Origin of the sequence: Olleya marilimosa CAM030 (genome assembly GCF_000518485.1) — a bacterium.
GTDB classification, from domain to species: domain Bacteria; phylum Bacteroidota; class Bacteroidia; order Flavobacteriales; family Flavobacteriaceae; genus Olleya; species Olleya marilimosa.
In genome coordinates this window covers 1-57,671 of sequence record NZ_JADR01000005.1, presented here as the reverse complement: position 1 = coordinate 57,671, position 57,671 = coordinate 1, and the positions used below count along the sequence as shown (strand labels likewise).

At 31.7% G+C, this 57,671-nt stretch carries 56 protein-coding genes, 2 tRNA genes and 1 pseudogene (1 of these 59 running past the window's edge); 23 read left to right on the top strand and 36 right to left on the bottom strand.

Translation table 11 applies throughout. The features are described from left to right. Both M890_RS0106210 and crcB read left to right on the top strand, forming a co-directional pair. A protein-coding gene (locus M890_RS0106210; protein ID WP_028282703.1) for an SRPBCC family protein crosses the window boundary here: on the top strand, positions 1-592 show its 3' portion. 455 nt of this gene lie to the left of the window's left edge; the window shows 592 of its 1,047 coding nt (coding positions 456-1,047); the start codon falls outside the window, past its left edge; it ends in the stop codon at positions 590-592. Then, entirely contained in the window at positions 593-964 is a 372-nt protein-coding gene (gene crcB, locus M890_RS0106205; protein WP_028282702.1) for a fluoride efflux transporter CrcB, read from the top strand. On the opposite strand, the gene M890_RS0106200 is transcribed toward crcB, so the two are convergent. Beyond that, positions 965-1,567 carry a DUF1684 domain-containing protein gene (locus M890_RS0106200; protein ID WP_028282701.1) on the bottom strand — a complete coding sequence of 201 codons (603 nt, stop codon included), beginning with the start codon at positions 1,565-1,567 and terminating at the stop codon, positions 965-967. It abuts the gene before it with no gap. Between the two features lie 255 nt (positions 1,568-1,822). Here M890_RS0106200 and M890_RS0106195 point away from each other — a divergent pair, with 255 nt between their 5' ends. Together M890_RS0106195 and M890_RS0106190 are read left to right on the top strand one after the other, a co-directional pair. After that, entirely contained in the window at positions 1,823-3,034 is a 1,212-nt protein-coding gene (locus M890_RS0106195; protein WP_028282700.1) for an MFS transporter, read from the top strand. Beyond that, positions 3,031-3,405 carry a VOC family protein gene (locus tag M890_RS0106190; RefSeq protein ID WP_028282699.1) on the top strand — a complete coding sequence of 125 codons (375 nt, stop codon included), beginning with the start codon at positions 3,031-3,033 and terminating at the stop codon, positions 3,403-3,405. The genes M890_RS0106195 and M890_RS0106190 overlap by 4 nt, the downstream gene beginning before the upstream one ends. On the opposite strand, the gene M890_RS0106185 is transcribed toward M890_RS0106190, so the two are convergent. Further along, positions 3,402-3,842, bottom strand: coding sequence for an Lrp/AsnC family transcriptional regulator (locus M890_RS0106185; RefSeq protein ID WP_028282698.1), 441 nt, complete (start codon positions 3,840-3,842; stop codon positions 3,402-3,404). The genes M890_RS0106190 and M890_RS0106185 overlap by 4 nt on opposite strands. A gap of 117 nt (positions 3,843-3,959) precedes the next feature. On the opposite strand from M890_RS0106185, the gene M890_RS0106180 reads away from it, so the two are divergent. Then, positions 3,960-4,355, top strand: coding sequence for a hypothetical protein (locus M890_RS0106180; RefSeq protein ID WP_028282697.1), 396 nt, complete (start codon positions 3,960-3,962; stop codon positions 4,353-4,355). A 3-nt stretch (positions 4,356-4,358) separates the two neighbouring features. Here the strand turns inward: M890_RS0106180 and M890_RS0106175 are convergent, their stop codons facing one another. The 4 genes from M890_RS0106175 to M890_RS0106155 all read right to left on the bottom strand — a co-directional run bounded on the left by M890_RS0106175 (position 4,359) and on the right by M890_RS0106155 (position 9,925). Further along, the gene (locus M890_RS0106175) at positions 4,359-4,973 is read right to left on the bottom strand and encodes a DEAD/DEAH box helicase (RefSeq protein ID WP_028282696.1); all 615 of its coding nucleotides are present in this window, start codon (positions 4,971-4,973) and stop codon (positions 4,359-4,361) included. A 56-nt stretch (positions 4,974-5,029) separates the two neighbouring features. Continuing rightward, on the bottom strand, positions 5,030-5,569 hold the full coding sequence (locus M890_RS0106170) for a sigma-70 family RNA polymerase sigma factor (RefSeq protein ID WP_028282695.1): 540 nt from the start codon (positions 5,567-5,569) through the stop codon (positions 5,030-5,032). Positions 5,570-5,834: 265 nt separating this feature from the next. Then, positions 5,835-6,308, bottom strand: a complete 474-nt coding sequence (locus M890_RS0106160; RefSeq protein ID WP_028282694.1) for an OsmC family protein — start codon at positions 6,306-6,308, stop codon at positions 5,835-5,837. Between the two features lie 203 nt (positions 6,309-6,511). After that, the gene (locus tag M890_RS0106155; protein ID WP_028282693.1) at positions 6,512-9,925 is read right to left on the bottom strand and encodes a methylmalonyl-CoA mutase family protein; all 3,414 of its coding nucleotides are present in this window, start codon (positions 9,923-9,925) and stop codon (positions 6,512-6,514) included. Between the two features lie 143 nt (positions 9,926-10,068). Here M890_RS0106155 and purU point away from each other — a divergent pair, with 143 nt between their 5' ends. From purU to M890_RS0106140, 3 genes are all read left to right on the top strand, one after another. Next, a complete protein-coding gene (purU, locus tag M890_RS0106150) occupies positions 10,069-10,923 on the top strand; it encodes a formyltetrahydrofolate deformylase (protein ID WP_028282692.1) in 855 nt (284 codons plus the stop codon). 131 nt (positions 10,924-11,054) lie between these two features. Then, positions 11,055-11,756 carry a DUF4197 domain-containing protein gene (locus tag M890_RS0106145; protein ID WP_028282691.1) on the top strand — a complete coding sequence of 234 codons (702 nt, stop codon included), beginning with the start codon at positions 11,055-11,057 and terminating at the stop codon, positions 11,754-11,756. A gap of 238 nt (positions 11,757-11,994) precedes the next feature. Further along, complete coding sequence (locus M890_RS0106140; RefSeq protein ID WP_028282690.1) at positions 11,995-12,192, top strand: Lacal_2735 family protein; 198 nt, start codon at positions 11,995-11,997, stop codon at positions 12,190-12,192. On the opposite strand, the gene M890_RS0106135 is transcribed toward M890_RS0106140, so the two are convergent. The 14 genes from M890_RS0106135 to M890_RS0106065 all read right to left on the bottom strand — a co-directional run bounded on the left by M890_RS0106135 (position 12,175) and on the right by M890_RS0106065 (position 29,523). Beyond that, on the bottom strand, positions 12,175-12,966 hold the full coding sequence (locus M890_RS0106135) for an ABC transporter substrate-binding protein (protein ID WP_028282689.1): 792 nt from the start codon (positions 12,964-12,966) through the stop codon (positions 12,175-12,177). The two genes, M890_RS0106140 and M890_RS0106135, sit on opposite strands and share 18 nt — an antisense overlap. Before the next feature lie 77 nt (positions 12,967-13,043). Next, a complete protein-coding gene (gene pyrF, locus M890_RS0106130) occupies positions 13,044-13,862 on the bottom strand; it encodes an orotidine-5'-phosphate decarboxylase (protein WP_028282688.1) in 819 nt (272 codons plus the stop codon). A gap of 34 nt (positions 13,863-13,896) precedes the next feature. Continuing rightward, on the bottom strand, positions 13,897-14,973 hold the full coding sequence (gene prfA / locus M890_RS0106125; protein WP_028282687.1) for a peptide chain release factor 1: 1,077 nt from the start codon (positions 14,971-14,973) through the stop codon (positions 13,897-13,899). A gap of 551 nt (positions 14,974-15,524) precedes the next feature. Continuing rightward, positions 15,525-16,208 (bottom strand): hypothetical protein, encoded by a 684-nt coding sequence (locus tag M890_RS0106115; protein WP_028282685.1) that lies wholly within the window; start codon positions 16,206-16,208, stop codon positions 15,525-15,527. A 21-nt stretch (positions 16,209-16,229) separates the two neighbouring features. Next, a complete protein-coding gene (locus M890_RS0106110) occupies positions 16,230-17,201 on the bottom strand; it encodes a DUF3078 domain-containing protein (protein WP_028282684.1) in 972 nt (323 codons plus the stop codon). 23 nt (positions 17,202-17,224) lie between these two features. Then, positions 17,225-18,403 carry an AIR synthase related protein gene (locus M890_RS0106105; protein ID WP_028282683.1) on the bottom strand — a complete coding sequence of 393 codons (1,179 nt, stop codon included), beginning with the start codon at positions 18,401-18,403 and terminating at the stop codon, positions 17,225-17,227. Positions 18,404-18,494: 91 nt separating this feature from the next. After that, entirely contained in the window at positions 18,495-19,982 is a 1,488-nt protein-coding gene (locus M890_RS0106100; protein WP_028282682.1) for a carboxypeptidase regulatory-like domain-containing protein, read from the bottom strand. Between the two features lie 40 nt (positions 19,983-20,022). After that, positions 20,023-21,510 (bottom strand): CsgG/HfaB family protein, encoded by a 1,488-nt coding sequence (locus M890_RS15820; RefSeq protein ID WP_036597236.1) that lies wholly within the window; start codon positions 21,508-21,510, stop codon positions 20,023-20,025. Between the two features lie 17 nt (positions 21,511-21,527). Next, positions 21,528-21,926, bottom strand: coding sequence for a curli production assembly/transport component CsgF (locus tag M890_RS0106090; RefSeq protein WP_028282681.1), 399 nt, complete (start codon positions 21,924-21,926; stop codon positions 21,528-21,530). 10 nt (positions 21,927-21,936) lie between these two features. Continuing rightward, positions 21,937-23,097, bottom strand: a complete 1,161-nt coding sequence (locus tag M890_RS0106085; RefSeq protein WP_028282680.1) for a CsgE family curli-type amyloid fiber assembly protein — start codon at positions 23,095-23,097, stop codon at positions 21,937-21,939. Between the two features lie 40 nt (positions 23,098-23,137). After that, entirely contained in the window at positions 23,138-23,650 is a 513-nt protein-coding gene (locus M890_RS0106080) for a hypothetical protein (protein ID WP_028282679.1), read from the bottom strand. A 138-nt stretch (positions 23,651-23,788) separates the two neighbouring features. Then, a complete protein-coding gene (locus tag M890_RS0106075) occupies positions 23,789-25,729 on the bottom strand; it encodes a beta strand repeat-containing protein (protein ID WP_028282678.1) in 1,941 nt (646 codons plus the stop codon). A gap of 479 nt (positions 25,730-26,208) precedes the next feature. Beyond that, entirely contained in the window at positions 26,209-27,144 is a 936-nt protein-coding gene (locus M890_RS0106070) for a hypothetical protein (RefSeq protein ID WP_028282677.1), read from the bottom strand. 192 nt (positions 27,145-27,336) lie between these two features. After that, positions 27,337-29,523 carry a glutamine synthetase III family protein gene (locus tag M890_RS0106065; protein ID WP_028282676.1) on the bottom strand — a complete coding sequence of 729 codons (2,187 nt, stop codon included), beginning with the start codon at positions 29,521-29,523 and terminating at the stop codon, positions 27,337-27,339. A gap of 188 nt (positions 29,524-29,711) precedes the next feature. Between M890_RS0106065 and M890_RS0106060 the strand changes: the two genes are divergently transcribed. Next, entirely contained in the window at positions 29,712-30,731 is a 1,020-nt protein-coding gene (locus tag M890_RS0106060; protein ID WP_028282675.1) for a glutamine synthetase beta-grasp domain-containing protein, read from the top strand. 88 nt (positions 30,732-30,819) lie between these two features. On the opposite strand, the gene M890_RS0106055 is transcribed toward M890_RS0106060, so the two are convergent. Further along, positions 30,820-31,761, bottom strand: coding sequence for a calcium/sodium antiporter (locus tag M890_RS0106055; protein WP_028282674.1), 942 nt, complete (start codon positions 31,759-31,761; stop codon positions 30,820-30,822). A gap of 183 nt (positions 31,762-31,944) precedes the next feature. Between M890_RS0106055 and M890_RS0106050 the strand changes: the two genes are divergently transcribed. After that, positions 31,945-32,304 (top strand): BlaI/MecI/CopY family transcriptional regulator, encoded by a 360-nt coding sequence (locus M890_RS0106050; RefSeq protein WP_028282673.1) that lies wholly within the window; start codon positions 31,945-31,947, stop codon positions 32,302-32,304. A 2-nt stretch (positions 32,305-32,306) separates the two neighbouring features. Continuing rightward, positions 32,307-34,196 carry a M56 family metallopeptidase gene (locus M890_RS16405; RefSeq protein WP_051437463.1) on the top strand — a complete coding sequence of 630 codons (1,890 nt, stop codon included), beginning with the start codon at positions 32,307-32,309 and terminating at the stop codon, positions 34,194-34,196. Positions 34,197-34,265: 69 nt separating this feature from the next. On the opposite strand, the gene M890_RS0106040 is transcribed toward M890_RS16405, so the two are convergent. Beyond that, positions 34,266-36,233: an endonuclease gene (locus tag M890_RS0106040; protein WP_028282672.1), complete on the bottom strand. Its 1,968-nt coding sequence runs from the start codon at positions 36,231-36,233 to the stop codon at positions 34,266-34,268. Positions 36,234-36,775: 542 nt separating this feature from the next. On the opposite strand from M890_RS0106040, the gene M890_RS0106035 reads away from it, so the two are divergent. The 3 genes from M890_RS0106035 to M890_RS0106025 all read left to right on the top strand — a co-directional run bounded on the left by M890_RS0106035 (position 36,776) and on the right by M890_RS0106025 (position 37,347). Beyond that, positions 36,776-36,928, top strand: a complete 153-nt coding sequence (locus M890_RS0106035; protein WP_028282671.1) for a hypothetical protein — start codon at positions 36,776-36,778, stop codon at positions 36,926-36,928. Positions 36,929-36,993: 65 nt separating this feature from the next. Then, a tRNA-Arg gene (locus M890_RS0106030) sits at positions 36,994-37,067 on the top strand. Positions 37,068-37,143: 76 nt separating this feature from the next. Further along, on the top strand, positions 37,144-37,347 hold the full coding sequence (locus M890_RS0106025) for a YgaP family membrane protein (protein ID WP_028282670.1): 204 nt from the start codon (positions 37,144-37,146) through the stop codon (positions 37,345-37,347). Positions 37,348-37,392: 45 nt separating this feature from the next. Here M890_RS0106025 and M890_RS0106020 read toward each other — a convergent pair whose 3' ends face one another. The 7 genes from M890_RS0106020 to M890_RS0105990 form a co-directional block, all read right to left on the bottom strand. After that, the gene (locus tag M890_RS0106020; protein ID WP_028282669.1) at positions 37,393-37,668 is read right to left on the bottom strand and encodes an ATP-dependent Clp protease adaptor ClpS; all 276 of its coding nucleotides are present in this window, start codon (positions 37,666-37,668) and stop codon (positions 37,393-37,395) included. Positions 37,669-37,764: 96 nt separating this feature from the next. After that, positions 37,765-38,595, bottom strand: a complete 831-nt coding sequence (locus M890_RS0106015; RefSeq protein ID WP_028282668.1) for a M57 family metalloprotease — start codon at positions 38,593-38,595, stop codon at positions 37,765-37,767. 234 nt (positions 38,596-38,829) lie between these two features. Continuing rightward, positions 38,830-39,669 (bottom strand): 50S ribosomal protein L11 methyltransferase, encoded by an 840-nt coding sequence (prmA, locus tag M890_RS0106010; RefSeq protein ID WP_028282667.1) that lies wholly within the window; start codon positions 39,667-39,669, stop codon positions 38,830-38,832. Between the two features lie 146 nt (positions 39,670-39,815). Continuing rightward, positions 39,816-40,565 (bottom strand): triose-phosphate isomerase, encoded by a 750-nt coding sequence (gene tpiA, locus M890_RS0106005; RefSeq protein ID WP_028282666.1) that lies wholly within the window; start codon positions 40,563-40,565, stop codon positions 39,816-39,818. A gap of 11 nt (positions 40,566-40,576) precedes the next feature. After that, the gene (locus tag M890_RS0106000; RefSeq protein WP_028282665.1) at positions 40,577-41,653 is read right to left on the bottom strand and encodes an ABC transporter permease; all 1,077 of its coding nucleotides are present in this window, start codon (positions 41,651-41,653) and stop codon (positions 40,577-40,579) included. A 99-nt stretch (positions 41,654-41,752) separates the two neighbouring features. Beyond that, complete coding sequence (locus tag M890_RS15810) at positions 41,753-43,081, bottom strand: BT_3928 family protein (RefSeq protein ID WP_036597235.1); 1,329 nt, start codon at positions 43,079-43,081, stop codon at positions 41,753-41,755. A gap of 41 nt (positions 43,082-43,122) precedes the next feature. Next, positions 43,123-43,662, bottom strand: coding sequence for a DUF1599 domain-containing protein (locus M890_RS0105990; protein ID WP_028282664.1), 540 nt, complete (start codon positions 43,660-43,662; stop codon positions 43,123-43,125). Positions 43,663-43,777: 115 nt separating this feature from the next. Between M890_RS0105990 and folP the strand changes: the two genes are divergently transcribed. The 4 genes from folP to M890_RS0105970 all read left to right on the top strand — a co-directional run bounded on the left by folP (position 43,778) and on the right by M890_RS0105970 (position 46,573). Then, positions 43,778-44,602: a dihydropteroate synthase gene (gene folP, locus M890_RS0105985; RefSeq protein ID WP_028282663.1), complete on the top strand. Its 825-nt coding sequence runs from the start codon at positions 43,778-43,780 to the stop codon at positions 44,600-44,602. Further along, positions 44,595-45,272: a hypothetical protein gene (locus M890_RS16400; RefSeq protein ID WP_051437462.1), complete on the top strand. Its 678-nt coding sequence runs from the start codon at positions 44,595-44,597 to the stop codon at positions 45,270-45,272. The genes folP and M890_RS16400 overlap by 8 nt, the downstream gene beginning before the upstream one ends. Positions 45,273-45,312: 40 nt before the next feature. Further along, positions 45,313-46,098, top strand: coding sequence for a diadenylate cyclase CdaA (gene cdaA, locus M890_RS0105975; RefSeq protein WP_028282662.1), 786 nt, complete (start codon positions 45,313-45,315; stop codon positions 46,096-46,098). A gap of 76 nt (positions 46,099-46,174) precedes the next feature. Continuing rightward, complete coding sequence (locus tag M890_RS0105970; protein ID WP_028282661.1) at positions 46,175-46,573, top strand: hypothetical protein; 399 nt, start codon at positions 46,175-46,177, stop codon at positions 46,571-46,573. Between the two features lie 36 nt (positions 46,574-46,609). Here M890_RS0105970 and M890_RS0105965 read toward each other — a convergent pair whose 3' ends face one another. Both M890_RS0105965 and truA read right to left on the bottom strand, forming a co-directional pair. Next, positions 46,610-48,382, bottom strand: coding sequence for an ABC transporter ATP-binding protein (locus tag M890_RS0105965; RefSeq protein WP_028282660.1), 1,773 nt, complete (start codon positions 48,380-48,382; stop codon positions 46,610-46,612). Continuing rightward, on the bottom strand, positions 48,375-49,124 hold the full coding sequence (gene truA / locus M890_RS0105960) for a tRNA pseudouridine(38-40) synthase TruA (protein ID WP_028282659.1): 750 nt from the start codon (positions 49,122-49,124) through the stop codon (positions 48,375-48,377). The genes M890_RS0105965 and truA overlap by 8 nt, the downstream gene beginning before the upstream one ends. A 155-nt stretch (positions 49,125-49,279) precedes the next feature. Between truA and M890_RS0105955 the strand changes: the two genes are divergently transcribed. Continuing rightward, the gene (locus M890_RS0105955) at positions 49,280-49,774 is read left to right on the top strand and encodes a metallophosphoesterase family protein (protein ID WP_028282658.1); all 495 of its coding nucleotides are present in this window, start codon (positions 49,280-49,282) and stop codon (positions 49,772-49,774) included. A 59-nt stretch (positions 49,775-49,833) separates the two neighbouring features. On the opposite strand, the gene M890_RS0105950 is transcribed toward M890_RS0105955, so the two are convergent. Further along, entirely contained in the window at positions 49,834-50,247 is a 414-nt protein-coding gene (locus M890_RS0105950) for a DUF4293 domain-containing protein (RefSeq protein WP_028282657.1), read from the bottom strand. A 260-nt stretch (positions 50,248-50,507) separates the two neighbouring features. Between M890_RS0105950 and rho the strand changes: the two genes are divergently transcribed. Next, complete coding sequence (gene rho / locus M890_RS0105945) at positions 50,508-52,199, top strand: transcription termination factor Rho (protein WP_028282656.1); 1,692 nt, start codon at positions 50,508-50,510, stop codon at positions 52,197-52,199. A gap of 319 nt (positions 52,200-52,518) precedes the next feature. Here the strand turns inward: rho and rpsT are convergent, their stop codons facing one another. The 3 genes from rpsT to proS all read right to left on the bottom strand — a co-directional run bounded on the left by rpsT (position 52,519) and on the right by proS (position 54,500). After that, entirely contained in the window at positions 52,519-52,770 is a 252-nt protein-coding gene (gene rpsT / locus M890_RS0105940; RefSeq protein WP_028282655.1) for a 30S ribosomal protein S20, read from the bottom strand. A gap of 32 nt (positions 52,771-52,802) precedes the next feature. Continuing rightward, positions 52,803-52,874, bottom strand: a tRNA-Glu gene (locus tag M890_RS0105935). A 147-nt stretch (positions 52,875-53,021) separates the two neighbouring features. After that, positions 53,022-54,500 carry a proline--tRNA ligase gene (gene proS, locus M890_RS0105930; RefSeq protein WP_028282654.1) on the bottom strand — a complete coding sequence of 493 codons (1,479 nt, stop codon included), beginning with the start codon at positions 54,498-54,500 and terminating at the stop codon, positions 53,022-53,024. 101 nt (positions 54,501-54,601) lie between these two features. On the opposite strand from proS, the gene M890_RS0105925 reads away from it, so the two are divergent. The 3 genes and pseudogenes from M890_RS0105925 to M890_RS16605 all read left to right on the top strand — a co-directional run. Further along, positions 54,602-55,549: a hypothetical protein gene (locus tag M890_RS0105925; protein ID WP_028282653.1), complete on the top strand. Its 948-nt coding sequence runs from the start codon at positions 54,602-54,604 to the stop codon at positions 55,547-55,549. Positions 55,550-55,568: 19 nt separating this feature from the next. Then, positions 55,569-57,089, top strand: coding sequence for an OmpP1/FadL family transporter (locus tag M890_RS0105920; protein WP_028282652.1), 1,521 nt, complete (start codon positions 55,569-55,571; stop codon positions 57,087-57,089). A gap of 110 nt (positions 57,090-57,199) precedes the next feature. Beyond that, positions 57,200-57,373, top strand: a pseudogene (locus M890_RS16605) (dodecin family protein); the annotation flags it as partial. An 82-nt stretch (positions 57,374-57,455) separates the two neighbouring features. On the opposite strand, the gene M890_RS15800 reads toward M890_RS16605, so the two are convergent. Then, positions 57,456-57,671: T9SS type B sorting domain-containing protein (locus M890_RS15800; RefSeq protein ID WP_036597232.1), on the bottom strand; the 216-nt coding region annotated here is incomplete at its 5' end.

Here is a 57,671-nt window from a genome sequence, read left to right as displayed (position 1 = left end):
TGGAGGAATGGATAGTAAAATAGGACCATATTACGACCGTAGTTTAGAACTTTTAGACCAAAAATTAGTTAAAAGCATGACAATTTATAATGTCAAAGTAAACGGAGTAACTAAACATGGTGGTGGTTTTTACTTGTACAATACAACATCAAGTAAAATTGAAAATTTTAAAGTAAAAATGCAGAAAATGCTACCTGAAGTCAAACAATACCTTACTGACAACGATATAAAACCAGCAGGTGCGCCTTTTGTTATTTATCATAAATGGGATTTAGAAAACAATGCAGTCATTTTTTCTTGTGCTATGCCAACTAGCGATAGAGTAATTACAACTGATAGCGAAATTTTAACTGGACAATTAGAACCTTTTGATGCGTTAAAAACAACCTTAACGGGAAATTACACACACCTAGAAGAAGCATGGAATACAGCCATGAAATATCAAACAGATATTAATTTGGTGCCTGATGAAACTGGTGTTGCATTAGAAGTATATGTCACTGACCCAAGCGACACAACTAATCCAGCAGATTGGATTACAGAAATTTATTTACCTATAATATTAGATAATAACACAACTTTAAGTCATTAAATGAAACAACTTGTTTTAGTTTTTATAGGTGGTGGTTTTGGAAGTGTCCTACGCTATATTATTGGCAAAGCACTTAATAATACAGAAAACGGAATCCCATACGGAACCTTTTTAGCCAATGTTTTAGGGAGTTTGCTTATAGGTATAATATTAGGTTTGGCTTTAAAAAATAATACCCTTAGTAACAACCAAACATTGTTATTAGCTACAGGTTTTTGTGGTGGATTTACAACCTTTTCTACATTTGCTTATGAAAACCATGTATTTTTAAAAGCTGGAGATTTTACTAGTTTTGCTTTATACACAATCGCTAGTTTTATTCTTGGGTTTTTAGCAGTCTTTTTTGGAATGTGGTTAGCTAAACAATTTTAGTTACGCTTTTGTGTATTTTTTTACACCTGCTTCAATACGTACATATAAAATATTTTCTGACGGAACAATCGGACAAGAATATTTTATGTTATAGGCACAATAGGGATTATAGGCTTTATTAAAATCTATAAGCAATTTATCATCTTTAGGTAACTTAACCTCTATGTAGCGACCACCTTTATAGCTTTCTACACCATTAGTATTATCCATAAAAGGTAAAAATAAAGCTTCCTCCTGACCTACTTCTTCAGCCATTTCTAAATCTTGATAAACATTTAACTTTAGCAGTTTGTCTTTAATAGTAAAAGTAGCTTCGCCATATTTAATATAATCTACCTCTCTATCAGTAGTTGTTTTCATTTTAAAAGGGGTTTCATTAGGTGTACGCTTAAAATCTGCATTAACAACGTAAGTACTATCAAATTTGAAAAAATCTAGACTTCTAAATACTTTACGATCTCTATCTGTCAATGGTGACTTAGCTGCATCTTTAAAATCTGCATTCATCTGTCGTTGGTAATCTGTATCTCCTAGTAATGGTAATTTATCTTGCGCACAACTTAAATTTGTGATTATTACAAAGAACAAAATAATATATCTCATGCGTTACTATATTAAATATGAATACTTTAAAAATTCAATTCAAAAATACAACTTATTCAAAATTTTGTTTAGCTTTGGTATCATAATTTATTAAAAATGAAATTAGTCATTACATATTTAACTAAACAAACCTCTTGTATAAACACAAGTAGTTGGACCTGTTATATGTTATGATGATGTAAATATCAATTTATACAATACAAAAAAGTCCAACTTAACCGTTGGACTTTTTACATTTATAACAACAACCAACCCATGAAAAAACTATTTAACAATTATATAAACACTTTTGATGGACTATCAAAAGAAGTATGGTGGCTCTCGTTAATTACACTAATTAACAGAGCAGGTACAATGGTAATTCCATTTTTATCTTTATACCTAACAGAAGATTTAGGGTTTACACTATCAAACGTTGGAACCATAATGACTGCTTTTGGACTTGGATCTGTTTTAGGATCTTGGTTAGGCGGAAAATTAACAGACAAAATTGGATACTATAAAATCATGGTGTTTAGTTTATTTGTATCTGGTTTTATGTTTATTGGTTTGCAATACTTAAAAACCATATACACTTTATCCTTTGGAATTTTTGCTTTGATGGTAATTGCAGACATGTTTAGACCTGCTATGTTTGTTGCACTTAGTGCTTATAGTAAGCCTGAAAACAAAACACGAAGTGTTACTTTAATTAGATTAGCTATTAATCTTGGGTTTTCAGCAGGACCTGCAATTGGTGGTTTAATTATTGTTGGATTGGGTTATGGAGGATTATTTTGGGTTGATGGTATTACTTGTATTGCGGCTACATTAGTTTTAATTAATGTATTACATCCTAAAAAGGCACGTGTACAAGACGAAATTAAAGTAGACAATCCATATTCTGCTTACAAGGACAAACCCTTTATTATCTTTTTGTTTGCTTTATTTTTATTTGGTTTTATATTCTTGCAATATTTTTCTACAATGCCATTATATTACAGATCAGAACATCATTTAAGCGAGCTGCAAATTGGATTATTACTTGGTGCCAATGGTTTTTTTATATTTTTATTAGAAATGCCATTAATTAAGTATTTAGAAAATACACGCTTTGCAAAAACGTCTTTAATTTTATTTGGCGCGTTTTTAACTGCTGCTAGCTTTTTAATACTTAACTTTTCAAGTTGGTCAGGAATTTTAATTTTTGGTATGTTTTTAATGACTGTCGGTGAAATGATAGCATTTCCGTTTGCTAATGCATTTGCCTTACAACAAGCTAAAAAGGGTAATCAAGGTGAATATATGGCATTATACTCGATAGCATTTTCTTTTGCTCACATCTTTGGTCATAAAACAGGCATGGAACTAGTCGAAGATTTTGGATTTGACAACACTTGGTATATCATGACCTTTTTAGGTGGTTTATGTATGTTGTTATTGTACCTATTAAAACAGTTTATGAAAGGAAAAAAATTAGTTAAATGAATTTAAATCAAGTAACCATATCATCTAAGGACCTAGAAATATCTGTTGTCTTTTATAAACTTTTAGGACTACAACTTATTGTTGATGCTTTGCCAAGATACGCCAGATTTACCTGTCCAGATGGCGAAGCTACTTTTTCGATTCATCAAAAAATTAACATGCAAAGCAGTGATAATACAACCGTGTATTTTGAAGATGATAATTTGAAGGATTTAGTTTTTAAACTAAAACAAAAAGGAATAACTTTTACGTCTGATATTGAAGACAAATCATGGCTTTGGACAGAAGCACATTTAGAAGATCCTGACGGAAATAAGATTATATTATTTAATGCTGGTAAAAACAGAAAAAATCCACCTTGGCGCATTTAAACCGGTTTTATAGCATTGTTTTTGACTACATGAGATAAAATTATTTGTGTTTTACATTCGCCATAAATAATTAATTGATCAATAAATGCCTCTAAATGCTTGTGGTTTTTTAAAACCACTTCCATAACTATGTTTTCGTTTCCGGTAATCCTGTAACAGTTTACAACCTCATCAAGTGTTTTTACCTTTTCTAAAAAAGGTTTTAATTTACCCATAAATGCTTGTAAAGTAATTAAAGCTTTTAATTGATAACCAACTTCAAAGGGAGAAATTAAAGTGATATGATTTTGGATAATCCCTAAATCCTCCATTTTTTTTATACGCTCAGACACTGCAGGAGAGCTTATCCCAACCTGACGACCAATTGCTGCATTGGACTGCCTAGCGTTTTGTTGTAAACATTTCAAAATTTTCCAATTCAATTTATCTACACTCATTTTTAAGTAATTTTATAAAAATATATTAATAATTAAAGTAAATATACATTATTACTTTAAAATCGAAAGTTAAAAATACGTGTAAGTCATTATTTTTGATAAAAAATAAAACTAATAATGTCGGCTCAAATACCTTCACACCTCTCAGAACTACCTATATATAAGCAGGCTATGCAAATATTTGTATTATCTAGAAGTATTTCTAGCTACTTAAATCAAGATTTAGCGTATTTATATGAAGACGGTAAAGAAGATGCTAATATTTACGTGTCAGGAGATATCGTGCAGCAATCCGTATCTTTAGCTCCAGAAATTATTAATGCAGAGCTAGAACGTTGTCGTGATAAAAAACACAGACACATTGCTTCTGTCAACCGATTGACTAATAGATTATATAAAAATTGTAGTCGTTTAGAGTCCTGTAACAGTAATGGTAAAGACTATTTACCTATCTTAAAAAGAGAGATTAGAAAATTTAGAAAATTACAGACCACTTGGATGTTGACACTTTAATTTTTAAGAAAAGTCAACTACTCTTGCATTATACATAAATGAGTCTTGAAAAGCCTTAATTTTTGAATTAAAGGTTTCAGAGAAAATTACAAACTTAGCTTTAGGAGCACTTTCGCTTAGTCTAAGTACATAATTGTGATAATTATTTCTAGCAATAAAATCCGCATCATGTACAATAAATAGTTTTAATTCACCTAAATGTAAACTATTTAAATGGTATAACTTACTTAATCGTTTTGGCGTGGCAATTAGTATATCTACACCATAATACACTTCTTCACGCTGCTTTTCTAAATCATGCTCTTCGTATGCGCAGTAAATACGTAAATCTGTTTGTTTAGTAAACGCTTCAAACTGCTCTTTTAACTCTAAAGTTGTTTTTTTGTCTTTTGCTATAATGACCGCTCTTGGCGAATCCTCAAAAGCTTCAGCTCCTAATTTTTGAATGGTACTAATAATCATAGCTGTAGTCTTACCACATCCTTTAGGTCCAATTGCGTAAAGATCTGTTCCTGCCTTAATTAAAGGCATCACTTCTTTTTGAAACTTGTTGGTAGTTTCAAATCCTGCTTTTTCAATATTTTCTTTTAATGTAGGATGGTATTTTTTGAAAGACATCTATGTAATTATGATATGTAAAAATTAGTGTAAACTATAGATTACAAAGGTAGTAATTAATGGCACATTTTACAGTCTGCTTTGTCTTTGATTTCGCCAACCAAAAAACCTTCATCATTTATTACAAAATCACAACAGTCTACAAAACCTTGAGCAATCAATTTACGACCACGCTGTATTTGAGATTTAATAGTTGGTAATGGTAAATGTAATTGGTCTGCAATTTGTTGTTGTTTTAAGCCTTTAACATCACTTAAAAAAAGTGGGTCTCTATACTTTTTAGGCAAGCTTTTAATAATACCATGTAAACAATCAGCTTCCGTATGTTCTAACTTTTGTTCTTCAAAAATAAAATCTTCATCAGTCGTTTCATACACTATTTTTTTACTTCTAAAATAATCCATTACAGTATATCTTGCTATAGAAAACAACCAGGATTTAAGTTTGTCTTTATCCTTTAATGTATTTAATTTAGTGTGTACTTTAATAAAGGTTTCTTGTACTAAATCTTCAGCAACTACCTCAGCTTTTACTTTACTAAAAATAAAATATTTTATGTCGTCAGCATGTAATTTCCAAATGTCTTGAGTATCCATCATTATGTATTAAAAAAACGCTAATCTTAGTATAAAGTTACCAAAATTAGCGTTATTAATTCCTGTTTTTAAGTCATGCTTAACAGTTGCAGTTATTGCAAGTACACGTATTACAAGTACAGTTAAAACAATTTCCTTTAGAGCAACCGTCACAGTCACAAGTACAATTTATATTTTTCATAACTTCTATTTTTATGGGTTCATATAATAGACGTGAATACTTTAAAAAAGATGCAAAACATGTAAATTATTTTTTAATACTTAATTATCGGACTACTATTGTTGCTTCATGAACAATAGGAAAATTGCATGAATTAGCTATAAAACATAGTTGATTGGCTTTAGTGTGAAGACTTTTTGCTAACTCTTTTTGACTTGCGTCTTTTATACTTACTACTGGTTTTAATCTTACCATTTTAAAACTACCACTACCTGAAGTATTGACTTCCAGGTCACCTTCTGCATGATCTATATAGCTTACAACTTCTATATTATGTTGTGCGCAGACATATAAATAAGACATCATGTGGCATGAGGCTAAAGCGGATAATAATAAATCTTCTGGATTGTATAATGCGTCATCACCTCTAAATGGTTTTGCAGCAGATACGGATAAATCCGAAATTTTATTAGCAATGGTTACCTTATGATTTCTACTAAAAGTTCTTGGGTTTGTAGTGCTTTCGCCTTCGTTAATGGTCCAATTTATAGTTGCTTTAAAAGTGTGATTGATAGACATGTTTTTTATATTGAATATAAAAAAAGCGTTTCAGATTGAAACGCCTTTTTTGTTTTATGTATTGATATTCTTGGTTTGCTTTTAATGACAAACGCTAGTTTATCTTTTTCGTTATTCACGAAAAGTAATTTTCTTAGATCCCAAATCTAGTTTGGGATAAGCGATTCACTCACTTTTCGAAAAAACGAACAGTGGTTCACTGCTTACATGTTACGTCTATATTGTCCTCCAACTTCAAATAACGAAGCTGTAATTTCACCTAAACTACAGACTTTACAAACGTCCATTAAAGCTTCAAAAATATTTTCGTTGTTTATGGCACGTTGTTGTAGATCTTTCAGTAAAGCTTTGGTATCATTTGCTTCATGAAGATTAGTTAATGTTTTTATTTGGAATTGCTTTTCCTCTTCTGTTGCTCTAATAACTTCCGCAGGAATTACTGTTGGTGATCCTTTAGAACTTAAGAAGGTATTTACTCCTACAATTGGGAATTTACCATTGTGCTTCAACGTTTCGTAATACAAACTCTCTTCCTGTATTTTACTGCGTTGGTACATAGTTTCCATTGCACCTAGAACACCACCTCTTTCTGTAATTCTATCAAATTCTAATAGCACAGCTTCTTCAACTAAATCTGTTAATTCTTCAATAATAAAAGAACCTTGTATTGGATTTTCGTTTTTATTTAAGCCTAATTCTTTATTAATGATTAATTGAATAGCCATAGCACGTCTAACCGATTCTTCCGTTGGCGTTGTAATAGCCTCATCATACGCATTGGTGTGTAAGGAATTACAATTATCGTAAATAGCGTATAAAGCTTGAAGCGTTGTACGAATATCATTAAAGTCAATTTCTTGCGCGTGTAAGCTTCGTCCAGAGGTTTGAATATGGTATTTAAGCATTTGCGCTCTTGCATTAGCACCATATTTGTGCTTCATTGCTTTTGCCCAAATTTTACGTGCCACACGACCAATTACTGCGTATTCTGGATCGATTCCGTTTGAGAAAAAGAACGATAAGTTTGGACCAAATTTATTAATGTCCATACCACGACTTAAATAATATTCCACGTAAGTGAAACCATTAGATAAAGTTAACGCTAATTGCGTAATTGGGTTTGCTCCTGCTTCTGCAATATGGTATCCAGAAATTGATACCGAATAGAAGTTACGCACATTATTCTCGATAAAATATTCTTGTACGTCTCCCATTAAACGCAATGCAAACTCAGTAGAGAAAATACAGGTGTTTTGCGCTTGGTCTTCTTTTAAAATATCTGCTTGAACTGTTCCTCTTACTTGCGCAATGGTATTCTTTTTAATTTCTGCGTAAACATCTGCTGGTAATACTTGATCTCCTGTAACACCTAAAAGCATTAAACCTAAACCATTGTTTCCTTCTGGCAACTCACCATTATAAGTAGGACGTTCTTTACCTTTATAAATCTTAGCAATTTTTGCTTCTACTTCTTTTTCTAGACCGTTTTCTTTAATGTAAAACTCACATTGTTGGTCTATAGCAGCATTCATAAAGAAACCTAACAACATTGGTGCTGGTCCATTAATGGTCATACTTACCGACGTCATGACATTGGCTAAATCAAAACCAGAATATAGTTTTTTAGCATCATCTAAACAGCAAATACTAACACCTGCATTACCAATTTTCCCATAGATATCTGGTCTTAAATCTGGATCGTTTCCGTAAAGCGTTACACTATCAAAAGCAGTAGATAAACGCTTTGCAGGTAAACCTGCACTTACATAGTGAAAACGTCTGTTAGTACGTTCTGGTCCACCTTCTCCAGCAAACATACGTGCTGGATCTTCTCCTGTACGTTTAAAAGGATATAATCCTGAAGTATACGGGAATTCTCCTGGTACATTTTCTTGCAACGTCCAACGTAATAAATCTCCCCAAGCTTGGTATTTTGGTAAAGCTACACGCGGAATTTGCAAGTGTGATAACGACTCAGAATGTGTTTCAATTTTAATCTCTTTATCTCTTACTTTAAAACTATAAATTGGATTTTTGTATTTGTTTACTTTCTCATCCCAACCAGTTATAACTTCCCAATTGTAAGGGTCTAAGTTTAATTTTACACGGTCGAATTCTGCAATAAGTAATTTTATAAAGTCTTTATTCTCTTCTTTTATTTCAAAAGATTCTGAAGCTATTCCTGCTTTATCTAACTCTGGCGTTACTTCTAAAACAGATTCTAAAGTTTTATAAATTCCGTAAAGTTTTTGAGCAACTTCAACTTGAGCGTTAGCTGTTTTATCATAAGCACGATTATTTTCGGCAATTTCAGATAAATAACGTGTTCTGCTTGGAGGAATTACAAAAATCTTTTCGCTCATTTCCTGAGAAATTTCGAATGTCGATTTTAAGTTTGAATCTGCTTTTTCAACCAACTTATCCATGATGGCTTTGTAAAGCGTGTTCATCCCTGGATCGTTAAATTGTGACGCAATGGTACCATAAACTGGTAACTGATCTTGAGGTATATCCCAAAGATTATTGTTACGCATGTATTGTTTTTTAACATCACGAAGGGCATCTAAAGACCCACGTTTGTCAAATTTATTGATGGCTACTAGATCTGCAAAATCTAGCATGTCAATTTTTTCTAATTGAGTTGCTGCACCAAATTCTGGAGTCATAACATATAAAGCCACGTCAGAATGTTCCATAATCTCAGTATCAGACTGACCAATTCCAGACGTTTCTAATATAATTAAATCATACTCTGCAGCTTTTAAAACTTGTACTGCTTCGTTTACATATTTTGATAAAGCTAAGTTAGATTGACGTGTTGCCAAACTACGCATGTATACTCTTGGCGAATTGATAGCATTCATTCTAATTCTGTCACCTAAAAGAGCTCCTCCTGTTTTACGCTTTGATGGATCAACAGACACTAAACCAATAGTTTTTTCTGGGAAATCGATTAAAAAACGACGCACTAATTCATCTACTAAAGATGATTTACCTGCTCCACCTGTTCCTGTAATTCCTAAAACTGGTGTTTTAGAATCTTTATTTTTAACATGAATTTTATCTAAAGTTGCTTTAGCCACTTCAGGAAAGTTTTCGGCAGAAGAAATCACTCTAGCAATAGCTTTAGGATTTTTGGTTGGTAAAATTTCCAACTCGTTACTTAAAGTATCACCTATTGCAAAATCTGATTGTTCTACCAAATCATTAATCATCCCTTGTAATCCCATAGCACGACCATCATCTGGAGAGTAAATACGTGCGATACCATAATCCATTAATTCTTTAATTTCAGAAGGTAAAATTACACCACCACCACCACCAAAAATCTTGATGTGCTCTGCACCTCTTTCTTTTAAAAGATCGTACATATATTTAAAATACTCGTTATGACCACCTTGGTAAGAGGTTAAACAAATAGCATTTGCATCTTCTTGAATAGCTGTGTTTACCACTTCGTCCACACTTCTATCGTGTCCCAAATGAATTACCTCTACTCCTGTAGATTGAATAATACGACGCATGATATTTATGGACGCATCATGACCATCAAATAAGGCTGCTGCTGTTACAATTCTAACTTTATATTTTGGTTTGTATGGTGTTGCTTGTGTCATTCTTAAAATATAATGGGTTTTGAGGTTGCAATTTACGGAATATTCAAAAATATTGCTCTATAATCTGTAATTATCTAAAAGTTAAAAACAAATAATTATCCACACAATTTTAAAGTAAATTTAGTGATTAATACCAACTGAAAATGAACAAATTAACCATCCTTATACATTGTAATGACCAACCAGGAATTATTGCAAACGTTACAAATTTTATTGCTAACAATAATGGGAACATCATATATATTGACCAACATGTTGACAGAGAGCAAAACATTTTTTTTATGCGCTTAGAAAGCGAATTTGAACACAACACATTTAACACCGAAGCTTTTAAGGTTAGTTTTAAGCAAAAGTTAGCCGATTGTTTTAAAATGAAATGGCGAATTTACTCAACCGAAATGAAACCAAAAATGGCACTATTTGTATCCAAATATGACCATTGTTTATATGATATATTAGGACGTTATAATTCTGGTGAATTAGATGTAGACATTCCGTTTATAATTAGTAACCACGATACTTTAAGACCTATTGCAGATAGCTTTAATATTCCGTTTTACCATATTCCTGTTACAAAAGATACTAAAGCCAAAGCAGAAGACCAACAATTAGATTTATGTAAAAAACATGGTGTAAATTTTATTGTTTTAGCACGTTATATGCAAATTGTGTCCAACAAAATTATAAGACAATATCCAAACAAGGTAATTAATATACACCACTCTTTTCTACCAGCTTTTGTTGGTGCAAAACCCTACCATTCTGCTTACAAACGTGGTGTAAAAATTATTGGTGCCACAAGTCATTATGTGACAGAAGATTTAGATGCTGGTCCGATTATTGAGCAAGATGTTGCAAGAGTATCCCATACACATGCCATTAATGATCTAATAGCTAAGGGACGCGATTTGGAAAAAATTGTGTTAGCCAATGCTATAAAACTTCATATTAAGCGAAAAGTGATGGTTTTTAATAATAAAACAGTAGTTTTTTCGTAGTTAAGTTATGCGTGAGCGGTTGAAGTGGCATCCTTTTTGTTTTTCTCAAAAAGATATAACGGAAAACGCGGTTTTTTCTTTTAAAAAACACGCCATAATAATAAGTATATTTGCAACTTAAATTATAGAACATGAAAAAAATATTTGCCTTAATTATTATTTTAAATTTTACTGCTTGTGCAGAATTACAACAAGTTGTTAACCAATTACCTCAAGGAGGAACGGTAAGCGAATTAGATATTGCTGGAGGATTACGACAAGCTTTAGACCTAGGAATTGATAAACAAGTAAGTAAATTGACCCAAACGGATGGTTTTTTTAAAAACGAATTAGTTAAAATATTATTACCAGAAGAGTTGCAAAAAGTTGATAAAGCTTTACGTGATATTGGCTTAAGTAATCTTGCTGATGAAGGTTTAAAAGTTTTAAACAGAGCTGCAGAGGATGCTGTTGGAGAGGCTACACCAATTTTTATTAATGCAGTAAAAGAGATTACATTTACTGATGCTAAAAATATATTGTTAGGTAGTAATGATGCTGCAACACAATACTTAACTAGCAAAACGCAAACTGCTTTATATGACAAGTTTAACCCAGTTATTAAGGCCTCATTTGATAAAGTTGGTGCTGACCAAATTTGGGCTAACTTAATTAATAAATATAATGCTATCCCTTTTACAAGCAATGTTAATCCTGATTTAACAGATTATGTTACTGGAGAAGCATTAAAAGGTGTTTACACTATGATAGCTGTTGAAGAGCAAGAAATTAGAACCAAAGTTGGGTCTAGAACAACTGCTTTATTACAAAAAGTATTTGCTTTACAAGATTAACCCTTTTGTTAAACTTAGAATAATACTAAGTTAACATTAAAACGAAAAATATACTAGATATTTGCATCGTATTAGTAAACACACTTTCGTTTATGATGCAGAGTTAGTTTAGTTAGTAATTAGAGTCTGTTTTTAGGGTTAAGAATGGGCTCTTTTTTTGTGCTAAAAAAATGATAATTATTTTGTTTATGTCAATAAAAAAAGTAATTTAATTGTCTAATTACCAAGCCCTAAGACCATGGACAGACAAAATCTTTTAAAACAACACCAAACTAATCTTTATAAGCGTTACAAACAACTAATAGAGCAATCTTATAATTTAAGACAAATAGATCACGAACAAAGTGACGTGTTTGCTTTTAAAGCTATTAAGATTTTAAATAAACTAAACAGATTAAATTATTTAACAAGAGAGCAATCACAAACGGTCATGTAATTGTTTAAAATAATCAAATGCTTGCACTAATCTAGAGCCATACCAAGAAAAATACTCGCCATCTACTAAAATGGTTTTTGCATGGTTTGACACACGACCAATCTCTAAAACATGCTTATCTTTAAAAGGATAAGGCTCGCTGGACAATAAGATCACTTCAGGATTGCCTTCTTGTTGAATTTTATTAATATCTACCTCTGGATAACGTTTTAGATTACCGTAAATATTCTCAAATTTATTTAACTGTAGTAAATGGTCTATAAAAGTACCTTTTGCAGCAACCATCCATGGGTCTTTCCAAATAAAATAAGCAACTTTTAAACTGGATTTTTCTTTAATATAAATTTGAAATTCTTTTAGATTGGCATCAATAGTTTTGCAAATCTTATTAGCATTATCAATTTTGTTAAAAAGCTGGCCATATTGTTTTATTAAATCTAAACAGTCTGCTATTGTTGCTATATCTGAAACATGCACAGGACATATGGCTTGACAGGCCAAAACGATGTCTTGTGTGTTTTCTTCTTTGTTACATAAAATAATATCAGGTTTTAAAGCTTTAATTTTATCAAGATTAATTTGCTTTGTTCCTCCTACAATTTGCTTATCAGCTTTTAAATGTATTGGATGCACACAAAATTTAGTAAGACCAACAATGGTCTGTTCTAAACCTAAATCATAAAGTAATTCGGTTTGAGAAGGCACTAATGAGATGATGCGTATTGGTGTGGTATCCAAGTTTAGTTTATTACCTATTTGATCTGTAAGTAGCATTTAGTTATGGCTTAAAATGGTCATGCTTTTATTAATAATGAGATGCCAAAACAAGTTTAGCATGACAAAGCGTTTAATTATTTATTATTTAAAATAACTTCCATTTGTTGTTGTAAATCCTTTGCTTTTGCTGCTGCTGCTTGCGCAAAATCATCGTTTTGTGAAGCATAAATAATCCCTCTAGAAGAATTGATTAGTAGTCCAACATTTTTGCTCATACCATATTTACATACGTCTTGAAGGTTTCCGCCTTGAGCGCCAACACCTGGAACCAACAAAAAACTACTTGGAATAATTTTTCTGATGTCTGCAAAATATTCGGCTTTAGTTGCACCAACAACGTACATTAAATTTTCAGAATTATTCCATGATTTAGAAGTCTCTAAAACTTGCTTATATAACTCTTTTCCATCAACCAATTTAGTTTGAAAATCAAAAGCACCTTGATTAGAAGTTAATGCTAACATAATGGTATGCTTATCTTTAAAAGCAAGAAATGGCTCTACTGAGTCTTTCCCCATGTATGGCGCAACAGTAACACTATCAAACGCTAAGTCTTCAAAAAAGGCTTTTGCATACATTGTACTTGTATTACCAATATCTCCTCGTTTTGCATCTGCAATTGTAAAGATATCCGGATGATTTTTGTTTAGGTAGTTAATTGTTTTTTCTAATGCTTTCCAACCTTTTAAACCATAAGCTTCATAGAAAGCTGTGTTAGGTTTGTAGGATACACATAAATGATGTGTAGCATCAATTATTGCTTTATTAAATTCGAAAATAGGGTCTTCGGTTTGTAATAAATGTTGTGGAATTTTATTCAAATCCACGTCTAGTCCAATACACAAAAAAGACTTCTTTTTAATTATTTGCTCTGTTAGTTGTTGTGTTGTCATGCTATAAAAAAAGCCTCAATGAAGAGGCTTGTAATTAAATATGTTGGTCACTAGCTTTTAATTTTTCTGTATTATCAGCTAATTGTAATTCGTCAATAATTTTTTGGATATCTCCATTTACAATGTTTTGTAAATCGTATAATGTTAAACCAATTCTGTGATCTGTAACACGTCCTTGCGAGTAGTTATACGTTCTAATCTTAGCACTTCTATCTCCAGAGGTTACCATTGTACCACGTAAAGCTGCATCTTCTTCGTTTTTCTTGGCTAATTCTAAATCGTATAATCTAGAACGTAAAACTTTAAAGGCTTTTTCTTTGTTTTTATGCTGTGATTTTTGATCTTGACATTGTGCTACTAATCCTGTTGGGATGTGCGTTAAACGTACTGCAGAATAGGTTGTATTTACAGACTGACCACCTGGTCCTGAAGAACAGAAAAAATCTACACGAACCTCTTTAGGGTTTATCTCAACATCAAACTCTTCTGCTTCTGGAAACACCATAACAGTTGCTGCACTTGTATGCACACGTCCTTGAGTTTCGGTTTGCGGTACACGTTGTACACGATGTACTCCTGCTTCAAATTTTAAAGTACCATAAACGTCGTCTCCTGTTACTTCAAATTGGATTTCTTTAAAACCACCATTTGTACCTTCGCTATAATCTACAGTATCAACTTTCCACCCTCTGCTTTCGCAATATTTGGAGTACATTCTAAATAAATCACCTGCAAAAATACTAGCTTCATCACCACCTGTTCCAGCTCGAAGCTCGACCACTGCGTTTTTAGAATCTTGAGGGTCTTTAGGTATCAATAATACTCTGATCTCATCTTCTAATTTTGGTATTGCTTCCTTAGCTTCGTCATATTGCATTTTAGCCATTTCTACCATTTCGGCATCACTACCATCTGCAATTATCTCTTCAGCTTCTTTTAAATTCTCAGTATATTCAATATATATTTCGCGTTTATCCATTAATAAACGTAAATCTTTATATTCTTTATTAAGCTCTACATAACGCTTTTGATCTGTAATAACATCAGGCTGAATGATTAAATCACTAACCTCATCAAAACGTTGCTTAACTATTTGTAACTTCTCTAACATCTTCTTCTAAAATTGTGAAACAAAAATACGATAATTTATGAATTTGCAATACTTTAATATTGTTTGCTTACAATAAAGCTTTTATTTAAAATTTAAGTAGAAAAACAGGAGCCATTTAATTTTTAAAAACAGAACTATTACCATGGTTTAAGTCATACTATTTTTAAAAGACCACGTGTAAGATTACTAAAATAATAACTTATTATTTACGTTTAAAAACTATGACAAATCAATTTTTGGTCATAATTTACTACTATCGCAATTTTGCATTATCCTCTTTTGGGATTAACCTTTTGTTGTTAATCACCAACAGTTCTAATTTAGGATACGTATTAATTACTAAACTGTTTTTAACTTTTATACTCTTGTATATTGTAAGTAATACTGATAAAACTAAAGGGTTATTTTTATACAAGAAATTAAACATTTCCAACTTTAAACTATTTGGACTACTATATGCAATTGATGCTATTATTAGCATTTGTTTTTTTAGCTTGATAAATCCATTTTTATAGATAGAATTTATCAAATCAGAATTATACTAATAATAATTAATTGTATTTAATTTCTGCTTTAGAAGTAAAAAACAAATAATAACCTAAAGTCATAAATCCTAAAAAATATAGAACCCTTTCAAAGTAAAAGAATATATAGGCTTCAAAAAAATTGGCTATAAAACCACTTAAGTCTGTAAATATGAATAAAAACGTAAATGCAACAAAATAGACCGCTTTGTCTGAGTCGTTACAAAAGTAAAACTTAGCAGCTAATGCGCCAGAAAACACGCAGACCATCCAATACAATTGTATTGATAATAACTGACTATATTCTAATAAAGTTGATATTTCTGATACAGCTTTATAACCTATTAAAATATTAATTATAACTACGGTTATAAATAATCCAGTGATGCTATTACCAAGTTTTTGATGTCTAATTTTTTTATATAAATTAATACATAACAGGAAGAACGCTGACATTTTAATAACCGAGTAGATTTCAATAATAAATGGTTGGTTATAATACAAATCAAAAGCATCTGCCACAATTAACAAACAAATAAAAGCAATAAGGTTTTTATCTTTTATTTTATAAAAAACAAATAATAATAAAAATAGAATGCTTGAAGCTAGTCTAACAATTTGACTGTAGAAAAAATCCACAAAAACTATCGAAGCTATATTTATTATAACAACAAGTAGTGTGAAAATTCTTATAGCTTTTTTAGTTTTCAATAATTCTATTTGATTATAATTTTAAAAATCGACAATCACACCAATTCCTAAAAGTTGTTTCCATTGTAATGAGGCTCCACGTTCTGCAAATTCGTCTTCTATTTCTGTTTCTTCAATAATTTTAACATCATTGTCGTATCTAAGGTGAGAGCCTAAAGTAGCTTTTACAAAGTCATTAACCTTAAAATCAAAAACCACTTCCCAATCTACGTCTATATTACCAAAACTATTTAAATAATCGGTATATAAACTGACTCTATTTTTTATATAAATATTTTCTAAAACTTGGGTTTCATATGAGTTTGTTACTAAAACACCCATTTCTGTCCTTACATTTTCACCCTCTACTACTTTATTACCTAATGCATCAAAAATGGCAGGAGTAACACCAAAAGAGCCTTTATCTGCTAATTCTTGATCTAAAACAAAGGTAGCTTTAAAAGTTAATGGCGACATATAGAATGATAGCTTTTCAATATTTTTACCATACTCTACACCACCACCAATAAACAAATAACCTGGTGCCATAAATCTTGAGATAGCATTGTCTCTATTTGGATAATTATAACCATTGGCATATTGCGTTTTAAAATTAAAACGACCAGAATAATACCAATTTGTTATGGTGTCTTTTCTAAAACCTAAAGTTGAGATTAACTCTAATTCGTCTTCTGTTTTTCTTAAACGTTGGTTTTCTTGTTTGTTAACACCATAACGTGTTCTGACCTCATTAAACCAAATTAAGTTGTTTTTTTTATATCTTAAACTAGATTTTATGGCTAATAAAGCTGAAATCGAATTTGCTCCACCAGCATTCCAGTTAACAAAAGTGACTTCGTTTATATCTAACCCTACTTTGTTTAATTGCTTCCACTTTACTGTGTCTAAAACCTTAACTGGTTGCTCTGAGTTTTGCGGATTTACTGATTGTTCTGATTGACCAAATACACTGTTTACACAAAACAGTAAGCACATTAGGATTACGCCTCTCATATCTTCTAATTTATCATTTTTAATTAATAAATAAACGTTCCGTTTTGACTTTCTATTGTAAGCTTTTTAGAATCTGACGCTTCTACACGTCCAATTACCTGAGCATTAACATTGTATGATTTTGAAATTTTAATTATGGATTCTGCTATTTCTGGTGACACATAAAGTTCCATTCTATGTCCACAGTTAAACACTTGGTACATTTCTTTCCAATCTGTTTTAGATTGTTCTTGTATTAATTTAAACAATGGTGGTACTGGAAACAAATTGTCTTTTACAATATGAAGATTATCTATAAAATGAAGGATTTTTGTTTGTGCTCCTCCACTACAATGCACCATACCGTGTACTTCTGTATTATTAAACTTAGATAATATTCCTTTTATTATTGGTGCATAAGTCCTTGTTGGTGATAATACTAATTGACCAGCGTCAATTGGTGAATCTGCTACTTTATCTGTTAATTTTACTTGTCCAGAGTACACTAAATCTTCTGGTACTGAGGCATCAAAACTTTCAGGATACTTCTTTGCTAAATACTTACTAAATACATCATGTCTAGCAGAAGTTAGTCCATTACTTCCCATGCCTCCATTATAGCTTTTCTCATAAGTTGCTTGACCAAAACTTTCTAGACCAACTATGACATCTCCAGCCTTAATATTTGCATTATCAACAACGTCGCTTCGTTTTATTCTTGCTGTAACTGTAGAGTCTACGATAATTGTGCGGACTAGATCGCCTACATCTGCAGTTTCTCCTCCTGTACTATGGATTGTTACTCCAAAGGTTTTTAAATCCTCTATAAGCTCTTCTGTTCCATTAATTATTGCTGAAATAACTTCGCCTGGAATTAAATTTTTATTTCTTCCAATAGTTGAAGATAGCATGATATTGTCTGTTGCACCAACACACAACAAATCATCAATATTCATAATTAATGCATCTTGTGCAATCCCTTTCCAAACAGAAATATCACCTGTTTCTTTCCAATACATATAGGCTAAGGATGACTTTGTACCAGCACCATCTGCATGCATAATTAAGCAATACTCTGAATCGTTGGTTAAATAATCAGGTACTATTTTGCAGAAAGCTTTAGGAAATAAACCTTTATCAATGTTTTTAATTGCGTTGTGTACATCTTCTTTAGAAGCTGATACACCTCTTTGACTGTAGCGTTTAGAAATTTCGGAACTCATTGTGTTGTGTTAGACTACAAAGATATTTATAAATAAAAAGCACACAAGTAATATGTGTGCTTTTCTATTTAAAATGACATAATGTAAGTATTTACTTCCAATCTGGCATTTTTGCATTTTCTAAAAACAGGGTTCTATCATTAGTAGTTAATATATCGATTACTACTATGTTTTTTTGCGATAATCCATCATTTGATGTATTAACAAAAATAACCTGAGCTTCATTAGGTGAAAATTTTGGATCTAAATCATTTGTACCTGCAGGTTTTGATAATGATATATCATTAGACACAAAAGTAGAAGTGTCATAGATAAAGATATGATTATCTAACTGTCTGTAATCTGTATTTTGATTACCAGAAATATCATACGTGTATAATAATTTAGTACCATCAAAAGAAAAATCTAAGCCTCCAGCTGCACCACTTACTGCTTGCATAACGTAGTTAAAAATTGTTCCTGTATCGCTTAGCGTATAAATTTCAATATTATAACCAGAAGCATTGTTAGTTTTAATGGCAAGTCGTTGGGTAAATTGATTCCAATCAACCTCTGTTATAAAATTACCATTTAACGTTTGATGTATTTGTGTTAATCCTGATCCATCTACATTTATTTGATATAACTTATCAAAATTTGGAAATACTAACTTGGTATTATTATCCTTCCACTCAAAATCCAGTTCTTCCAAATTAAATCCATTAACTGCAATACTATTAGTAACCTGCGTGATGTTAGACCCATTGAGGTCCATTGTGTAAATATGAGTTTGCCCTCCATTTGTCTTTAAAAAAGCTAATTTATCAATTCCACTTGCTTTTCTTGGTCTCCAACTATTACTACTTGAAGACGTTAATTGATACTCTACACCATCAGGATCTGCAGAAAATATAACGTTGTTTCCATCAATTTTTCTGGTGAAGAAAACTCTGTTGCTTGGAAACTCAATGGTTTTAAAATTAAAAGTTTCGCTTAAAACTGCATCGTTAATATTGTCTGAAGCTGAAACTTGCCAAAAATACTTAATTCCATAATCCAGTCCTGTAACAGTTAAAGTGGTATCTGTTAAATCTGTAAAATTTAACACCTCAGAATTTTGGTCGTTTAAAATTTGGACTTCATAAGTTAATTCATCTTCTTCCGGATCTGTACCAACCCAAGTTAAATCTACAGTTAAAGTTTGATTTATTGCGTTATTAGCTGGTGTCACTAGTATTGGCGCATTTGGCGCGTCATTATTTGCAGTTTCTATATCTAGCTCAAAAATAACGTTGACATCATTATCCTCAGTCACTGTAGCAGATTCAAACTTTGATAAATATCCCTCTTTTTGTGCCTGCACAGAATAAGTACCTACTGCAACGTTGTTAATTACAAAATCACCAGTAGCGTTTGTAAAGACAATACTAGAACTAGGATTTGTAGATACTCTTGTATTTTCTAGAGGTACATTATCTCCTTTTGATACTACTTTTCCTGTTATTTGACCCGTTCCGCTAAAGGACACTTTGTCTTCACTACAACTTACTATTGTTGCTAGTATGAAAATTAAACTTATATATTTTGAAAATGTCTTCATCTGTTTCTCTTATTTAAATGTTAAATTAAAATTTAACAGATTAATTATCTTTAATATTTTGACGTGCCGACTTATTTTTCTCTTGCATCTGTCTTCTGTTTTCTTTTTTAAGCGCTTTTAATTCTGCTTTTTTAAGTCGCTCTAATTCTTTACGTTGATTAAATTTAGTATTTGGTGTAGATAAATAAATATTAACACCTAACCCAAAACGATAAAACATATCGTCAATAGATCCAGATACAACACCATCCAACTTATCTGAAAATACTAGGTTATGCTCTCCAAAAACATATACTCCTAGGTTATCTTTTACTAAATATTCTATTCCTAAACCTGCTTGCAATTTAGGTTCTATGGTGTTAAAATAATCCAATGCGTTTGTACCAATACCTCCAAACAAGTATGGTGTTAAGTTGTCAAATGGTAGGATTTTATATTCTAGGTTTAAATCAAAGGACATAAACCCGTCATTAAACAATTCTTTATTTTCTAAATTAAATTTATTGAAAGAAACATCTAATGCTAAATATGGATTTAATTTACGTTTTAATCCTAATTTACTATTAAAAGCTAGTTGTGGATTAGCCAAATCACCATTCATTAACGTACCTCCTAATGCAGCAGACACAGCGTAGTCACCTCTTCGTTCTGTTAAAAAACGATCATATAACTCTGTAGTAATAGCTTCATCTTTTTCAGAATCATAATCTTCTATAAGTTTAGCTGTAGCTTCCTCGCTTAATCTAGGTAACCATAACTCATCTTTAATTCCTTCTATAATTAAAGCTTCAACAGCTTTTTCAATAGCCTCTTTCATGGCTAATTGCACAGGTTCATTCTTAGTAAAACCTATTTCAGTCTCTAATAGTCTTTGAAACTTAACGTACTTAAACAGATTTGCAGATACTGCTTGAGATAAAATTGTTTTTGATATATATACTGTTTTTAATACTCTACCACTAGATGTAGATACAGCTCTTAAATATACTGTTATCCTGTCTTGTCTATATTGTGTTGAAGTACCAACCCCTAAATATCTTGCTCCTGCACCACCTGTTATAATATTAGTATCATAGGATATTACACCTCCTTCTAATAATATTCCTGCATACAGTAATGGAGGCAAATTAGGTTCGTTTGGGTTTTGGTTTTTTCGATATTCGTCACGTGTAGATCTAATTATATTCCTTTCGTTTAAAAGGTTTCCTAGATTTTCTCTTTCAATAACTGTAAACCACTTTGAGTCTTCTAACGCTTTACTTAACATGGTCGTACCTCCTTGAGAGACAGCTGTACTAAATGTACTTCCGTTTTCTACAGCTTTATATTGACCTGTTTGGTCTTTAAAGTTATAAACTCCTGCTACCACAGGTTCTTGAGGTAACGGAAACTCTTTTAACTTTTGTGTTACTGGAGATGTTTCTCCAATCCTAGCTCGTTCTTGCTTATAAGGCTGATTAAAAAAAGCGCCACAACTGGTTAATAATAAAAATAATATGACTGCAAATGCAGATCTATAATTTAGCATGATGGATAGTTAAATGGTTAATTTGGGACTATAATTTGTGTCTGCTCTCCAGTAGCTGTATCTAAGATATTAATGACTAGACCTTCTGCAGAGTCATAAACTTCTAGTGCTAAACTACCAAAACTAAAATTTCCTTCCTGTAGACCTTCTCCTAATTGTGTTTGAAATAAAGATCTAGATAACTGACTAAGTATTTGTCTATTTAAATTTTCGGAAAATGCTGCTAAAGAGCTATCATCATCTGATTGGTTTGCTTTTGGGTCTGTAAAGGAATTTTGAGCGTTGGCTGAACTTAATAACCATTGATAGTTAAAAGTATCTCCTCCAAAAGCAGGATTTATGGGTTTATAAGATAATTGTTGACCAACACAGAAGTAGCTAGCCGAGAAAATTAAAATTATTAGTAATTTTTTCATGTCTAAAAAGTTAATAGCGTTTAATTGTTTTAGATTCGTTTTCAAGTTTTTTAAAATGTTTGTATACGTTTATAATCGCGTAATCATTCATTTTAGTTAAATACTCAAGACTAGGTCTTACAAAAAACGAAAAAATCTCATCATCTCCAACTATAACTTCTATTTTCGTGTTTCTACCTAATGCTAATACCTCCTTGATAGTCACTACTTTATTTCCGTTAATATTGTTTTGAGTGTATAAAGAATAAAATAGCTTGTAGAAGTCCCTACCTGGTTTAGTTTTTGTGTCTTCAACGACAATACCTTTTAACTCTAAACCATCTCTTTTATCCCTATTAACGTCTTTTGAGTTTGCCTGTTCCTCAGTTAATTTTTCTAATAATTTTTGTTTGTTTTCTATATCCAAATTAGACTTATCATTGTAAACCACTCGATCTTGACCTATCAAATTATTATCTAAGTCATAAATTAGCATAACGCAAATAACTGGCTGATCTCCAACACTATTAAATGATGCCTCAGCTAATTCTATTTTTTGGTTGGCAGATATAATAAAGCGTTGTTTTTTGTCTTCAAGAAGATTATCAACGCTTTCTTCTTTATCAAAAACCATTAATTTAAATATTAAGCTTTTTGTGATTTCAGTTTTATTGAAAGCTGTAGCTTTTATGGTTGTAAAATCATTTTGTTGAGCAGTTTCTATTTTAGCCTCAACTTCATTATTTACTAATTGCGCAGAAATTTTGACACTAATGTCTTCAATTTTTTCTGCTATATTTTTTTTAATAGTAAGAGTATTATCTTCATTATCGTTATATACGATTCTATCCTTACCAATAATATTATCTGTAGAATCAAAAATTAAAAGTAGAATTATCACTTTAGTCTCTTGATCGAAATTAATAGATGTTGTTGACAAATCTTTTTGCTGATCTGCATTTAAATCTAGTTGTCCGCTTTGCTCGTTTTTAGATTTATTTTGATTTTTATCTGTTTTAAAAACAGATAGTTTGTAAGATATACTTTTAGACAACTGCATTTTATTAATTGCAACGCCCTTTATATTAATAATATCATTGTCTTGGGTCACTATTAATCTTGCCTCTACTTGCGTGTTATAAGATTGCGAGTAAGCGTTAATAGCAAAAAAATAGACAATAATTAAAACCATTGTTTTTTTGAATTCACATAAAAACATAATGGCTTATTTTTTAAAAATTTCTAATAATGATAGATTGATCTTGTCCTTGCATAGAAACTTTAATTTTTTCTGATAAAGAATTTGATCCAAACATGGTTAAATTTTGGTTATTCCCAGTTTGATTAATCGTTGTGTTTTTTATATCTGTTTTAAAAGGACTGTAATCAAAAACTGAATTATTATCTCCATTTTGTATTACTGTTTCAACAATTTTTGTACTATTAATATCCAGTACAGTAAGATTATCGTTACCGTTTTGGATTATATTAATATTACTCTGTGTAGATCTTGTTACACTTACCGCATCATTATTATCTCCTATTTGAGCAATAAAAATTGCGTTGTTTGATGAAGTTGAATTTAGATTTGCAGCGCTTTGATTAAGTAAAAAGTTTTCTTCTGATGCCTGAGTATTAAAACCAGACAACTCATTATCTTCTAAAGTTTCAAAAGTTTGAGCAGCAAGAATATTACTAGATATAAAGATTAAGGCAACTATTAAAATTTTAAATATTGTTTTCATAGTCTTAGTCTTATGTTTTAACTGTGTTACTACATGTAAGTTATAAAATAAATCTGTTATAAAAAGTATAAGAGCAAATTAATGCTCTTATACCTTATAATTATTTTAATAAATAATCTATTTTACAAAAGCTTATGCTTAGTCATTTTGAGTTACAGAAGAAGAGTTTCCGTTTCCAATTTGATCCACAGAACTTGAATGAGTTGTTCCGTTTTGATCTACTATACTAGAATTAAAATTTCCTTGTTGATTAACATAACTATCGTGCATAAAACCGTCTTGATCAACAATACTATTATTTAACAATCCGTTTTGAGTTACGTTAGATAAATGTAAGTCTCCCATTTGTGAAACCGAACTATTGTTAGCAGTACCATCTTGATCAACGTATGATTGATTATCGTTTCCAGTAGAAGTCACTTGACTTTGGTTTCCTGTACCGTCTTGAGCAACTACAGAGATGTTAGTGTTTCCTGTTTGAGAAACAGAACTACTATTAGCATTTCCATTTTGATCTACATCAGAATCGTTATCGTCACCTAATTGAGTTACAGCTGATCCATTATTGTTTCCTATTTGATCTACATAAGACTCATTAGTGTTACCTATTTGAAAAGTTGTTGCAGTGTTAGCATTACCTTGTTGATTTTGAGTAGAAATATTAGAGTTACCTTGTTGAATAGAAAGTGCGTAGTTGAAATCACCAACTTGATCAATATCACTATCATTCATATCTCCATATTGTCCTGCTCCACCATAATTATCATTACCTGTTTGACTAACATCTGCAAGATTAGAATCACCAATTTGCTCTGCTTGACCCCAGTTATCATTTCCTAATTGAGTAACTGCAGCTGTATTCATATCACCTGTTTGCCAGATATCTGAGTCATTATTATTCCCATCTTGGTCAGCGTCTGCATCATTACTATCGCCATCTTGATCTACTAAAGAGTCATTCATATCTCCATTTTGATCAACACTAGCGTCATTCATATTTCCATCTTGATCAACATCAGAAATGTTCATATCACCAGTTTGGTCAACATCACTAATGTTCATATCACCAATTTGGTCAACATCACTAATATTAGATTCTCCATCTTGGTCAACATTAGAATCGTTATCGTTTCCTGTTTGTGTAACTGAAGAATCATTTCCTCCTCCTAAATCATTGTCTTGACTCACATAAGACGTATTATTGTCACCATTTTGATCAACAACACTTGTGTTGTTATCTCCTGAATAACCTTGAAAAACATCTGAATCGTTTCCGTCACCATCTTGATCTACATCAGAAGTGTTAAAATCTCCCCATTGGTCAACATAAGAATCGTTATTATCTCCTGTTTGATCTACATCAGATAAATTACTATCACCATCTTGCCATACAAATGAATCGTTATCATCTCCTGTCTGAGTAACAGTACTAATATTAGAATCTCCTACAGTACCTTGCCACACAGTAGAGTCATTGTTATTACCATCTTGAGAAACATCAGAATCATTTAAATTTCCAATTTGCTCAACTTCTGAATTATTTCCAGAACCTCCAAATTGATTTACTAAAGATGTATTATCATCTCCATCCTGCTCTACTGTACTGGTATGAGAACCATCACCTGCTGTACCATAACCTTGGAATACATCAGAATCGTTTCTATCACCATCTTGGTCAACAGTACTTGAGTTACTGTCTCCCCACTGATCTGTGTAAGAGTCATTACTATCTCCCGATTGATCAACGTCACTTGCGTTTAAGTCACCATCTTGCCAAGTAAAGTTATTGTTTAAATCTCCTGTTTGATTAACTGCAGAAATATTATCATCCGACAAACCATCTCCTCCTGGTCCTCCACCAGTTTGGCGAGTCTCATTAGTGTTAGAAGTTCCGTTTTGATCTACTGTAGAAATGTTATCATCTCCGACTGAATCTACGTCAGAGTCATTGGTCATACCAGTTTGCATTACAGTTGAAGCATTTCCGCTTCCGATCTGGTCTACATCACTGTTGTTTGATTGTGCAAACATCATTGTTCCACACATTAGCGCAGCTGCGCTGAAAAATACTTTTTTCATGTTTAAATATATATTGATTAATAGCAATTCAAAGATAAAGAATTTATTCTCTCATAAAATTTGATTACCAAAAAAACAAGTGTTTTTAACTATATATTCGTTAACAACCGATATTTAAACGTTAAAACGCACGTATTTAAAAGAATTTTCCTACAAGATTTACAGCTTAAAAAATTAAGCTAAACCCTTAATATACTTGAACATACGTATAACTACGTAGAAAAAAATAGGCGAAAAACTAAATTTAAACAGCATTTCATTATACCGAAGACTAAATATCTAATCCAACTTAATAATCAAGCTTAAGCACATTAAATAAAAACTAATTAACAACTTAATTTTTTAAAATATTACACCCATTAAAATTGATTAACTTATGCACGACTTAAAGTGAAATGAAGAATTAATTTTACATTTAAACACAAAAAAAAGAGGACTCTTTGAAGAGCCCTCTTTTAAAGTAAATTACTTTATTTATACTAATCGTTTTGAATTACAATAGATATGTTTGAATCACCTATTTGATCTACATCACTCATATGTGTATTACCACCTTGATCAACTGTACTTGCATTAAAATTACCAGATTGATAAACATCACTTAAATGAGAAAGACCAATTTGACTTACCATACTACTATTAGAGTTACCTAATTGCAACGTTGCAGAATCGTTTTGATCACCATCTTGTATAGTAGAGGCCATATTATTATTTCCTGTTTGACTTGTTGTTTCAACATTATCATCTCCATCTTGTGATACATAAGAATCGTTTAAATTACCTATTTGATCAACTAACGAAGAATTATTAATACCTACTTGAAAAACTCTAGATTCATTATTGTTACCAATTTGATCTACATCACTAAAGTTATCTCCTCCAGTTTGTTTTTGGTTAGAAAAGTTTCTGTTTCCAGCTTGCGTCAAATAAGCTGTATTTCCTGCCGATTGATTAGGTACTGCATTTTGATTTTGTCGTCCTACATTTCTGTTTCCGTCTTGATCTATATCTCCAAAATTATTATCATAACGCTGGATTTGAACCGATTTGTTTCTGTTACCAAATTGATTTGTGTATGCAAAATTATCTTCTGCAGCACTTACACCTTGATCTATCCTAGCATTGTTTCTATTTCCTTCTTGATACACATCACCAAGGTTACGATCTCCAGCTTGTTTTACTTTTGATTTGTTTAAATCTCCTAATTGAAAGACATCAGAATCGTTAGCCTCACCACTGTTTGGGTTACTTGGGACAGAACCATATTGATCGACATCTGAATCATTGTTTGCTCCTTGTTGGAACACATCAGAATCGTTGGAAACACCTGATTGATCGACATCACTTACGTTAGATTGTGCGAACAACATTGTCCCACACATAAGCGCAGCTGCGCTGAAAAAGACTTTTTTCATTTTGAATATAAATTGATTAATAGCATCTCAAAGATATATATTAAATGCTTTCAAAAATGGTAATACCATAAAAATCAGCGTTTTTAAACCAACTATTCGATAACATTGTAATTTTATCGGACGAACAGGTTTATGAAACACAAAAAAAGCCTCAATAGTAATTGAGGCTTTTTTTTACAATTCTTTAGGTATTTATTTAGTAAACAACAACTCTCTATACTTAGTTAAAGGCCACAACTCGTCATCCACTAATAATTCAAGCTTATCACAATGGTATCTAATATCATCAAATAATGGCTTAACTTTATTACAGTAAGCTAATGCTTTAGTTTCTATGTTTTCATCTTTATTAGACTTCTTTCTAGCTTCTGTCATTTTTGTGACGTTAGAATTTATAGAAGCTATATGCTCTGAAATTTCTTCAATTAAATTAAGTTGTTCTTTTGCTAACTTTTTAAAGTCTGCACCATATATTTCTTTTAACCCTTTTACATTTTTAATTAATACGTTTTGATACCTAACTGCTGTTGGAACAACATGATTACGTGCTATATCTCCTATTACACGACTTTCAATTTGGATACGTAGCACATACTCTTCCATTTCTATTTCATAACGTGCTTCAGACTCCACCTTATTCATTACTCCTAAATCTTCAAATAACTCCAATGTCTTTTTAGACACTTTAGCCTTTAATGCTTCAGGTGTTGTTTTATTATTACTTAAACCTCTTTTTTTAGCTTCTTTCTCCCATGCTTCACCATAACCATTACCTTCAAACAAAATGTTTTTAGACTGTTTGATATATTCTCTTAAGACATTAAAGATCGCATCATCTTTTTTCATATCCTTTTTATCAATCAAAGCATCTACTTCATTTTTAAAGTCTATTAATTGTTTTGCAACAATACTGTTTAAAACCGTCATTGGGTTTGCACAATTGGCAGTAGATCCAACCGCTCTAAACTCAAACTTGTTCCCTGTAAAGGCAAAAGGAGACGTCCTGTTACGATCTGTATTATCTAATAATACGTCTGGTATTTTACCAACCACATTTAGTTTTAAATCTGTTTTTTCTTCTGGAGACAATTTACCATCAGTTACGTTTTCTAACTCGTTTAAAGTTTTAGTTAATTGATCTCCTATAAAAACAGATATTATTGCTGGAGGCGCTTCATTAGCTCCTAATCTATGGTCGTTACTAGCAGATGCAATAGCTGCACGTAACAACTCTTCGTTATCATAAACTGCTTTAATTGTATTTATAAAAAAGGTCAAAAACTGAAGATTACTCATTGGCGTTTTTCCTGGACCTAATAAATTAACTCCTGTATCTGTACTTAAACTCCAATTATTATGTTTTCCTGATCCATTTACACCTGCAAAAGGTTTTTCGTGAAATAAGACTTTAAAATTATGTCTATCTGAAATTTTATCCATGACATCCATTAATAATGAATTATGGTCGACTGCTAAATTAGCTTCATCATAAATTGGCGCTAATTCAAATTGATTAGGTGCCACTTCATTATGTCTTGTTTTAACAGGTATACCTAATAACATACATTCGGTTTCAAGATCTCTCATAAAAGCCATAGCACGATTTGGTATTGTCCCAAAATAGTGATCATCTAACTGTTGTCCTTTAGCTGGAGAGTGCCCTAATAATGTACGACCTGTTTGTACAATATCTGGTCTTGACATTGCCAAATCACGATCTATTAAAAAGTATTCTTGCTCCCAACCTAATGATGCATTCACTTTTTTAACATTTTTATCAAAGTACTTACACACAGCTACAGCTGCACTATCTACAGCTTGTAATGCCCTAAGCAATGGTGTTTTATAATCTAAGGCTTCACCTGTATAAGACACAAAAACGGTAGGAATACACAATGTTGTACCATATATAAATGCAGGAGATGTTGGATCCCAAGCAGTATAACCACGCGCTTCAAAAGTGTTTCTAATACCTCCATTAGGAAAACTTGATGCATCAGGCTCTTGCTGCACCAATTGTCCTCCACCAAATTTTTCTATTGCTAATCCACCTCCAATCGTTTCAAAAAAAGCATCATGCTTTTCAGCTGTTGCTCCTGTTAAAGGCTGAAACCAGTGTGTATAATGTGTTGCTCCTTTTGAGATTGCCCACTCCTTCATTCCCGTAGAAATATGGTCCGCAACTATTCTATCAATTTTTTTTCCTAGTTTAATTGCATCATTAACACTTTCAAAAGCTTCTTTTGTTAAGTATTGGCGCATAGTTGACTCATTAAAAACATTGCTTCCAAAAATTTCTGAACGTCGTTGCTTTTCTTCAATTACAACTGGTTTTCGTTTTAATGATTCTTTGATGGCATGAAATCTTAATGTTGACATATTATCTTTTTTAATTAATTGAATTACGAATTTACAAAAATTAACACTCTTAAAATATGATACCCTAAAAAAAATAGGGTTATTAACATTCTTTTAATAAAATTGTTATTTACACCCATGTTTTTTAATGGGTAGATTCAAATTTATTTTATATTTGCCACAACATATAACTAAAATGAGTTTTTATCATGAGTAAATCTAAATTAGAATACATCTGGTTGGATGGATACTTTCCAACACAAAACATGAGAAGTAAAACTAAAGTTGAAAACGACTTTAGCGGAAAATTAGAAGATTGTCCAATTTGGTCTTTTGATGGATCGTCTACTAAACAAGCTTCAGGAGGCTCTTCTGATTGTCTTTTAAAACCTGTCGCAATCTATCCAGATCCTGCAAGAAGAGATGGATACTTAGTAATGACTGAAGTATTAAATGCAGATGGAACACCACACATATCTAATGGTAGAGCTACTATTGAAGATGAAGATGATGACTTTTGGTTTGGTTTTGAGCAAGAGTATTTTATTATGGATACTAAAACACAATTACCTTTAGGATTCCCAATTGGAGGTTACCCTGCACCACAAGGTATGTACTATTGCTCCGTAGGAGGGAAAAACACTCATGGTAGAGATTTAGTAGAAGAACATGCAGATTTATGTATTGACGCTGGCTTAAACTTTGAAGGTATCAACCAAGAGGTTGCATCTGGACAATGGGAGTTTCAATTATTTGCTAAAGGTGCTAAAAAAGCTGGAGATGAAATCTGGATTGCAAGATACCTTCTTGACAGATTAACAGAACAATATGGTTATTATATAGAATACCACCCAAAACCATTAGGCAAAGATATGGATTGGAATGGTTCTGGTATGCATGCTAATTTTTCTAACTCTGTACTAAGAACTTGTGGTAGCAAAGAAACTTACGAGAAAATTTGCGAAGCTTTTAGACCAGTTGTAAAAGAACACATTGCTGTTTATGGAGAGTTTAACGATCAACGTTTAACTGGTGACCATGAAACTGCATCCATAAACGATTTTTCATATGGTGTTTCTGATAGAGGCGCATCAATACGTATTCCAATTATCACAGTTGAGAAAGGATGGAAAGGTTGGTTAGAAGACCGTCGTCCAGCATCTAATGGTGATCCATACAAAATAGCAGGTCGTATTATTAAAACTGTAAAATCTGCTAATATTAATTAATATTGATTACATAGTTAAATCCATTAAAAAACGCTTTCTTATAATAGAAAGCGTTTTTTTTTATCTTAATAAGATTAAGTAGCATTTATTAACCATTAAAAACAAGTATTATAAAAACTGCATAAATTAACACCAATCCAAACCCTTTAATTTTTCCAATCTCATGCTGCTTAGGCAACAATCCTAGTACTAAAACTAAAGCTGCAAAAATTAACATCCAAAATATATCTCTGGACAATATTAAAGACTCTGTTACAGGGATTGTCTTTATCATAGATGTTAAACCTAACACTGAACCAATATTAAAAATATTAGATCCTATTAAATTTCCTAAAGAGATTGCTTTTTCCTTTTTAGCTGCTGCAATAACAGATGCTGCTAACTCAGGCACGCTTGTACCAATTGCAATCATGGTTACACCAATAACAGCCTCGCTTACACCCAAGCTTGTTGCTATTTGTGTAGCGCCTTTTACTAACCATTCACTACCAAAATATAAAGCTGCTGCACCTATTAATAACCAAATACCAATTTTAAAGTTAGACACTACAGCTAAAGTATCATCCACTTCCTCTAAATCATCTGTAGATTTTTGAGTTTTAATTAAATATATTATAAACACAATTAATCCAACAAAAAGCACTAAACCTTCCACAGCAACTAATTGGTTATCATTCCATAAAAAATAATATAATGCTATTGAAAACAACATCATTACTGGCCATGTTAACTTATAAAAGGATTTATCTATCGCAATTGCGCCAACAATAGCAGTTATACCTAAGACCAAACCAATATTAGCAATATTAGATCCAACTACATTATTAATAGCAATTGCAGGCGACCCTTTTAATGCTGCTTGTAAACTAACTAATAATTCTGGCGCAGAAGTCGCAAAAGACACGACCGTCATACCAATTACTATTTTAGAAATATTAAGCTTAAAAGACATGGCTACAGATGATCGCACCAAAAACTCTCCTCCTACCACTAATAACACAAAACCTAAAATAAGATACACTACACTCATAAAAATATAATTTTTGCGAAGATACATTTTGCAAACATCAAAAAGAATTAGGACTTAATTTTTTTCGCTGTAGCGGAAAATCATTATTAATAAAACTAAAAAAATAGTTAAAAAACTAACTTTATAGTTGTATAACTATTTTATTAGTTATGTTTACATTAAATTTGAAATAAACAATTGATTATGCAAAAGTTAACCAACAAAGAAGAAGAGATAATGCACATTTTATGGAAGCTTGAAAACGCTTTTGTTAAAGATGTCATGGCAGAAATAAAGAACGACAAACCACACTATAACACCTTATCTACTATGGTTAGAAATCTTGAAGAAAAAGGTTATGTTAGTTACGAAGCTTTTGGAAAAACCCATCGCTACTACCCTATTATTTCAAAAGAAGCCTATCGAAATAAGTTTATGAATACTGCAATCGACAATTACTTTAATAGCTCTTATAAAAATGTCGTTTCGTTTTTTGCTAAAGAAGAAAAAATTAGCGTTGAAGAGCTAAAAGAAATTATTCGTTTAATAGAAAATCAAGATTAATCATGGACTATTTTTTAAAAGCTTCAGCAATCATATTACTATTTTACACTTGTTACAAACTATTTTTACAACGTGATACTTTTTTTCAGGCTAACCGTTGGTTTTTACTTTCAGGCTTATTTATAGCCACAGTATTACCATTAATAGTTATTCCTGTTTACATACAATACACTCCACAAGACATAAGTATATCACAAAACCTACAAGTTGCGACAACACAAACCACGACTAAATCTGGTTTTAATTTATGGCAGTTATTACCAATAATTTATGGCCTTGGATTACTTATAATTTTAGTAAAAGTAATTTTACAATTTATATCGCTGCATAAGTTGTTACAAAATAAAACTAAAATACTATCTGGTCCATTTGTATTTATTAAAACTGAAGCTTCAATAGCACCTTTTTCATTTTTTAATCGTATCGTTTATAATCCCAATCAATTTTTAAAAACAGAACTTGACTATATTATAACTCATGAAAAAGTTCATGCAACTCAATACCATACTATAGACGTGATAGTTATCCAACTTGCCACAATCCTATTTTGGTTTAATCCCTTTATTTGGTGGTACAAAAAAGAACTTCAACAAAACTTAGAATACATAGCAGATCAAAAAGCACAGCACAAAATAAAGTGCTCAAAAAGCTATCAAACGGTATTATTAAAAGCTAGCTTACATCAAAATCAATTAGCTTTTCCAACTAATTTTTATCAATCATTAATCAAAAAACGAATCGTTATGTTACAAAAATCAAAATCAAAAAACAGTAATTTATTAAAGCTCACTATCGTGCTGCCCTTTCTAGGATTATTTTTAATGAGTTTTAATACAAAAAAAGTATACATCACTAATGCGGAAATACAACAACATCTAGTTAATACCGAAACTTATATTATCACTTCCAAGTCCACTGACCAAGAGATTCAAGCAATTAAAAGCAAACTAGAATCTAAGTTGGACCATTTAGAAGTTAAATTTTCTAATATAAAAAGAAACCAAAACCAGGACATTATATCGTTAACAATAGCAACAAAAAACAAAGGTCAATCAGAGTTTACAAAACGTGTCGCTTTTAACAAATTAGATAATTCACCTATAAATACTACTATTTTAAAAGTTGAAGACAATCAGTTATTAATAAATGATGATAAAAACAAATCAGTGATTACTATTACAAAAGATTGGACAATAACATCTCCTGTTATTACAGAACAAGCCAGCAGTAACACCAATGTAATACATACCCAAAATAGTGGTGATGATATTAAATTAATAATAGAAAACAAAGACCAAGACAGCAGTGTATCTAGCTATAAATTTCAAACCACTAATACAGGAGAAGACAAAAGTAAGTTGGTTATAGTCGAACAACAAAAAAAGCCACTTTATGTAATAAATGGTAAAATAACAGACATCATGCCATCAGCTTTAAATACAGAAAACATTGCAACCATGAATGTTCTTAAAGGTCAAATGGCTACAAACAAATATGGAAGTCAAGGACTTAATGATGTTATAGAAATCACTACCAATAACAAAAATTCAGAAAAAAATAGTAATTGGAAAATTGTTGAAAAAGTTGAAACAACAAGCTTATTCTATATAGATGAAGAGGATGCTTCAAAAAACAGAAGCACATTACACATTGATAAAAACACAACTGACTTGGTTTTAAACCAGCATAAAGCGTTTTTAACAAGTCAGAATATAGATATCCAATTCTCAACTATAAAACGCAATAACAAGGATGAAATTATTAAAATTAAAATCTCAACAATTGACAAAAAAGGGAATAAAACTAAAACGACTTATCAATCTAATAAAGGGATTAGTCCAATAGAAATAAATTTAGATGGCACTGGAGTATTAAATATAACTTCTAAATAATTCCACCATTAAATAAATAAAAAAGCCCAAACAAAATGTTTGGGCTTTTTTTTATAATAAGTCAAAAATCTATTCAATAATAATTTTTTTAGTGATGCGTTTATCCTCTGATTCAATAACAACCATATATAAACCGCTTGCTAATTTTAAATCAACGTAACTATTATTAACGACTGGTTGAGATAAAACCTTTCTTCCTTCCGAAGAAAAAACGGATAAATTGTACAATTGCTGCTTACCTGAAACAAACAATTTATCAGTTGCTGGATTAGGATATATCTTTATAGTTTCAGTTGTAAAACTTGCAACACTTAAAGGCTGACTCCACACATTTCCTATTTGATTTCCCCAAATATACTCTACTAAATCAGGCTGATCAATAAAAGGATTTCTGTTTACTTGCCATTCATACACCACATTATTTCTATTCATTTCAAAATCGTCTGGCGGATCATTTCTATGCCAATCTAAAAGCACGTCCAAATCTCCCATTTGCCCAGTAACGCTAGGATATCCAGACTCAACACTTAAACCATTATATCTAATTTGCATGTATAATACACTTCTGGCTACATCACCTTTAAAACTTCCAGCAGTACCTGTTGGCCCATTATATTGCCCATAATGTTGGTTACCTCTAGAACTATTTTCTGGTCCATCTGCAGCGCGTAAAGCGTGCCCATCACTATTACCATGTCTTAGTGAATCTGCTGTAGTATTCCAATACACATCTTTACCATCTCTAAAATCGTCCAGATCAATACTATTATAACCTGCCAAAGACCTAGGAAAAGTATGTTCTCTATTCCATGTTCCTGTATTATTAGAAGTTGTTTGATAATCTAACTTAGCACGACCTTGCTCTGTATACACTAACCACACTTGATTACTGTTTGCTGGATTTTGATCTGCTGCTTCCAAAATATCTATTATATCAGAATACGTTTGTGCTCTTACAACACCTTCTTCTGCAACAATATCTTGTAAAGCTTGCTCCAAAGCACTTCCTGACAAACCATCCAAAGTATTATAATAATCTGAAGGTTGTGTGCTAGCCACTATACCATAAGTAGGATTTAAAGGTGTACCAAAAGATGCTACCACAAAATCATTATCCACAACTCTTACTTCTAAATTATTATTTAGCGCAATATAAACAGTTGGCAAATTGGCTATAACTATTTTTAAAACCTCATCACCTTCATCTAAAACATCATCAATTAAAGTAATAGTTGTTACTATAGTATTTTGACCTGTCGGAATAACAACAGATGTGTTACCAGTAAAATCTGAAGTATCAAAACCTCCATTGCTTAAAGTAAAATCAATAGTTAAATCAGAATCTACATTTTGCTCAGTAGTAAAAGTAATATCAAAAACAGAACCCTCATCAACTTGTGATTGTGTTACAGAAGTTAATACTCCGTTTAATAAAATTCCGCTTCCATCATTTAAAGCTCTAGGTGTTGGCGTTGTAGCAACATACGTTATACTATTTGGATTACCTAATCCATCATCAAAACGCTGAATTGAATTTGTATTGTTACCAGAACCCTCATTATATTGTTCTGTAACACCAAGTAACGCCATTAAACCTGTATCATCCGCATCACTAGTATCATATACCATCGCATCCACTAAATTAGTTTGTGTTGCTAAAGTCCCTTCCGGAAAATCTGTGTCGTCCCCTAAATATACAGCCACAGCATCTGCACCATTTTGAATAAGATTAGCTGGTATAATTAACTGAGGAAATGGAGAAACAGTTGTACTACCAATAAGTAATAAACCATTAACATCTGTTGTGTAACCATCTAAATCTAAGGCAAAGTAACTTGAATCTCCTCCAGATGCAGAACCATTAAATAAAACCAACACGTAGCCATCTAACGAAAAATTAGGCATACTTGACAACAACTCTATAAATTCTTGATCATCAATTCCAGGCGTATCAGAATCCAACTCGTTAATAACAACAGATTGAGAATACCCAATTGCCGAAATAAGAATAATAAAAAGTAAAGTAATTTTTTTCATGCATATATTTTTAGCAAATATAATAGATATTATTAGCCGAGCTTTTAAACAATAGTTAATTAACCTTTTAATAATTAGAAATAATAGAAACTCGTTTTTTGTAACTCTACTGAATCAAAATCCCCTTGAAAAAAAATACGACACTAAAAAATGCCCTACATTTATATCAAAAACTAACTACAAAAAGTATTTATGATTACATATTAAAACAACATTTAAGGAATAAATTAAAATATTAAAACCATTTACATTTTTTTACTTTAATAAGTAAAGTCAAAAGTATAGATATATTCATTTTTGTTTGGAGAATAATAATGAAAAAATATATCTTCAAAAAACAATCCTGAAAAGTATTGGTATTATTAACCCTTAAACTTAAAATTATGCTAACAATCGCCCAACTAATAATCGATTTTATAACATCGATTATACTTTAAACCAAAATGTAAAACTTAGTCTAGAATAAGTTTTACTATTTTAAATCTTAAAGTCTGTTAGGTTAACAACTACTAAAGCAATAATTTTGAATTTAAATTTTTTTTATGAAAAAAACACTATTTAAGTTTTTAGCAAAGGTTAATAAGCTTGTACTACCAAGTTATACAAAGCAAAAACTAGATCTAAGTAAAGCCACTAAAATACAAATGGCTATTTTTGGATGGAAAGTATTTGTGACAAAAAACGCATTAAATTAAATTAAATCTTCAAAAAGTTTTGATGTTATTATAAAAAAGCAATATATTTGCACCCACAAAAAAAAGGCCTCGTGGCGCAACTGAATAGCGCACTTGATTACGGCTCAAGAGGTTACAGGTTTGAATCCTGTCGAGGTCACGAAAAAAAAGCAAGCTACTATAGCTTGCTTTTTTTATGCGTTATACTTATATTTAAATACTTAACACCATTTATTATGAAAAAAAATATGGGAGCTTTAGATAAAAGCTTAAGAGTATTAGTGGCTATAGTGATAACACTATTATATTATTTAAATGTAGTAAGCGGAACTTTAGCCTATATTTTAATGGCTGTAGCAATCATTTTATTAATTACAAGTTTTATTAACTTTTGTCCACTATACACTATTTTTGGTATAAACACTTGCAAAAGAAAGTGATTTACAAAAAAAAAAAAAAGAGTCTTTATAAAAAGACTCTTTTTTTTAGATTATTTCAGCACTTAATCCTGCTTCCAGTAACATTGTACATCGTGGTTCCAGCTCTTTATACGCACCAGTTTTAACTGTACATTGTCCTTTATAATGGACTAGAATTGTGCATTGCTCAGCTTGTTCTGGTGTATGGTCACAAGCATAAATTAAAGTATCTATGACGTGATCAAATGTATTAACGTCATCATTATAAACGACAATTTCGTTGTTAGGCTGTTCTAAAGTGCTAACGTCGTGCTCTTCTTGAATTTTTTCTTTTGTACTCATACGTACTATTTTTTTTATAAAAGTAAAAAATTATTGGATATAAAAAAAGACTTCTGTCGTCACAGAAGCCTTTTTATCACTTATTTAAGATAAGTTTTAATACATAATTTGTAGTGCATTAATATCGTCTATACCAAACTCGCCATCTTCTCCACTACTAAAGCATGCTAACATTACAGATGTTTCTGGATTGTTTCCGCCTAAATCTATTGCTCCAATTGATCCTGCTCCTTCGTTTTGGTTTTGACCACAACTTGCTCTGTTAAACCAATCTGTGTGTCTAAATCCTACAGAATGACCAATTTCATGTGTAATAACATGCTCTACCACATTAGTATCATAGTTATCTAAACCGTAAATTTGAACAAATTTATAAGGGTTACCATTACTTGGAAAACCTGCAGATCCACCTGCACCAGATTGACTTGGGTTATGATACACGACCATATCTTTAGACTGGTAGTTGGTTCCAAATGATAATTGAAACGAAATTGAAACTCCGCTTAGCGCATTATAATTATCAACAGCCCACTGCAAAGCAGTTCTTTCTTTAGTTGATAAAGCATTACTACCTCCTGTATATCCAATTATAGTAATGGTTTTACCTTGAGACACTAAATTATTTGTACGATAATTTCTGTCTGTTGCTGAAGTCTCTTCATTTAAGTTTAAGATATCCTCTTCGCTCATAAAAAGATCACCTTCAACTTCAATCATTTCTTTGGTAGAACCATCGGGAAGCATGAAGTCTACTATTTTGGCATTGTCAGTATTTATTTGTGCTTTTGCCAATTTAGCTAAAAGCTCTGCAGATACTTCTTTTACTGCAACTTCTTCGTCAATAATCGTGTCTTCATTTTTTTGACATGATTGTAATCCTAGAATAAAACATAGGCTAGCTAAAGCCATAAATTTAATTTTCTTCATTTTTGGTTGAATTTTAAATTAATAAATGGTTTGCTTTACGTAAAATGTTTCACACAATCTTAAATGTTAGTTTAAGGATGTTTTGCTATTAATCTTATGTGAGATAATTATCAAGTCAAAGATAATTGATTAAAAAAGAAGAATCCTGAGGTTTTAACCACAAGACTCTATTTATTTTTAATAAAATTGTTAAAATTTTATGTATTTAATCGATAAATTTAATTTTTTACAACATTACTCCTTTTCAAATTTAAGTGCAACCCAATTATTTTTGGTTAATGTATCCTTTAAAATAAGTTTATTATTATTACATTCCTTTTCTATCATTGGGATGTCTTCTTGGTAAAAACCGCTTAAATATAAGGTACCTGTTGCATCAAGACATTTTGAATATGTTGCAATGTCGTTTAATAAGATGTTGCGATTAATGTTTGCTATAATGGTATCGTACTTTTTATCTTTTAAAAGTGCTGCTTCTCCTTCATAAACAGAAATATGTTTACAATTGTTACGCTCCACGTTTTCTAAGCTATTTAAGTAGCACCAGTTATCAATATCTATAGCATCTAACGGTTTTGCTCCTTTCATCTCAGCTAGTATTGCTAAAACAGCTGTACCGCATCCCATATCTAAAACGGACTTATCTTTAAAATCGTTTTTAAGAATATGTTGTATCATCATGTGTGTGGTTTCATGATGCCCTGTTCCAAAACTCATTTTTGGTTCGATGATAATATCATATTCTGTATCAAACTTGTCATGGAATGGTGCACGTACAGCACACAGATCATCAACTACAATTGGGTTAAAGTTTTTCTCCCACTCTTCGTTCCAATTGGTTTGCTCAATTTCGTCAAAGCTATATGTGATTTTAAACTCGTCTGACTTTAATATTTGGATATCGTCCAAAATAGTGTCTGTATACTCTTCTTTTTGGATGTATGCTGTAACCCCTTCTTCGGTCTCTACAAAGCTTTCAAATCCTGCGTAACCTAATTCTGCAATAAGAATTTCTGTTCCTGGTTGCATTGGTTCCACTTTAAAGTAATACCCTATGTAAATAATGTTTGACATTTTAATTTGTACTGTATTTTGCAGATTAGCCTGCGTTAGCGGTTGTAGTGACATCCTTTTTTTGCTGCCACATATGGCAAAAAAAGATATAACGGAAGACGCGACCCTTGTGGTAACGCCCAAATTATTTTAATTTATATTGTTATTTAAAAGGCGTTTACGATCGCGTAAAAATCTTCGGCTTTTAAGGCTGCTCCACCAATTAATCCACCATCTACGTCTGGTTTTGAGAAAATTTCTTTGGCGTTTGCTGGTTTTACACTCCCTCCATAAAGGATAGTCATGTCGTCTGCTACTTGGTTACCGTATTTGTCTTGTAATGTTTTACGGATAAATTTGTGCATGTCTTGTGCTTGTTCTGGACTTGCTGTTTCTCCGGTTCCTATTGCCCATACAGGCTCATAAGCCAATACGATATTTTTGAATGCTGAAGCGTCTAAATGAAACAATGCATTTTTGATTTGACTCTCTACTACTGCTTCGTGATTTGCAGCTTTACGGTCTGCTAGTTCTTCTCCGAAACAAAAAATGACGCGTAAGTCTTTAGATAAGGCTTGGTCTACTTTTTTGGCTAAAATAGCATCGTCTTCGTTAAAATACGCACGACGCTCTGAGTGCCCTAGGATTACCGTGTTTATTCCTACGCTTTTAAGCATGTCTGCGCTGACCTCTCCTGTATAAGCTCCGTTTTCTGCAAAGTGCATGTTTTGAGCTATTACTTCTATATCGTCATGTCTTGTAGCTTCAAAAGCATGCCATAAGTTGGTAAATGTTGGCGCAATCATAACCTCTGCATTAGATGTTTTTGTTTGTCTTTTTAAATCTGAAATTAGGGCTTCTGATAGTGGTAAATCATTATTCATTTTCCAGTTTCCGGCTACTATGTTTTTTCTCATGACGTTGTGTTTTATTCTAATTTAACTTTTGGATCTAACCAAGTGTATATTATATCTACAAAAATATTAATTATAATGAATAGTAAGGCGATAATTAACACAGAACCCATAATTACAGGTAAATCTAAGGTGTTAAGCGCATTTACTATTTCTTTTCCTAATCCATTCCATCCAAAAATATACTCCACAAACACTGCGCCTGCTAGCATACTTGCAAACCACCCTGAGATTGCAGTGACTACTGGATTTAATGCGTTTTTAATGGCGTGTTTTTTTATTATTTGAAACTCGGATAAGCCTTTTGCTCTGGCTGTTCTGATATAATCTTGATTAAAGACTTCTAATAAGGAGTTACGCATTAATTGTATGACTACTGCTAATGGTCTTATACCTAAAACAATTGCTGGAAGGATTAAGTTTTTCCATTTAATGTGCATTTTTTCGCCAAAATCATCCAACTCGTATAGGCTTCCTGTCATTTCTAAATTGGTGTATTTATGTAATACAAAACCAAATAACCATGCAAATAATATGGCACTAAAAAAGGATGGCACACTCATCCCTAAGGTACTTAATATTTGAATTATTTTATCTAAAAATGTGTCTTTTTTTAATGCTGAAATCACACCTAATATTACACCTAAAAAGATTGCTATTAATATTGATGAAACTGCTAACACAAATGTATTGGGTAAGGTCTCTGATAATACTTGGCTTACTTTTTTACCTTGTTTGGTAAAAGATTCCCGCAAGTACGGAAACTTTATAACTGTAGTTGTGTTACCTATTGAAAACAGTTGCGTTGCTGAGTATTTATTTTGACTTAAATAGGTATAATCACCTTCTGTTTTAGAATGAAATGAGATAGGTGACAAATCGTTTAAATAATAAAAATACTGCGTCACAACAGGCTTATCAAAACCATATTTTTTTTTGATAATGGCTAATTGCTGACTATCCTCGTTTTGACCCAACATCATTTGTGCTGGATCTCCTGGAAGCACACTAAATAAAAGAAATATAACAGTTACCACACCAAATAATGTGAGTAATGCATACAGGGTTTTATTTAGTAAATAGGTTATCAGATTGTTTTATTTATTTTAGATACGTTGTTCTACTGCTTTACAAAATAATGTGCTTCTCGATATAGTTTGCTCGTGCCTCACAAAACACTTGAAGTAACGTTATTCTGTTTTTTTAGTCACAAATTTCACAATACTAGTATAATTTTTACCATCTGCCACATTTATAGAATCAATAACGGTTTTAACCTCTGAAGCATCTTTAAAAACAAATACATTTTCAATTTGATCTTCACTTAATTCTAACGCTTCAAATTGTTCTTTATTAAAAACTTTATTATCAGCTATATGAGCAGTTCCATCATCTACAACCTTAGGTGCTGGTCTATCTACTTTAGGTAACATTAATTGGTCCACATCATTCCAATGTACCTTTTGGATAATGGTTCCTTTTTCTAATTTTAAAAGTCCTGGATTAGAGCGGATGATTGTTTTTAAAGCAGTCTCGTCACAGAAATAATACTCAAAACCTAATTTATAATTTGAGATTACACCATTTGCCTCATCTGGTCCAGATGCTGTTAAACCAATAACGTCATAACCATTTGCGATTGCTTTATCTGTGATTTGTTTTACAGCGACTAATCCATCACTTTCAGATTTTGCTAAATTATAATTAACAACTAATAATACATTTGGTCGCGTTAAGATGTCTTGCGTAAAATCCTCTCCATCTTTTTCAATAGAAAAATCATGGATTGGTGGTTCATAGCCTTCTGATATTGTTTTTGTTGTCACACCTACATATTCTCCTGTTGATGTTGGATAAGATCCATCAGTTATGTATTGTTTTTCTGTACCATTCTCGTTAAACGTCCATGTATACTCAATTACAGGTTGTGGTGCATTCTCTGGAACAATCATGTTATCTGTAATGTTGTTTCCTATTTTAAATGGTCTAAAATCTATTGTTGGTAAATGCATTAATACGTGGTATGCAAAACCAAGACAAGCTATAAAACTTAATAAAGACACTATTGTAGTTGTGAGCTTATTAAAAAATGGTTTAATATGTTTTATTCCGAAGAAAATAATTAAAATTAAAACTAACAAAAACACATCTTTACCAAAGCTTTCCCATGGATCCATTTTCATGGCGTCACCAAAGCATCCACAATCTTTTACTTTATCATAATACGCTGAGTAAAACGTTAAGAATGTAAAAAAGATAATCATTAATAATAAACTCCAAACCGTAAATTTAGGCTTGTACCCAATGATTAAAAAGATACCTAAAAGCACTTCAAAAACAACTACTATTATTGAAATCCCTAAAGCATAAGGAATAAAAAATGGTAAATCTAAAACGGTTGGTCCAAAATACTCTTCTAATTTAAAAGCAAATCCAATAGGATCGTTAAGCTTTATAAATCCCGAAATAATAAAAAATATACCAACAAATATTCTTAAAAAACCAACTATGTATTTCATAACTTTAATTAAATATCAATTATTAAATTGCAAAAGCAATTTTATTGTTCTGTTAAATGTATCATTGCAAAAATGGCGTAATTAATCATATCTTGATAATTAGCATCAATCCCTTCGCTTACAATTGTTTTTCCGGAGTTGTCTTCAATTTGCTTAACGCGTAATAATTTTTGTAAAATTAAATCGGTTAAACTACTAACGCGCATGTCTCTCCAAGCTTCACCATAATCATGGTTTTTGTCTTGCATTAACTGCTTTGTTGCCTTGACCTGCGCATCGTATAAAGCAGTAGCTTCTTCAACTTCCAAATCAGGTTGCTCTACTACGCCTTTTTCTAATTGGATTAAAGCCATAATGCAATAGTTGATTATTCCAATAAATTCACTTTGCTCACCTTCATCTACCTTACGTACGTCATTTTGTTGCAGCCCTCTAATACGTTGCGCTTTTATAAAAATTTGATCGGTTAATGATGGTAAACGTAAAATTCGCCATGCACTTCCATAATCTGTCATTTTATTAATAAAAAGGTCACGACAGGTTTTTATTACAGCATCGTATTGTTTTGAAGTATCTTGCATATTTGATAAACTCTAAATGAATTTTGCGTAAATTTCGCATAAAATAATTTAAAGTTCAAGGTTTAGGGTTTAAAGTTTTGCTAACACTATCCCAACACCTTATATAAGTGTACAAATGACAATAAATTGTAGAGGAAAACTTATAGATTTAAGTACCCCAAAAGTAATGGGTATTTTGAATGTTACACCAGATTCTTTTTTTGATGGTGGACGTTACAAAGATGAAAGTTCTATTTTAAATCAAGTAGAAACCATGTTAAATCAAGGTGCTACTTTTATTGATGTTGGCGCTTATAGCTCTAGACCAAATGCACCCTTTGTGTCTGAAGACGAAGAATTGCAACGTATTTTACCGATAATTAAACTTTTGGTTAGTAATTTTCCTGACATCAATATTTCGGTAGATACGTTTAGAAGTACTATTGCGAAAGCAACAGTTGAGGCTGGAGCAGCTTTGATTAATGATATTTCGGCAGGTCATTTAGACAATAACATGTTACAAACCATCGCTAATTTACATGTGCCTTATATTATGATGCATATGCGAGGCACACCTCAAAACATGCAAACCTTAACACAATACGATAACTTAATAAAAGACATAAACTTTTATTTTTCAGAACGTATCGCTACAGCTCGTGCTTTAGGTATTATTGATTTAGTTTTAGATCCTGGTTTTGGTTTTGCTAAAACGTTAGAACAAAATTTTGAACTATTAAATAATTTTGAGCTATTAAACATCACAGAATTACCTTTACTTGCTGGTATATCTAGAAAATCTATGATTTACAAAACGTTAGAAACTACAGCAAATAACGCCTTAAATGGGACTACTGCTTTACACATGGTCGCTTTGCAAAAAGGCGCAAAAATATTACGTGTACACGATGTTAAAGAAGCCCAAGAATGTATCACACTTTACAACCAATTACATGTTTAACAGAATTTTACTTATCAGTATAGCTCTTTTATTTTTTTCCTGCGGAAATGAAAAAGTACTGCAACTACCAGAAATTAAAAATGCAGACATAACAGAAGTTTTAGACGTATCGCCTGCTTATATTTTTTATGATGAAACCAAACAAGATAGCGTTGAGTTAAACCGAAAAAATTTAATTATTTCTACAAATTGGTTGGTAAATGTAGATAAGCGCTTAACACTAGAACAAGCGTTACCATCTATAATAAAGTTACAAGAGAAGAAACGCAATGCAACTATGCATAAAAATGAAAAAGCTAGAAATTATTATACCTGTAATGATACTAGTATTAAAAATTTAGGCTTTATTGATTTTACTGATGTTGTTTATTTACATGAAAATGAAGAAGGAATTTCAAATAGCTCCATAAATGAAGACAATAAAATTATTGATATTATGTGTTTTTCATTAGATAAAATTAAAATATCCATAGACAATAAAACTATTTTAAGTGATTATAGCCAACTTAAAAAGCTTTTACAAACCGAAATTAACCAAGAAGGAAGTTATATTGTTTTAGGTTTTAAAAAAACGTTATTATTCCAAGATTACATTTCATTAAAATCAATAATAAAAACCTTTGAAACTGAAAACACAGAAATTAGTAATAACGAATTCATTTTTGATTAAATCAATCCAATTATATTAATTTTACAAAAACCCTTTTCCCTTGGAAATATTTAAAGACATTTTAAAATTCAGTTGGATAGACATGATTGATGTGGTGTTAGTGGCACTACTACTCTATTATGTATACAAGCTAGTTAAAGGTACTGTAGCTATTAATATCTTTATCGGTATTGTAGTTATTTATTTTATATACTTAACGGTTGAAGCCTTACAAATGGTTTTACTTACCAAAATCTTGGGTGGTTTTATAAGTGTAGGTTTTATTGCGTTAATTATTGTATTTCAGCAAGAAGTCAGAAAGTTTTTGTTAATGGTTGGATCCACAAACTTTGCTAGTCGACGCAAGTTTTTAAGTCAGTTAAAGTTTTTAAAGATAGAACAAGGTACATCCACAGATATTGATGCTATTATATCTGCTTGCAATAAAATGAGTAGTTCCAAAACTGGAGCTTTAATTGTGTTAGAACGTAATAATAATCTTGATTTTTTAGCCAATACAGGTGACGAAATGAATATTAAAGTCACACAACCTATTATAGAAAGTATCTTTTTTAAAAATAGCCCATTACATGATGGAGCCATAATCATACAAGATAATATTGTAAAAGCTACTCGTGTTATTCTGCCTGTAAATAACGAGAAAAACATTCCACAGCGTTTTGGTTTACGTCATCGTGCAGCTGTTGGTGTTACAGAGCGTACTGACGCTATTGCAATTGCAGTAAGTGAAGAAACTGGACAAATTTCTTGCTTTAGAAATGGCGAATTCCTTCCGTTTGAAAACACTATTGAATTAGCTGAAATTTTGAAAGAAGATTTAGATTAAGCCTTAAAAGTTTCAGTATAAACAAGATTTCAAACAAAATTTTTACTCTATTTTATTTTAATTGAAAGCTATTAGAATGCAGATTAATTACAACGAAAAAAACAAGACAATTGAGATTAAAGATGGATTAAAATCTCAATATTTTATGATAAAAGCGTTAATGTTTTTAAACCTTATTAACGCCATACTTAATGTTTCTTATATTAGTGAAGACGGTATTGGTTTTATGCAAATCATCTGGTTAATATTAGGGATTGTTTCAATAGTAGTTTTATACTTTTTCATTTTCAAAAAATCAAGTCAAGAGAACATTCAAATTAATACAATAGAACGATTAACAGAAAAAACAGTATTTGGATCTAAACGACTGTCGTTAAAACTAACTAATGGAAAAAGTCGCGATTTAGCTTACTTAAAAACTACTGCCGAAATTTCTAAAACAAAAAAATTACTTACTAAAATTGGGGTAAACTAATAAGTGTTATTACGCTTTAGTCTATAAAATGTAGAACTAAGCAACCTTTTCAGCTTGTAAAAACTGTACTTCGTATAAGTTTTTATAATATCCATTTTCTTTTTTAAGCAATTGCTCATGTGTGCCTTGCTCAACTATTTGGCCTGCATCCATAACAATAATATTATCTGCCTTTTGGATCGTTGCTAATCTATGAGCAATAACTATGGATGTACGTCCTTTAGTAATTTTTTCGGTTGCAGTTTGTATTAATTGTTCTGAATACGAATCCACAGACGACGTGGCTTCATCTAACACCAAAATACTTGGATTGGTTACATACGCACGTAAAAAAGAAATTAATTGTCGTTGTCCTGAAGATAACATCACACCTCTTTCCTTAACGTTATAATGGTAACCGTTTGGAAGGCTCATAATAAAATCATGTATTCCAATATCTTTAGCTGCTTGTATAACATCAGCTTCGGTTATATTAGGATTATTTAAAGTAATGTTATTTAATATAGTATCTGCAAACAAAAACACATCCTGTAACACAACTGCTATTTGCTGTCTTAAAGAAACTAAAGTATAATTCTTAATATCTGTATTATCTATAGATATGGTACCAGAATTAATTTCGTAAAAACGGTTTAACAAGTTAATAACTGTACTTTTTCCTGCTCCTGTAGCACCAACAATAGCAACAGTATCTCCAGCTTTAACGTTAAAACTGATACCTTTTAGGACTTCTTCATCCTCCACATAACTAAAGTGTACATTTTCAAAATCAATTACACCATTAAAGTTGTTTGCTATTAAGTTTCCTGAATTATCAATATGAGAGGTTGTGTCTAGTATTTTAAACACACGATTAGAAGCAATCATACCCATTTGAAGCGTATTAAACTTATCTGCTATTTGACGTAAAGGTCTAAACAACATTGGGATCATGGTAATAAACATAAATAAGTCTCCAGGTGTAACATTACTACCTTCAACTAATATATTTAAGCCACCAAACCACACCACCAAACCTGTTGTTAACGATCCTAAAAATTCTGCAATTGGAAAAAATATCGAGTTATACCAAACCGTTTTTAACCACGCTTTTTTATGACGATTATTAATTTCTTTAAAGTTTTTATATTCGGTATCTTCTCTTGTAAACAGTTGCAAAATTTTCATACCTGTTACACACTCCTGCACAAACGAGTTTAGGTTAGAGACCTCATTACGTACATCTTCAAACGCACGTTTCATGTAACGCTGAAAAATTTTAGTTGCAAATAATACAATTGGTAACGTTACAAACACAATTAAACTTAATTGCCAATTATAATATAACATAGCGCCAGAAATGACAACCATGACTAATAAATCTCTTACTATTGTAAATAATCCATCACCAAAAACAGATGCAATACGCTCCATATCTGTCACAGCTCTTGTTATTAAAACACCTACAGAAGAGGTATTAAAATATTTCATCCTGAAGCTTAAAATATGGTCAAATAGTTTAACACGTATGTCTTTTACCATTTTTAATCCTAACCAAGACGAGTAAAATATAAAAAACAATTGTAGCAAAACTTGTGCTACCAGTAGCACAACCATTAATATTATAAGATATACAAAACCACTGTAATCCTTTTTAACTAGATGCTGGTCTATAATTTCTCTAAGTAATACAGGTGTTGCAATACTTAAAGCACCTAATATTAAAACAGACACTATTAATGCGTAAAAAACGGTTCTGTAAGGTTTTGTGTATTTAAACAAACGTTTAAATAGCTGTAAATCAAATATGTTTTCTTTAGTCTTAGTCATTTAATTTTATAGTATCAGGATACTCAACTTTTATTAGATATAAACCTTTAGCAGGTACGGAATAACCAGCTTCACTTCTATTTTTAGATTGTATTATTGTATGCATGTCATTAACTTCCAATTTACCAATACCAATATTTATTAGCGTACCAACAATTGCTCTAACCATATTACGCAAAAAACGATCTGCTTTTATTGTAAAATGAATTTCGTCCTCTACCACTTCCCATTTTGCCTCCATAATATCACAATTATAGGTATGCACATCTGTATTAGACTTACTAAAACACTGAAAATCTGTATAATCAAATAATATTTTAGTCGCTTGATTAAGCTTATCAATATCTAAAGACTGTTTTAAAAAATAAGTCTGATCAAAATTAAAAGGACTTTTTCTTAACGCAATTCTGTACACATAGGCTCTGCTAGTAGCATGAAAACGTGCATGAGCATCAGGCTTTACCTTAAATATGGATTGGATAGCCACATCATTAGGTAAAAAAGAATTTAATTTATACTGTAACGTATCAATTTTAAATGCAACATCTGTATCCATATGCGTAAACAACTGTTTAGCATGTACACCTGCATCTGTACGTCCCGCTCCCATGACAGTAATAGTTTCTCCTAAAATAGTAGACAATGCTTTTTCCAAAACTTCTTGTACAGATATAGCGTTGGGCTGATTTTGCCAACCATGATAATTTGTTCCGTTATAAGAGAGTTCTATAAAATAGCGCAAGAAAGCTGTATTTTTACATTCTAAAAAGCAAAGATAATACAAACACAGAAGCTTCAACTCACAAGCCTAAAGTTTTAAGAATAGTTTACAAAAAAATAAATTTAAGTTTAGCACTTTTGCAGAAACAGATCCTCCTGAAAACAATTTTGGTATAAATGAAAAAAATATTATTACTATCAGACACACATAGTCACATGGACGATGCTGTACTTAATCACGTCAAACAAGCGGACGAAGTTTGGCACGCTGGAGATATTGGTGATTTAAAAGTCACAGATGCTATTAAGGCTTTAAAACCATTACGTGCTGTTTGGGGAAACATTGATGATGATAAAGCACGTGTGGAATTTCCTGAAAACAATCGCTTTACTATTGAAGGGGTTGATGTTTGGATTACACACATTGGAGGTTATCCAAATAGATACAATATTAGAGTTAGAGACGAAATTATTAAAAACCCTCCTAAATTATTTATTTGTGGACACTCACATATATTAAAAGTAATGCACGATAAAAAACTAGGTTTATTACACATGAATCCTGGAGCAATAGGCATCCATGGTTTTCATAATGTACGTACCATGCTAAGCTTTACCGTTGATAATGGTAAAATTGATAATCTAGAAGTTATTGAATATCCAAGAAAATAAAAAAAACCGAAGCTTTCACTTCGGTTTTTTCTCGCACTAATACTACTAAGATGTTAGGTTTAACGTAGACGATCTACAGATTTTACAAGATCTTCATCCTTCTTAATGGCTCTATTTGATAAAATCAAAAAGACGATAGAAATAACAGGGAGGAAAATCGCAACACCTTTCTCTGAAACATCATTTGCTTCTCCAGATGCATTTAGTATTCGATACACGAAAAATCCTAGTAAAATTAAATTTAATATCTGATTAAGTCGTCCCAGCATAAATTGAGACTTTCTATTTTTAAAACTAAATATTGAAACTAAAGCTAATAACGCAGACCCTATAAACAAGCCAAAAACAAGTAGCTCATCTTTTGCAAACACCACAACCTCATTAGTTGTTGTCCATAACTCAAAGACAAAAATAAGTCCACCAGAAATTGCAGCAACAATTAATAAATATATGGTTTGTATACGTTGTAACATATTAAAATTTCAAATGGTATGAATGACAAAAATATAGTTTCTTTTATAATAAATGAAACATACTTGATTAAAAATTTAGACAATTATTAAAATGAATAAACATTAGCACTTAAATAAAAAATTAAAATAAAAGTTGTATAATTGCGTAACGGTTTGCAACACTCACACTAGCAAGACGTTAATTCTTCAGAAGTATATCTTATTTTCTTCAAGAAATAATCAATTCAAATTACATCAACACATAAGTTAATTCAACATCAATGTTTGAAATCTCACAATTAAAAGAAATGAAGCTACCTGAATTGCAGGATATAGCTAAAAAACTGAATGTCTCAAAGTTTCGTTCATTAAAAAAATTAGATTTAGTATATCAAATACTAGACAAGCAAGCAGCAGACCCAAAAGCTGTTTTAGAAGTAAAAAAAGAGGATACACCAGCCAAAAAAGCAACTGTTAAAACAGAAGCTTCAAAAAAACCTGTAACACCTAAGCCTAAAAGAGCAAGAGTTAGTAAACCTACACAACAAAAGGATAATACTAAACAACCTCAATTAGATTTAAAACCAGAGGTTGAAGTCAAAAAAGAAGCAAGTGAGAAAACATCGGTAACAAAGTCACCAGCAAAACCACAACCAAAAAAACCGGTTCATAATCACCAAAAAAACAAGCAGTCTAACGACAATAAAGACGATAAACAAAACGATAACAAGCAATCTAATCGTCCAAAGCATAACAATCAGAAAAATCCAAACCAAAAAAATAGCAATCAAAAAAATGGTAATCAACATAACGGAAACAAAGACAACCGTAATCGTTACAGAGAACCAGATTTTGAATTTGATGCTATTATAGAAAGTGAAGGTGTCTTAGACATCATGCAGGATGGTTACGGTTTTTTACGTTCTTCTGACTATAATTACTTATCATCACCAGACGATATATACGTATCACAATCTCAAATCCGTTTGTTTGGATTAAAAGTTGGAGACACGGTTTTAGGTCATGTAAGACCTCCAAAAGAAGGCGAAAAATATTTCCCTTTAATTAAAGTAAGCAAAATAAATGGTCAAAATCCAAATGTGGTTAGAGATCGTGTTGCTTTTGAGCACTTAACCCCATTATTCCCACAAGAAAAATTTAATATTGCCGAAAAGCAAGCGACTATTTCTACAAGAATCATGGATTTGTTCGCACCAATAGGTAAAGGACAACGTGGTATGATTGTATCACAACCAAAAACAGGTAAAACAATGCTTTTAAAGGATGTTGCCAATGCAATTGCAGCAAACCATCCTGAAGTATACCAAATGATATTACTAATTGACGAGCGTCCTGAAGAAGTAACAGACATGCAACGTAATGTGCGTGGAGAAGTTATTGCTTCTACTTTTGATAAAGAAGCGCATGAGCATGTAAAAATTGCTAACATCGTATTAGAAAAAGCAAAACGATTGGTAGAATGTGGACACGATGTTGTAATCCTATTAGATTCCATCACACGTTTAGCCAGAGCATACAACTCCGTACAACCAGCATCAGGAAAAATACTTTCTGGAGGTGTAGATGCCAATGCATTACACAAACCAAAACGCTTTTTTGGAGCTGCACGTAATATAGAAAATGGAGGATCACTAACAATTATTGCAACAGCATTAACAGAAACAGGATCTAAAATGGACGAAGTTATCTTTGAAGAATTTAAAGGTACAGGTAACATGGAGCTACAATTAGACCGTAAAATATCTAACCGTCGTATTTTCCCTGCAATTGACTTAACATCATCAAGCACACGTCGTGACGATATCTTATTAGACGCTACAACCATACAACGTATGTGGGTAATGCGCAAGTACCTTGCAGATATGAACCCTGTAGAAGCTATGGAATTTATAAATGACCGCTTTAAACAGACTAGAAACAACGAAGAGTTTTTAATCTCAATGAATGGTTAAACACTAAAACACATAAACTAAAAAAGCCTTAACAATCGTTAAGGCTTTTTTTATGTATTAAAACAAACTATAATCTTAACATAGTTCTATTTTTTTAGGGCGTTACCTTTATCCTGATTTTAATTCAGGATAAAGGTCGCGTCATCCGTTACAAGTTTTGGCTCAAAGCGCAAGCTCGCCAAAAGCTATCCACTACTACCGCTAACGCAATACCAAAGGATATTGTTTTCATTAAAAACAAAGACCTCCAAAATATAAGGCATAAAAAAAGTGCTTCATTAAATGAAGCACTTATATTTTTTTAGAAACTAAAAACTAATTATAAAGCAGCTACGTGCTTAGCTAAACTAGATTTTAAGTTAGAAGCTTTGTTAGTGTGAATAACATTTTTCTTAGCTAATCTGTCTAACATAGATACTACAGAAGGAAATAAAGCTTCAGCTTCTTTCTTGTCTTCTAATTCACGTAATTTTTTAATAGCATTACGTGTAGTCTTATGCTGGTACTTATTTAACAAACGCTTAGCTTCGTTACTTCTAATTCTTTTTAAAGTTGACTTATGATTTGCCATTTTTTGTTTCCTTATTTTTTTAATAAAAATTGTAGCCCGTAGGGGAATCGAACCCCTCTTACATGGATGAAAACCATGCGTCCTAGCCGATAGACGAACGGGCCATTTGATTATTGAGAGCGCAAATATAAAACATATTTTTTAAACTTACAAACTCTTTCAAATAACTTAGCAACGTTTCCATTGCGGGTGCAAATATACAACTATATTTAAGTGTTGCAACAATTTTTATAAAAAAAATAAAAAAAAATTTAATACGCTTTTGCAAACAATACGCGACGTGCTGATTCTCTGCCAGTAAGCACACAAATCCCTTTTTCAATTTTTCCTTCTAAAGGCATACATCTTATAGTAGCTTTAGTAATTTCTTTAATTTTTTCTTCAGTTTCTGCAGTTCCATCCCAGTGCGCAGAGATAAATCCACCTTTATCTTCTAAAACTTTTTTAAATTCTTCAAAAGTATCTACTTCTGTAATATGATTATCTCTGTAATTTTTAGCTTTATTAAATAAGGTGTCTTGTATTTCTGTCATTAATCCTTCCACTTTATCAATTAACCCATCTAATGCAACAACCTCTTTAGTTAATGTATCACGTCTTGCTAACTCAACAGTTCCGTTTTCTAGATCTCTTGATCCTATTGCTATTCTTAAAGGCACACCTTGTAATTCATGCTGTGCAAACTTAGCTCCTGGTCTATAGGTATCTCTATTATCATATTTAACAGATATATTTTTAGCTCTTAAATCTTTTATTATACCATTTACCACTTCGGTAATAGCGTCTAATTGTTCATCAGTTTTATAAATAGGAACAATTACTACTTGATTAGGTGCTAGATTTGGAGGTAACACTAATCCATGATCGTCACTATGCGTCATTATTAAAGCTCCCATTAATCTTGTTGACACACCCCAAGATGTTGCCCAAACATAATCTTGCTTTCCTTCTTTAGATGTAAACTTTACATCAAATGCTTTTGCAAAATTTTGTCCTAAAAAATGAGATGTTCCAGCTTGTAAAGCCTTTCCGTCTTGCATTAACGCTTCAATACAATACGTTTCATCAGCTCCTGCAAAACGTTCACTTTCGGTTTTTAAACCTTGAATAACTGGAATAGCCATAAAGTTTTCAGCAAATGTGGCATATATGTTATTCATTAATTCTGCTTCAGTTATTGCTTCTGCTTTAGTTGCGTGTGCTGTATGTCCCTCTTGCCATAAAAACTCTGCTGTACGTAAAAATAAACGCGTACGCATCTCCCAACGTACCACATTAGCCCATTGATTGATTAATAATGGTAAATCTCTATAAGATTGTATCCAACCTTTATATGTATTCCAGATAATTGCTTCACTAGTTGGCCTTACTACTAACTCCTCCTCTAACTTAGCATTAGGATCAACTCTTAATTTACCTGGGTTATCTGGATCGTTTTGTAGTCTATAATGTGTAACTACTGCACATTCTTTAGCAAAACCTTCAGCATTTTTTTCTTCTGCTTCAAATAAGCTTTTAGGCACAAATAAAGGGAAGTATGCATTTTGATGACCTGTTTCCTTAAACATTCTATCTAACTCTGCTTGCATCTTTTCCCAAATAGCAAATCCGTATGGTTTAATAACCATGCAACCTCTTACTGCTGAGTTTTCTGCTAGGTCAGCCTCAACAACTAACTCATTATACCATTTGGAATAATTTTCAGCTCTACTTGTTAGTTTTTTACTCATATATAGTCTTTTGGCACAAAAATTGTGATTATGTTAAATAATAAAATAGTTGGACAAAACTAACTATTTTTGTAATGTTCAACAATTAAAAACAACACGATATGAAATTAATTAACTACTTATCTAATAAAGTGCAGGTATTTACTGTGCTTTTGGCTGCCTTAACATTAAGTTCTTGTGGCTCTTACCAATATGTTGGACAAACAAGTGATGGCATATACGAAACAGGTACTGAAAACAGACAATATGAGTCTGAAGCTATACCTGCTGAAAGCAATAATGATTATTACGCTAATTATTTTAGAGAAAAAGCTGATGAAGCTGAAGCTTATAGTCAAACTGATGAAATCTTTACTGATATTGATACTTATCAAGGTAACTATGACGATACAGTAGAAGTGACAGAACCAAACGCTGGTTGGGGAGAAACAAGCAGTAATGTAATAATTAATATTCATGATACTGGCTTTTACAACGACTATGGATGGGGTTGGAACAGACCTTGGGGTTGGAATGGTTGGTATAATTGGGGATGGAATAGTCCATATTCTTGGAATTATGGTTGGGGATGGAATAATAGTTTTTATAACCCATACTGGAGATCTCCATATTATGGTTTTAATAATTTCGGTTATGGTTATGGCTACGGTTATGGATATAGCTATACCAATGGTTACCATAGAAGAGGTATATCTTACAACTCAGGAAGAAGAGGCTCAATTGTGAATAGAAATTCTGTTTTAAGCTCAAGATATTCTAGAAATACAGGTGTTAGTCCAAGAACAAATATTACAACTAGACCTAGAACAAGTACAACAAGACCTAGAACAAATTCTACTACTAAGCCTAGACTTAACACAACTAGACCAAGAACAAATACGTCAACTCCTAGACCTAGAACAAACACCTCTACGCCTAGACCTAGAACTAATACATCAACGCCTAGAAGTAATAATTCTACACCAAGAAGTATCTCTACACCTAGATCAAGCTCTCCTTCTAGAAGTCGATCTACATCTGGAGGTAGCTCAAGAAGAGGAAGAGGTTAAAATAAAATTCTAAATTGTTATGAAAAAATTATTTATACTAGTCATAGGTGTTATATCTATGTCTATAAGTCAAGCTCAAAACATAAATGACGCGTTAAGATACTCTAGTGGAGACATTAAAGGAACAGCAAGATTCCAAAGTATGAGTGGTGCTTTTGGAGCGCTTGGAGGAGACCTAAGTGCCTTTAGTGTCAACCCTGCAGGTTCTGCAGTTTTTACAAGTAGTTATGCCTCTATATCTTTAGGTATTGAGAACAATGATAACAACATTAGTTACTTTAACGGGATTAATGAATCATCAAACTCATCTGTTAATTTAAACCAAGGTGGAGGTGTTTTTATATTTAAAAACACTGACACTAACTCTTTATGGAAAAAGTTTTCCTTAGGTATCAACTATGATATTTCTAAAAATTATGACGATGATTGGAGAGCAAATGGAACTGGTAATACTAGTGTTGGAGAATATTTTTTAGCTAATGCACAAGGGTTACGTTTGGATGAAATATCAGCATTACCTGGAGAATCTACTACTGTAGCTTATTCAGAAATTGGTAGTGCATTTGGATATCAAAATCAGCAAGCTTTTTTAGGTTATGATTCCTACATATTAGAACCTGACACTTTTGATGATAATAACAGTACTTATACTAGCAATATCAAGGGAAATACATTTAATCAAGATTACAATTACGTTGCCACTGGCTATAACGGTAAGATTAGTTTTAATGTTGGTACACAATATGGAGAGGACACCTATTTTGGTTTAAATCTAAATTCTCATTTTCTAAACTACGAGCGCTTTACTAGCTTATATGAAAGTAACACTAATGAAAACTCAACTGTAAGAGAAGTATTATTTGACAACACTTTATCTTCAAATGGATCAGGTTTTTCTTTTCAACTAGGAGGTATATTTAAATTAACAAACGAATTAAGAGCTGGTTTAACTTATGAATCTCCAACTTGGATGAGCATACAAGATGAAACTACGCAATATCTAGAAACATTAGTTATAGACGATACAAATGGTGACTTTTATCAAGTTGTAGACCCTAATATTGTTAATATATTTGAAACCTATCGTTTACAAACCCCAAGTAAAATTACAGGAAGTCTAGCTTATGTCTTTGGAACAAAAGGTTTAATTAGCTTTGATTACTCTAGAAAGGATCATAGTAAAACAAAATTTAAACCAACTTCTGACAGATATTTCAACCAACAAAACACTATCATCGAAAATGCTTTAACAGCAGCATCAACCTATAAAATTGGTGCAGAATATAAATTGAAACAATTTAGTTTTAGAGGTGGATACAGAATTGAAGAAAGTCCATATACAGACAAAAACACCATTGGCAACCTTACAGGATACTCATTAGGTTTAGGTTATAATTTTGGAAATACAAATTTAGATGTATCATACAGCAGATCACAACAAGACATCAACTATCAATTGTATAATACAGGACTTACAAATACTGCGACAATAGACAATTCTAACTCAAACATCACATTAACATTAGGGTTTAAGATTTAAAGCTTAATATTAATAACTATATATAAAACCTGAGCTAATGTTCAGGTTTTTTTATGCACTACTTTTTCACGCATAATATTTTATAATGAAATAATTTACAGCATCTAGCATTATCAAACTCAGATAAAAGTTGGGAAGATGCAACTAAAAAAGCAGTAAAGCATGCGTCTAAAAGTGTTAAAAATATTAGATCTGTCTATGTACAAGACCAAAGCGCTAGCGTTAAAGATGGCGAGGTTGTAGATTTTAGAGTTAACCTTAAAATTACTTTTGAAGTTAACTAATACCTTTTTAAAGTGTTTTATTATAAAAAAAGCCTGAACATTTGTTCAGGCTTTTTTATTGGTGTTATTTAATCTTGCTTATTTACCTTTTTAAAGTAAAGTGAGCTTTAAATTGTTTTCTTGTATTTGTCGTATCGTTTGGTTCTCTATACTCAACCGTAAACCAATAGTCACTGGTTGGCATTGGGTTACCATTATACGTCCCATCCCATCCTGGACCACTTGGGCTTAATTGTTTTAATAATTTACCATAACGATCAAAGATGTATATCTCAGCATCTAATTGGTCTTCTATCCC

Excerpts from the sequence above, each read along its gene's own strand:
- crcB (WP_028282702.1), top strand. The coding sequence starts at position 593 with ATGAAACAACTTGTTTTAGTTTTTATAGGTGGTGGTTTTGGAAGTGTC.
- M890_RS0106200 (WP_028282701.1), bottom strand. The coding sequence starts at position 1,567 with ATGAGATATATTATTTTGTTCTTTGTAATAATCACAAATTTAAGTTGT.
- M890_RS0106195 (WP_028282700.1), top strand. The coding sequence starts at position 1,823 with ATGAAAAAACTATTTAACAATTATATAAACACTTTTGATGGACTATCA.
- M890_RS0106190 (WP_028282699.1), top strand. The coding sequence starts at position 3,031 with ATGAATTTAAATCAAGTAACCATATCATCTAAGGACCTAGAAATATCT.
- M890_RS0106185 (WP_028282698.1), bottom strand. The coding sequence starts at position 3,842 with ATGAGTGTAGATAAATTGAATTGGAAAATTTTGAAATGTTTACAACAA.
- M890_RS0106180 (WP_028282697.1), top strand. The coding sequence starts at position 3,960 with ATGTCGGCTCAAATACCTTCACACCTCTCAGAACTACCTATATATAAG.
- M890_RS0106175 (WP_028282696.1), bottom strand. The coding sequence starts at position 4,973 with ATGTCTTTCAAAAAATACCATCCTACATTAAAAGAAAATATTGAAAAA.
- M890_RS0106170 (WP_028282695.1), bottom strand. The coding sequence starts at position 5,569 with ATGGATACTCAAGACATTTGGAAATTACATGCTGACGACATAAAATAT.
- M890_RS0106160 (WP_028282694.1), bottom strand. The coding sequence starts at position 6,308 with ATGTCTATCAATCACACTTTTAAAGCAACTATAAATTGGACCATTAAC.
- M890_RS0106155 (WP_028282693.1), bottom strand. The coding sequence starts at position 9,925 with ATGACACAAGCAACACCATACAAACCAAAATATAAAGTTAGAATTGTA.
- purU (WP_028282692.1), top strand. The coding sequence starts at position 10,069 with ATGAACAAATTAACCATCCTTATACATTGTAATGACCAACCAGGAATT.
- M890_RS0106145 (WP_028282691.1), top strand. The coding sequence starts at position 11,055 with ATGAAAAAAATATTTGCCTTAATTATTATTTTAAATTTTACTGCTTGT.
- M890_RS0106140 (WP_028282690.1), top strand. The coding sequence starts at position 11,995 with ATGGACAGACAAAATCTTTTAAAACAACACCAAACTAATCTTTATAAG.
- M890_RS0106135 (WP_028282689.1), bottom strand. The coding sequence starts at position 12,966 with ATGCTACTTACAGATCAAATAGGTAATAAACTAAACTTGGATACCACA.
- pyrF (WP_028282688.1), bottom strand. The coding sequence starts at position 13,862 with ATGACAACACAACAACTAACAGAGCAAATAATTAAAAAGAAGTCTTTT.
- prfA (WP_028282687.1), bottom strand. The coding sequence starts at position 14,973 with ATGTTAGAGAAGTTACAAATAGTTAAGCAACGTTTTGATGAGGTTAGT.
- M890_RS0106110 (WP_028282684.1), bottom strand. The coding sequence starts at position 17,201 with ATGAGAGGCGTAATCCTAATGTGCTTACTGTTTTGTGTAAACAGTGTA.
- M890_RS0106105 (WP_028282683.1), bottom strand. The coding sequence starts at position 18,403 with ATGAGTTCCGAAATTTCTAAACGCTACAGTCAAAGAGGTGTATCAGCT.
- M890_RS0106100 (WP_028282682.1), bottom strand. The coding sequence starts at position 19,982 with ATGAAGACATTTTCAAAATATATAAGTTTAATTTTCATACTAGCAACA.
- M890_RS15820 (WP_036597236.1), bottom strand. The coding sequence starts at position 21,510 with ATGCTAAATTATAGATCTGCATTTGCAGTCATATTATTTTTATTATTA.
- M890_RS0106090 (WP_028282681.1), bottom strand. The coding sequence starts at position 21,926 with ATGAAAAAATTACTAATAATTTTAATTTTCTCGGCTAGCTACTTCTGT.
- M890_RS0106085 (WP_028282680.1), bottom strand. The coding sequence starts at position 23,097 with ATGGTTTTAATTATTGTCTATTTTTTTGCTATTAACGCTTACTCGCAA.
- M890_RS0106080 (WP_028282679.1), bottom strand. The coding sequence starts at position 23,650 with ATGAAAACAATATTTAAAATTTTAATAGTTGCCTTAATCTTTATATCT.
- M890_RS0106075 (WP_028282678.1), bottom strand. The coding sequence starts at position 25,729 with ATGAAAAAAGTATTTTTCAGCGCAGCTGCGCTAATGTGTGGAACAATG.
- M890_RS0106070 (WP_028282677.1), bottom strand. The coding sequence starts at position 27,144 with ATGAAAAAAGTCTTTTTCAGCGCAGCTGCGCTTATGTGTGGGACAATG.
- M890_RS0106065 (WP_028282676.1), bottom strand. The coding sequence starts at position 29,523 with ATGTCAACATTAAGATTTCATGCCATCAAAGAATCATTAAAACGAAAA.
- M890_RS0106060 (WP_028282675.1), top strand. The coding sequence starts at position 29,712 with ATGAGTAAATCTAAATTAGAATACATCTGGTTGGATGGATACTTTCCA.
- M890_RS0106055 (WP_028282674.1), bottom strand. The coding sequence starts at position 31,761 with ATGAGTGTAGTGTATCTTATTTTAGGTTTTGTGTTATTAGTGGTAGGA.
- M890_RS0106050 (WP_028282673.1), top strand. The coding sequence starts at position 31,945 with ATGCAAAAGTTAACCAACAAAGAAGAAGAGATAATGCACATTTTATGG.
- M890_RS16405 (WP_051437463.1), top strand. The coding sequence starts at position 32,307 with ATGGACTATTTTTTAAAAGCTTCAGCAATCATATTACTATTTTACACT.
- M890_RS0106040 (WP_028282672.1), bottom strand. The coding sequence starts at position 36,233 with ATGAAAAAAATTACTTTACTTTTTATTATTCTTATTTCGGCAATTGGG.
- M890_RS0106035 (WP_028282671.1), top strand. The coding sequence starts at position 36,776 with ATGAAAAAAACACTATTTAAGTTTTTAGCAAAGGTTAATAAGCTTGTA.
- M890_RS0106025 (WP_028282670.1), top strand. The coding sequence starts at position 37,144 with ATGAAAAAAAATATGGGAGCTTTAGATAAAAGCTTAAGAGTATTAGTG.
- M890_RS0106020 (WP_028282669.1), bottom strand. The coding sequence starts at position 37,668 with ATGAGTACAAAAGAAAAAATTCAAGAAGAGCACGACGTTAGCACTTTA.
- M890_RS0106015 (WP_028282668.1), bottom strand. The coding sequence starts at position 38,595 with ATGAAGAAAATTAAATTTATGGCTTTAGCTAGCCTATGTTTTATTCTA.
- prmA (WP_028282667.1), bottom strand. The coding sequence starts at position 39,669 with ATGTCAAACATTATTTACATAGGGTATTACTTTAAAGTGGAACCAATG.
- tpiA (WP_028282666.1), bottom strand. The coding sequence starts at position 40,565 with ATGAGAAAAAACATAGTAGCCGGAAACTGGAAAATGAATAATGATTTA.
- M890_RS15810 (WP_036597235.1), bottom strand. The coding sequence starts at position 43,081 with ATGAAATACATAGTTGGTTTTTTAAGAATATTTGTTGGTATATTTTTT.
- M890_RS0105990 (WP_028282664.1), bottom strand. The coding sequence starts at position 43,662 with ATGCAAGATACTTCAAAACAATACGATGCTGTAATAAAAACCTGTCGT.
- folP (WP_028282663.1), top strand. The coding sequence starts at position 43,778 with ATGACAATAAATTGTAGAGGAAAACTTATAGATTTAAGTACCCCAAAA.
- M890_RS16400 (WP_051437462.1), top strand. The coding sequence starts at position 44,595 with ATGTTTAACAGAATTTTACTTATCAGTATAGCTCTTTTATTTTTTTCC.
- M890_RS0105970 (WP_028282661.1), top strand. The coding sequence starts at position 46,175 with ATGCAGATTAATTACAACGAAAAAAACAAGACAATTGAGATTAAAGAT.
- M890_RS0105965 (WP_028282660.1), bottom strand. The coding sequence starts at position 48,382 with ATGACTAAGACTAAAGAAAACATATTTGATTTACAGCTATTTAAACGT.
- M890_RS0105955 (WP_028282658.1), top strand. The coding sequence starts at position 49,280 with ATGAAAAAAATATTATTACTATCAGACACACATAGTCACATGGACGAT.
- M890_RS0105950 (WP_028282657.1), bottom strand. The coding sequence starts at position 50,247 with ATGTTACAACGTATACAAACCATATATTTATTAATTGTTGCTGCAATT.
- rho (WP_028282656.1), top strand. The coding sequence starts at position 50,508 with ATGTTTGAAATCTCACAATTAAAAGAAATGAAGCTACCTGAATTGCAG.
- rpsT (WP_028282655.1), bottom strand. The coding sequence starts at position 52,770 with ATGGCAAATCATAAGTCAACTTTAAAAAGAATTAGAAGTAACGAAGCT.
- proS (WP_028282654.1), bottom strand. The coding sequence starts at position 54,500 with ATGAGTAAAAAACTAACAAGTAGAGCTGAAAATTATTCCAAATGGTAT.
- M890_RS0105925 (WP_028282653.1), top strand. The coding sequence starts at position 54,602 with ATGAAATTAATTAACTACTTATCTAATAAAGTGCAGGTATTTACTGTG.
- M890_RS0105920 (WP_028282652.1), top strand. The coding sequence starts at position 55,569 with ATGAAAAAATTATTTATACTAGTCATAGGTGTTATATCTATGTCTATA.